We start from the raw sequence: 57,671 nt of genomic DNA on the forward strand, positions 1-57,671 counted from the left end.
TCCTGATTCAGACAATGTTGACAAGGCTCAAAAGATCATAGGTGTCGGCTTTGAGTACTGAATTGTTCTGGAAAAAGGGATAAAATGTCAGATTCCAATGCTTTGCAAATTCCACGTTCAGTAACAAAACCTGTCACAAGCCTTGCTGGAGTCACATCAAATGCATGGTTGGCAGCAGGACTTTGTTCCGGAGGAACCAGAACTGATGTAATCTTTCCATTTATATCAAGTCCCTGGATATATCTGATTTCATCCGGGTCACGCTCTTCAATGGGAATCTCTGCAAGACCGTCTTTAATGCTCCAGTCAAAGGTGCTGGAGGGAAGTGCCACATAAAAGGGGATGTTGTTGTCCTTTGCTGCAAGGGCTTTAAGATAGGTGCCGATTTTATTTGCCACATCACCTGTACGGGTAGTTCTGTCCGTTCCCACAATCACCAGATCCACCATACCGTGCTGCATGATATGGCCTCCGGCATTATCGGTTATTACAGTGTGTTTTATGCCGTGTTTGCCAAGCTCCCAGGCTGTAAGCCTTGCTCCCTGATTCAGTGGACGGGTCTCGTCAACCCAGACATGGATATCAATGCCTTTGTCAAATGCAACATACATCGGGGCGGTTGCCGTGCCATATTCAACTGTGGCAAGCCATCCGGCATTACAGTGGGTCAGGATGTTAACCGTTTTATCTGTGAGGTTCTGTTTTTTTCTACTGACCTCTTCTATCAGGGAAGCTCCATGCTCGCCTATATTTTTGCAGTTTTCAGCCTCTTCCTCCACAATGAAACATGCTTCTTCAAGGGCTGCATTCATTTTTGCATCGTATCCCTGTTCCTTTAGAACATGATTCATTACCCTGTCAACCCCCCATGCAAGATTTATGGCTGTAGGTCGGGCATTTTTCAGCCTTTTGCACTCGCTTTGAATGAGGTTGTTGCATTGGTCTGTGTTATTTTTAATATTGGTGTTATCTCTGTTTTCAAAAAGAATTGTATATACTCCAAAAGCTCCGGTTGCTCCTATGAGAGGCGCTCCTCTTACTAGCATCTCCTTTATGGCCATAATAACATGATCCACTGTTGGCAGATCAACAATCTCGATTTTGTGCGGAAGCTTTCTCTGGTCAATAACTTTGGCAGTGGATGTCTTGTTATCAAACCAGATTGGTCGCATGTCATTGCCGTCAACTTTCATAGTTTTTCTTTATCCTTATGTCTATTCTCAGGTGGGTGTTCCTTGTGTAATGGTTGTTTTCTTATATTGGCCAGCTTTATAATATGTTCCATACGTTTTGCATCCATAAGCTCAATACGATCTGTGAGTTCTATATTCAAAATCGACACCTTGTTGGACTTTTTGGCATTTCTTGAATTTGTCTGAATCAGGATAACCAGGATTTACAGGATGCTCAGGATTTTTATCCTGTAAATCCTGAGCATCCTGGGCATCCTGATTCAGACAGTGTTGACAAGGCTCAAAAGATCAACTATTTCAAACCTTGTGACATCTACAAGACCCTTGTCTGTTATTTTAAGCTTTGGAATAACCGGCAGTGCAAGAAATCCCAATGTCATAAATGGGTCTTTCAGGGCAGAACCAAGGGATTGAGCTGCCTCTGTTATTTTTTTCATGTCGATATTGACTTCATTCATGGCATTATGTGACATAAGACCCGCAACCGGAAGAGCAAGGGTGGCAATTACCTCTTTTTGACACACAACAGCAAAACCTCCCCCCATCTTTTGGATAGCTTTGACAGCCTCCATCATATCATCATCTGTTGCTCCTGCAACTATGATATTGTGGGAATCATGGGCAACCGTTGATGCAATGGCTCCCCTTGAAAGTCCAATGCCTGTTACAAAGCCGGTACTCATTCCGGTGTTGCCTGAATATCTCTCAATTACGGCAACTTTTATAAGATCCCTTGTAATATCAGATATAAGTTTGCCATCAAGGTGTGATGGTTCCATAATAACCGAATCCGTTATGACCTGGTCAGGCACCACCTTTATTACCTTGATCATGGGAGATAATGGTTTGGTCACAGGATTATTATTACAATCCGGCATTGAAATAGAAAAATCAATGGATTTAATGTCAAAATTCATGGTTTTCGGAATATCATCGGGAATATTTTCGTGGGGCAACTTATGTGATGAGCCAGAAACCAGAGACCCTTTTTCCGCAACCAGAGATCCCATTACAAAAACCTTTTCCACCACAGGGCAGGAGAGGTCTTTAAATATTATCATGTCTGCCCTGCGTCCTGGTGCAATTGCTCCGGCATCTGTTATGCCAAAGTGCCTTGCACAGTTGATGGTTCCCATCTGTATAGCCCTTACCGGATCAAGGCCGGCTTTTATGGCTTTTCTTATGATATGGTCAATATGTCCCTGATGCAGGATCTCTTCCGGATGACGGTCATCGGTGCACCACATCATCTGCTGCCAGGTGGTGTCAGTGATTGCCGGCATTAGGTCGTCAAGATTTTTTTGCACATGTCCCTTCCCTTACCATGATATGCATTCCAAGCCGGAGTTTTTCAAGTGCTTCCTGGGTGGTTGTACACTCATGATCGCTTGATATGCCTGCCGCAGCATATGCCCAAAGATCACGGCCGCTTACCCCTGGTGCATGGCCGTCAACAGGTTTTCTGATTTTGTGGGCAGCCTTGATTTTTGCCATGACTTGTGAATCAGCAGAAATCACCCCCGGATAGTTCATCATTTCGGCAAGTGCAACAATTCTGTTGTTTTGCATGAAGGGTGCAATGGCTTCTGCATTAAGTGTTGCTCCTGTGGTTTCCATATCTGTTGCAGGGACACATGAGGGCATGGAAAAAAGAATGTTCATGGTACTTTTTTCTGCGGACTGCACCATATACTCAATGCCTCTGGTTCCAAGGACATTGGCAATTTCATGGGGGTCTGCAATGACAGTGGTTGTTCCGAAAGGGAGGACACCCCTTGAGAACTGAACAGGTGTAACCATTGAGCTTTCTATGTGAACATGTGAATCCATTAGCCCCGGCGCCACATACATGCCTTCAAGGTCAACTCTTCTGACAGCATCGTAATTGCCAAATCCGCATATATATCCCTCCTTTACAGCCACGCTCTGTTCAAGGATTTCTCCTGTAAAAACATTTATGACTTTTGCGTTTGTAAATAGGATATCAACGGGTTCTTTACCTGTTGCCGCCGAAATTATGGTCTCTCTATTTTTCTCTTTTATCATGGTTTTTTAACATCGTTCTGTGAGATTTTAATGGCAGCCTGAATAACATCATCCATTACAGCCTCTGCATTCATGCTGATAAGTTTTCTGTTTTTCATAACGACTCTTCCGTCAATGATGGTTGTGGAGACATCACTTCCGGTGGCGGAATATACAATGTGAGAGTATGGATTGTACAGGGGGATCATATGCGGCCTGTCACTATCCACAATAATAATATCAGCCCTTTTACCAACTTCAATGGAGCCGGTTATAGTATCAAGGCCAAGTGCCTTTGCACCGTTGATGGTGGCCATCTTAAGAGCTGTTTCAGCACTTATAGCTTCCGGATTCATTGTAAATACCTTGTGCAGCTTTGCTGCTGTATCCATCTCCAGAAACATGTCAAGATCATTGTTGCTTGCACACCCGTCGGTCCCAAGACCTACGCATATGCCATTATCAATCATTTCCGGAATTTTTGCCACACCTGACGCAAGTTTCATGTTGCTTTCAGGGCAATGGGCAACTTTTACATCATATTTTTTGTAAAGCTCCATATCTTCCTTTGAAAGATGAATTGAGTGGCATGCAATCAGGTTTGAAGATAAAATCCCAAGATCGGCAAGAAAAGCTGCCGGAGATTTGCCATATTTTTCATTTATCTGTTCAGATTCACTCAGGGTTTCTGCAACATGAATAATAAGAGGGGCATTATGTTCACGGGCAAGGATGGATGCCCTTTGCAAAAGTTCCGGGGCACAGGTATAGGTTGCGTGTGGTTCCACTGCAACGGTTATAAGTGGATCATCCCGCCATTGTGCCATCATATTGTTGACATATTCAAATCCGTTTTCAAGAGCTCCGTAGTTCGGAGATGGGAAATCGTAGAGAACCTCTCCTACCACAGCTCTCATTCCGCAATTTGAGGCAGCCTTTGCCACTTCATTTTCAAAAAGATACATGTCACAGAAACAGGTTGTGCCGGACATTATCATCTCTGCACAGGCAAGCATGGCTCCTTTGTGGACAAGCTCTCCTGTAAGAAGAGCCTCTGCCGGAAAGATATGTTGAGTCAGCCACTCCATAAGGGGCAGATCGTCGGCAAGGCCGCGAAATAGGGTCATTGATGCATGTGTGTGGCTGTTTACAAGCCCTGGCATGATTATGCCGCCTTTTGCATCTATGATCTGGCAGGTTGCAGATTCATCTTCTATAAAACCTGCAAGCCTATCTTTGTTGTCAATTTTTACTATGTTGCCGTTTTCAACTGCGACAGCACCATCTTTAATGCACCTCATGGCCCTATCCATGGTTAATACAGTCCCGTTTGTAATCAATATTTTCATGGGTTCTTCCTTTCATATCTTTGCAGGCGTGCCAAGAGGCATTTTTTGATGATAAAGTCTCTGTAAGCGACTGTTTTTTACCGTGAAAATGACTATCATTTTTATATTTGGGGGTGATTGATACGTAATCAATCATGCCCGTTTACCGTGGAAATAGATACAAATTTCCATATTCGGGGGTGGCTGGATGCCGGCCATGACCGTTTACTATAAAGCCTCTATAACTAACTGTTTTTTAAATAATTTTCATCTTTTTGATTGTGGAGTGTGTCCGCCATGTACGTTATATCTTTCATGCCTTTTCAGGCAAGGGTTCAGGCGCTTTTGCCCTTGATTGTATCAAGCGTTTTTGAAGCATTGTTGATGCATTGGTGGAGTAAACCCCTGAAATAACAAGTACAGTTCCTGCCGCCTGTGCAATGCTTATTGTCTCGTCAAGCATTAACCAGGAGAGAATAATGGCGCTTACCGGAACAAAATTGATAAAGACACTGGCTTTCATGGCTCCTGCTGTTTTGATTCCCTCATAGTACCATAAAAATCCTAAAACTGTGCCGAAAAATGCAAGATAGAAAAGGCTGAACCAGTTCATGGGTGTATATGATACAATCTCAGTCAGATCACCGTAAAGAACTACCGGAAACATAAGTAAAAAAGTTCCTGCAACCGATGAGTAGCAAACAGAAACAATGGGCGACATATCTCCCATGATTTTTTTTCCGATCAAAGAGTATGTAACCCAGCTTGCAACGCAGCCCATAATCATGATTTCTCCCCTGCCAATGGCATCACCTGCAAGATTGATAAGGTTTCCATCTGATATAACAACAAGAGCACCTGTAACTGATAAAAGTATGCCTGTGCATTTTATCAGGTTTACGCTCTCCTTGAAAATCAGTGCCGAAAGCAGGCTTATCATAATGGGATTGGTGGCAATGATGAGTGATGCCTTACCCGCCGGAATATGGTGCAGGGCATTAAAAAAGAGGATATTGTAGGAAAAGACTCCTGTTGAACCGAGCAGCAACAGGGGAATAAAATCTTTTCTTCTGATGGCAGGCAACTTGCCCTGAGTCTTTTTTGTAATAAGAAGCAGAAAAAAAGAGGCCATGGCAAAACGTATGAATGCAGCATTTATAGGTGAGACATTGCCAGCAATGGATTTTCCGGCAATAAATGTTCCTCCCCAGAAGATTGCAGTAAGAAGAAGTTTGAAATAGACCATGAAAAAGTTCCTGAATATAAAAAATAAAAATTACGGCACGCCCAATTTACCTGTTTACGTTTTCTTGAGCCTGCTTACTCTTTTGGGGTAATTTAACTCAAAAAAGTGTAAACTACTTTACCGTGAAAATGACTATAGATTTCCAGAAAAATATTTTGGCATTCTCAATTCTGAAGGGCAACCACAAGGGATTGTCCCTACATTGCTTGCCAATTTAATTATCTGGAACAGTATATCATTTTCATACTTCGGGGTGATTGATGCGCAATCATGTCCGTTTGGGCAGATATGAAAGATGCCAAAAAAACTTAAAAATGGCAATCTTGAAATATCAATATAAAAAAACTCGAACATCAAGTGAAAGAAATCTTGTCACCGCAGCCAAGTGATTGAGTATTACAGAGCCGAAGCCAGTGAAGCAGACACAATTTTATATGAAAGTCTCGGTAACAGCCTGTTTTTAAAACGACTTTCATCTTTTCGATTGTGGCGGTCATCAGCCATGTACGTTTTATATGAAAGTCTCCTTAACAGACTGTTTTAAAAACGACTTTCATCCCTTCGATTGTGGCGGTAATCCACCATGTACGTTATATAAAAGTCCCCGCAAATGGCTGTTTTTATAAAGACTTTCAACACTTCGATTGTGACGGTGAACCGCCATGTTGGTTATAAAGATCCCTTTCAATTTTTTTCAGACGCCACATAACCATAGGACTTGACGCTTTGGGGCGTGTGTTGGTCGTCGTCTTCACATATCGAGAGAATACAATTCGTTTGATAGCGGCAAGAAGGGCTACCAAAAAGGAAAGAGGGCATTATGAAACCGGAATATGATTTTAGCAAAGCAAAACGCGGAGCCGTTGTACCTCAGAAGGGAAAGACCCGAATAACGATCTATCTTGACAACGATGTGATTGAATCGTTTCGAGAACGGGCAGACAAAGCCGGATGCGGCTACCAGACCGTTATCAATCAAGTACTTCGGGATTATTTAAACAAGCCTGAGACACTAATGGATGAAAATAAGTTGCGCCGGGTGCTCCGGGAAGAGTTAAAGGTCATTTAAGCAGCTTGATCAGTCAATCACCTTCTGCTGAATCAAAGATGCGGAATGCGTTTGAAAAGGCCAGGCTGAAAAAGAACAGATACTATTTGAATCGGAAATTTTACTCATTTTTTTTGACAATCCTCACCACGCATCTTCTATGATTCTTGGAATGCTCACCTTGGTGGGTTATTTTCACATAAGTCCTCTTTTTTTTATGGAATAAATTATGTCAGTCCTCTTTTTTTGATAAAAGGTCAGAGATAAAATGAAGTTGACAAAGCTACCTCACGAGGCTACCATCAAAAATAAAGGTAAACACCTTATTAAGGGGGGAGACAAATGGCTAAAACAGAGAAGAAATTACGGATTAACATCGTCGATGTAAAACGAGCCAACGAAAAGATTAAGGCGTACAAAGGGTCTCTGCCCACCCGCACACATCTTCGAATAGCAGAAAAAATTTCTGAAGCGCAGATACGGGCTGCATTTGAAAGAGCTTCAAAACGAATCGGGAATTTGCCGAAAATTGATTTGCGAGAATGCGCTTGAAAAGGGATTGCAATTACATCTATTCAGAGCTTGTTGAAGGCAAAAATGATGTCATCGGGGCATTGGCGTATTCCCTCTATAAACAACAGAAAATTGAATGTATTACCGATTTTGAAAAAAAGTATGAAAGACGGCCCACCGAAGAAGAGTTAGCCCCCTTCAAGGAAATATCAAACAGCAAATGAAAACTGGCCGGTTCTTGATGGCGATGATACTGTCACACCGGTTCGTGCCATGAACGAAGCCAGCCGTGTGGTGGCTGAAAGTAAAATCGAAGAGATCACCCAGGGAAATATCTCGGTGACCGATCTGGATTCTGAAACCGCCATGGCTCTGACACTCTATGAGATCTGGGGCCTGGGGGAGTTTTCCTTTGATGAGGCGTTGAATATCTCCAAGTCCCTGAACATCTCCCTGGAAAATTGAAAAACATGCCGATACCCAAAAAAGATTGATCCTGGATCTGCTGGCTGTTTGGGCAAGGGAGATGGATGACGAGAAGAGGCGTCAGAAGGCGGAGTTGATACTGTATGGATTGAATCAGGGATGATTGTGTATAATGAAAACATAAGTATCCAAATAACTTTCATGAGGCGATATAATGATTACTAAAGATTCAATAAAATCTGAAATTGATAAATTGCAGGATCAATATTTGGAAACACTGTTTCGCATCATTAAAGCGTTCGAATATATTCCTGACTCCAGTCAAAATATAATGAATTCTGAGCAAAAACAAACGCAAGAACAGAAACAAATGCAACAAGAGAAAAATGAATGGCTCGCATTTATTGAAAATACCTACGGATGTCTGTCGGATGATCCCATAGAGAGAGGTGATCAAGGCAATTATGAAATTAGAGAAGTTATCCATTGAAATACCTTCTTGATACCAATACCTGTATCAAATACTTGAATGGGACATCGGAATCCGTTCGTAATCAAATAGAGCAAATGCTTCCTGAAAACATCGTTGTTTGTTCTGTTGTGAAAGCAGAGCTGTTTTATGGGGCTATGAAAAGTAAATATCCTGAACGAAATATAAGTAAACAGAAAGAGTTTTTAGATCATTTTATTTCATATTCTTTTGATGATAATGCTGCGGAAAAATATGGCAATATCAGGGCTCAATTGGAAAAAAATGGAACACCTATAGGGCCCAATGATTTAATGATTTCCGCAATCGCCCTTTCACAAAATTTAATATTGATAACTCACAATGTAAGAGAGTTTGAAAGGGTCGAAGGGTTGGTGTTGGAAGATTGGGAATGATAGGGCATCGTGAATGACAAAAAACAAAAAACAACCCCGATTTCAGGAACATTCCTGGCAGATCAGCTATCTTTCATCAACAGCCAGGGTCGATGGGTCACCCACAGATATTCTTGAGGATTTCTACATTCCGGTTCTCTCCAGAGCCGTGACCTACGACAGGGTTGCCGGATATTTCAGATCCACCTCGCTGGCTGCGGCATCCCAGGGTTTTTCTGCATTTACCCAAAACAGCGGTAAGGCGCGGCTCATTGTCGGGGCGGACATGTATCCGGAAGATGTGCAGGCTGCCCTCCAAGGAATCTGATGGCATTGGGACAATCCTCTCATATCTAACGCCATGCTTCAGGAACTGCTGGATTATGAGACCTGGCCGGCATCTGTCCAAAGGGGCGTGCATCTTCTGGCATGGATGGTGGCCAAGGGCTTTCTGGATATCCGGGTGGCTTTCAGGGTCCATTCCAAAACCGGAGAGGTGCTCTTTGCAAAGACACGGGGCGGTTATAAAAAAGGTCATGAACTTCTCTAGCCCCACGAGGGATTCCAGGCCTCGGAACAGTAAACATAAGGTTGCTTCCCCGGAGATTGTAAAACGGTCAATGAAGCATGCCAAAACTAGCTCCAATTTTCTCGCCACTGCTTCAAACGGCAATCCCAAGTGCGGGCGTTTTTTATCGCTGTCTGTTCATTCAATTTCATCCTTGCAGGTTTTTTTTCCTGTTTCACAAGCACTGCTGTGGATCTTCTGCCGTCAATTTTCAGGATTGATGGCCTGTCAAGCTTCAGATATCGCAAATAACGGGTTTCCGTGTGTGCAGGAAGGCTGTCCAGCCAGTTCCAGTCAATAAAGTTTTTATCTTTGGCCGGTACTCCAAGGTAATTTATCCCAAGGGATGTTATGTTGTGGAAAAAATGGCTGCCTTGTGACGGGTCAGCATTGAGCTTTTCTGATACAGTTTCAATGATTGTACCCACACGGGTTATGTGGCTCCATTTTACAGGTATGCCAAGCCATCGGTCAGTTGTACCCCAGCGCCCGGGGCCTATCAAAAGATACTTCATGTCAGGAATATTTCGGAAGTTTCTCCTGCATGTTTCCCGTTTTTGCTCTTCCTGTTGAAGTTTTTGTTCCTTTTCAAACATGCTGTTGAGTTTGTCAATCTCTTCTGCAATCTCAATGGTTTTTGATGTGTCAAAAGCCTCTGGTTTTACGTAGATGATATGGGAAATAACTGAAATCTGACTGCTTCCCATGGCTTTGTCTGAGTAACAGTATGAGTTCTCAAGGTCATCGGGCTTTATGTCAACATTCATGCTGTGTTGAGCCACCATCATCGGCCTGATCTGAAGAAGTGAAAATTCCGGTTTTTCATCATCTAAAAGATTAACAGCAAACTCTATTTCCACCGGACATCCCATGCCTGTTTTTCCGATCTCAAGAAGCTCTGACAATATCTCTCCAAGGGGAAACTCCTTAAATTTTAAAACAGATGCAAATGTAAGAACAGGATACCCTTTTTTGCTGAAAAAATCCCTTACCCTGTTATCCTCTGCAAAGTAGGTGCTTAAAAGTTTTTTCACAGGCTTGTGATCAATGACATCATCCACATCCAGCTTCTCAAGCTCGAAATCTGTCTCTTCAATATATTCAAGATCACTTTTTTTCAGCTCCAGTGCATAGAAATAGCGCTGGGCATTTTTCAGAATATTGTCAACTGATGAGAATTGGGGAAGAAATTCAGGATATCTCGGCGAAAACCTAAGTGCAACTCCTCCGTCAACCACAATTTTACCAAGTCCAAGGGCAATGTGTGCAACACCTTCATCCGGCTTCATGTAGGATACCGGATAGAAATTGTAGGATTGTGCCACACCTGAAATTGCAGGATAAAAGTAATTTCCGTTGACTGTTCCGGAAAGCTGCTGGATTATGACAGCCATTTTGTCCTCTTCCGGTCTGTAAACGGAATTTTTCGCAAGAAGCCGCGGAGTCTCCTGGTAAATGGATGCATAGACAAGTTTGATGGCACTTAAAAGCTGTTTCAGACGTACCTCAATATCAGGATGGTTGTTGGCAAGCATATATGTACTGTATGCTCCTGCACTTGGGCGATAGTGAGCATCCTCAAGAATTGCTGATGAGCGCACAGCAAGGGGGTATTTTACATAATTGAGAAACACCTTAAGATCCCGGGAGAGCCATTCCGGAAAGCGTGACCCTTTGAAATGCTCCTTTATGGCCTCGTCACTTCTGATATTTTTCAGAAACTCGCGGGTATTGTTAAGACGCTCAAAATCATCAAATCCTTCTGTGGTAATAACCACAATTTTGGGAAGGGTTATATTGACATTGGAGAATTTCTCCTGAAAACCTGAATGCTCCCGAAAAAGATTGGAAATAAAAGCAAGCCCCCTTGCCTTTCCTCCAAGGGAGCCTCTGCCGATCTTCACAAAATCGTTTTCAGCATCAAACTCCTCCTTTACAAAATCAGAGATAAGTCCTTTTTGCCTGATTTTCAGCTTGTTTCTGATAAGCCGTATGAGATAATCCTTGGCCTCCCTTGTCTCTTTAAAATCATTGATCGTAAGAGAGCGAAGCTTTGCAGCAAGGCGCATTTCAAAACGGGCCATGAACCAACGGGAAAAATCATTTCTTGCAGCATGGTAGGTAATAGATTCATCAGGAACAGAGTGGAGTATGGTGCTCATGCTTCTGAGATTTGATGCCCGTGCAACAACACTACCGTCTTTGAGCCTGAACATGAAATCCCCGAATCCAAGGTATTGAACCAGAAAATAACGTATATCAGCGTGAAGGGCAGGGGAGTTTTTATCAAGAAAAAAGGCGGGGATATTTTCTGCCTGTTCCCTGTTTTCCGTTTCGGAAGAGAGCATAAGAAGGGGAAGGTCAGGAATCTGGGACTTGATTCTGCGCAATAGCTTCAAACCTGCGTGGGCATCTTCCCTGCCATCTTTGGGATAGCGGACATCAGAGATAACGCATAAAAGGTAGCGGGAGTATTTCTGGTAGAGTCGCCAGGCATCTTCATAGTTTTCCGCCAGAAGAATTTTGGGTCTTGCCCGCATTCTCAGGATTCTGTCTTTTTCGTTAAGGGAATCGTCCATAACAGCCTGGGTCTGCATGACGATCTCCTTATATATATATGGAAGCAGGGATGAGATATAAAGGGGGGAATCTTCCACAAAGATAACCACCCTTACATTGGCAAGCTCTGTATCATGATCAACATTCATGAAATCTTCTCTGTTTTTTACAAGAGCCATGAGAAGGTCAGTATTGCCGCTCCAGATGAATGTTCTATCAATAATGCTCCTGTCATAGCATTTGTCGTTTTCCATCAGTTTGCCGGCATCATAGGCAAAGTAATAGACAGGAAGCTCCTTGTAGAATGTTTTTATTTTTTCACAAAGCTCATATGATTCAATATCGCTTATGTGAGGCATTACAATTACAATATCGTAGATTCTGTTTTCAAGTTCTGCAAATGCCTCCTTTCCGCTTGAAACCCATGTAAGTCTTGGTGGGCGGCTTAGATTCAATCCCCTGTACTCATGGATAATTCGCTCGGAGAGACGGCCGTCCTCCTGCATTATAAAGGCATCATAGGGGCTTGATACCAGCAGGATCTCATCCACTCTCAGTGTCATCAATTCATGGAATGACTTAAAGTAGAGCAGCTCCTTGTCTGTTTGTTCCATCGTTTTATCTTCGCTATCTTTCAAAATTCACTCTCCCCTGGAAATTATGTTGTTTGAAAAGATTGTTTGGTATTTTGAAAAGATTCTTTGGTATTTACTCAAAATCGACATCTTATTGCTTTTTCAGAAGTTATTGCAGTTGTCTGAACCAAGATAACCAGGATGGATAGGATGCTCAGGATAGATAATCCTGCCTTATCCTGTTAATCCAGGGATGGCCGCCTTTGAGTTAGGCCATGAAATTTTAAAGTAGCACAGCTTTGTTCCATCTTCAAGAAATTAGGTAGAAGGCAGACTGTTGTCAGTTAATGTTAATTTAAATGAAATTTAATGAACCTGTAAAATGTCCGATTTCGAGATTTTTTCAGTCATAACTCTCTGAAATTATTAATAGTGATCTCTCTTAAATTATTAATGTTGATTTTGGAACTTCCGAATTTTAACGAGGCCATCAAGTTTTGGAGATGCAATCTTTATTTTACGGAAATACAATGATATAATGTACATGGCGGATGTCCGCCACAATCTAAGGGATGAAAATCATTTTAAAAACAGGCTGTTACGGAGGCTTTCATATAAAAATGTAAAGCAGTTTGATGGTATTTGGATGTGGTATATTTGTTGTTAAAAATTTCAAATTGGGAATGCTTCATGATGAATCAAAATTCAGAAATTGAACGATTGAAAGCTGAGCTTGCAGAAGCGCGATCAGAAAACAACTCTCTGAAAGAGAAATTTAGTACCCATGCAAGGGATGCTGAACGGGCAATACAGGCTAAAAGTGAATTTCTTGCCAACATGAGCCACGAGATCCGTACCCCCATGAATGGAATCATAGGGATGATGCATATTCTTATGGATACTCCACTTTCGGATGAGCAGAAAAAATATGCAGGTCTTGTCTTTTCAAGTGCCAATGCACTTCTTTCACTTATAAATGATATCCTAGATTTTTCAAAAATTGAGGCTGGAAAGCTGGAGTTTGATAACAGAATCTTTGATCTTCAGGTAACAATGGATGACATAAATGCAATACCTGCAATACAGGCAAAAGAAAAAGGTATTGATTTTTCAAGCACCATTGACACTGACGTTCCTCTGCTGCTGAAAGGAGATCCTGCAAGAATACGTCAGATTCTCAATAACCTTACAGGAAACGCCATCAAATTTACGGAGGCAGGGGGTGTCACAATAAACGTATCCCTTGAAAAGGAGACAGATAACCTTGTCACCCTGAAATTTACCATTGATGATACAGGAATAGGAATTCCCGAAGATAAAATTGACTCTCTGTTTGAAGCATTCAAACAGGCAGATGCATCAACAACCCGCCAGTTTGGCGGCACCGGTCTTGGCCTTTCCATCTCCAAAATGCTTGTGGAGATGATGAATGGTAAAATTGGTGTTGAAAGTGATGAACTTCTTGGCAGTACATTCTGGTTTACAATTGAACTTGAAAAGCAGAATCCCGACGATATACCTGACATGAATATGGTATTCAGCAAGAGCATAATAAACAAGCGCGTACTTCTCGTTGGAGATGACCTTGGAGCATGCAGCACACTGAAGGAAAACCTTGTATCTCTTCAGCTTGACACAGAAGAGACAAATTCAGTAGAAAATGCCATTAATTGCCTGAAGAGAGCTGCTGAAGAAAAAATACCTTTTCAGGCTGTTCTTGTTGACATCCAGAGCGGCAGCATCAACCCTGCCACCCTGAGCAAGAAAATTAATCTTGACCCTCTCCTTAAAAATACCAAACTTGTACTTATAACAGGCACAGGGAAAAAAGGAGATGCCAGACGATTTGAGGCCCTTGGATTTTCAGCTTACATGAGCAAGCCTGTTGACAGGGAGCTTCTTAATGACTGTCTCAGGGCAATTCTGCACATCTCTGTATCAGATGATATTTGCAAAGGTGGCATTATTACAAGGCACTCCATTGCTGAAAACAAAAAACATCTTAAAAAGATTCTTGTTGTGGAAGATAATGAGACCAACATGATTGTTGCAAAAACATTAATTTCCAAACTGGGATATCATGCTGATGGTGCCCGCAACGGTAAAGAAGCTGTGGACAAAATTGAATCAACCCATTATGATATAGTTTTTATGGATTGTCAGATGCCTGTCATGGATGGGTTTGAGGCAACACGGATAATCCGGAAATACGAATCTTCTGAATCTTTAAAAACAAAAGATAATAATACAGAACGGCAAGTCAGATCAGTAAAACATACCCCTGTCATTGCAATGACCGCAAATGCCATGAAAGGAGACAGGGAAAAGTGCCTTGCCGCAGGAATGGATGACTTTATTTCAAAACCCGTTGACCCTGAAAAACTTGCAAGAATGGTAAGGTTTTACCTCTCAACTGCCAACTTCAAAAATTCAGGTACCAGGATTGAAACGTCAGAGCAACATTTAGAAAAGACAGAAGATAAAAATGAAAATATAACCATCAGGAGCGATGGTGTTAATAGTGACAGGTCATTTGATAATAGTGACAGGCCATTTGACAGAGCCGCTATGGTGGAACGTTTTGGTGGTGATGAAGAGGTTGTTGACATAATTGTAGATTCATTTATTGAAGAAGCAGGCGGACTTATAAAGCAGCTTGAAACCGCTGTGGAAAACAGGGAGATGGAATCAATCAGAGCCGCATGTCATGCCTTGAAAGGTTCTGCATCAAATGTTCATGCCTTGCCACTGAGTACAAGCGCCCAGCTTCTTGAAGCTGTTGCCAAAAAGGGAAAAACGGATATTGACCTTGACTCCATGCTGGAGAGTATCAGGTCAGATTTTAACCGATTTTCAAGCGAGATTGCCAATGATTGATATTGAAACAATGTCTGTTCTGATTGTTGATGACATGAGAAGCATGCGCCTTTCCATCAGGAATATGTTTAAACAACTGCGCCTCGGCAGCACAATACGTCATGCTGAAAACGGCCGTGAAGCCCTTAAAATGCTTAATGAAGGTCTCTTTGATCTTGCCGTGATCGACTGGAACATGCCGGTGATGAATGGAGTTGAACTTCTTGGAAAGATTCGGAATTCAAAGACATTGAGAGATATGCCGGTAATCATGGTAACAGCAGAGGCAGACAGAGATACTGTTATCAATGTTGCAGAAACTGAAATTGACGCATATCTCTTAAAGCCTTTAACAATGAAGGCTCTTGAAGAAAAAGTAAAAAATGTTATTGAGTCTGCAAATAATCCTGACAAGGCAACAATTCACCTTCAGAAGGCAAGGGAGCTTGAAGAGGCAGGAGACATTGATGGTGCCATCAATGAGATGCGTATCTCTCTAAAGGAGAAGCCAAATGCATCAAGAATTCTTAGAAATATCGGGCTTCTTTATAAAAAAAACAATAATGAAAAGATGACTGAAAAGTGCCTTGTAAAAGCGGTCAGCGTTAACAGACAGGATGATGTTTCACGTTTCCTTCTTGTGGATTTCTATCTGGAAAAAAATGATCTTCCCAATGCCCTTAACTATTATGAAAAAGGCAGGCTTACAGGACAACAGGCTGTTGAAAAGGGTATGTTGCTTGCTGAAAAGCTCATTGAACAGGGCATGTCATCCAGTGCTGTCTCTATCTTTACCCAGATTCTTAGCAAGTCAAGGGAAAATTTATCCATGAGAGAAACCATAGTCAATGTATGCGTCCAGAACGGTGAATACAACTATGCAAAATCCCTGCTTAAGAAAATTGTTGAGGAACAGCCGGAAAGATATGACCTGGAACTTAAACTTGCAAAGCTCTATGCAGGAACCAATGAGACAGACCAAGCTTTGATATGTTTTGAGCAGCTTGATAACAGCTCAGGTCTTGATAAAATATTGACTCCTGAACAGATAATATCCATAAAAATATGGCTTGCAAAATTTTACATGCAAAATAAAAAACCCTTTATTGCCGATAATCACATAAATCAGATACTGAAGATTGACCCTTCAAATGAAACTGCCCTGAAACTAAGACAGATAAACTCATGATTCATACATTCTATTTTAGACTGCTACTGTAATTTTATCTATAGCTTTCCAGAAAAGTATTTTGTTTTTTGTCAAAAAAAATAGGTGGTGTCCCAAATATGTTGATGAGCTCTTCACAAACCTTGATTCAGCAGGGCTTTCACAAAAAGATATCAACACTTTTATGACACTACCAAAAAATAATCTTGATAACAGATAGTTAGACTTTTCCATTATCAATTTAATTATCTGGAATGCTATATATATCAAAAATCCTTTTGAAATCAATTGTTCCATTTCCTGCAATGGAAATGAATTTGCTCTCATTAAAATATTGTGGTATTAATTCAAAATTATGACAAAAATAGTAAGCATATCAAACCAGAAAGGCGGTGTAGGCAAAACAACCACAGCCGTCAATCTATCTGCCGCCCTTGCCGACGGTGGAAAAAAAACACTTCTTGTTGACTGTGATCCCCAGGCTAATGCAACAACAGCAACCGGGATTGACAAACCTTCCCTTAAATACTCACTCTATCATGGCCTGATAGGTGAAGCCCCTCTTGAAGAGATTATATGTGACACTGACACAAAAAACCTAAAAATCGTTCCATCCCATGTTGAACTGATCGGCTTTGAGGTTGAGATGATGTCCAGCAGAGGACGGGAAGAGATCCTGAAGCGCCTTCTTCAGACCTCCGGAGATGAGTTTGATTATATCATTATTGACTGTCCCCCGTCTTTGAGCCTTCTTACGCTTAATGCTTTGACAGCAGCGGATTCTGTTCTGATTCCTCTTCAAACAGAATTTTTTGCACTGGAGGGGCTGGGGCAGCTTCTTGAAACTATTAAGCGTATCAAACAGTCATTTAATCCGGGCCTTAAGATTGAAGGGATTTTAATGACAATGTTTGACAAAAGAACCAACCTTGCAAGACAGGTGGTACAGGATGCCGAAACCTACTTCAGGGATATGCTGTTTAAAGCAAAAATCCCAAGAAACATAAAACTTGGAGAAGCCCCGAGTTTTGGAATGCCTGTAATTGCATATGACAGATCATCTGCCGGATCCCAGAGCTACCTTTCCCTTGCACAGGAGATGATCAAAAAATGAGCATGAAAAGAAAAACCGGGCTTGGCAGAGGAATCTCATCCCTTATTCCCGACTTTGATTCCCTTGATGAAAAGTCGGGTGATTTTTTTATGTGCCGTATTGATGATATTGTTCCAAACCCTTTTCAGCCACGCAGATCATTTAACGAAGAAGAGCTTGAGCGTCTTACCCTCTCCATAAAGGAGCAGGGCGTATTACAGCCCCTTCTTGTAAGAAAGGATCCCAAGGGTGGATATGAACTCATTGCAGGCGAAAGACGCCTGAGAGCTGCAAAACAGGCACAACTGGATCTTGTGCCAGCCATTGTAAGGGCTATTTCCGATGAACAGATGCTTGAGGTATCAATCATTGAAAATGTACAAAGATCCAATCTCAACCCCATTGAAGAGGCAGACGCCTACCACAGACTCATAACCGAGTTCAATTATACACAGGAGATGGTTGCCAGAAAAATCGGCAAAAACAGATCCACAATTGCCAATTTTCTGAGGCTACGCGGGTTGCCGGAACAGGTTCTGGAAAGCCTTGCCGCTGATAAAATATCCATGGGGCATGCAAGGGCAATATTAAGTGCCGGAAGTGTTGAAAGCCAGATTAAAACCTGGGAAATTGTTATAGAAAAGGGGCTTTCTGTACGTGCAACAGAGCAGCTTGCCAAAAAAATCAAAGCAGAGCCTCCATTGCCTGACCAGCCGGAAGACGAATCAGATCCGGAACAGTTAAACAATTCAGTAGCTGATGCCGATTATATCAAAACCATATGTTCAGATCTTACAAGAAGAATCAATTATCCTGTTTCCATAAAGAAAAAGGGGGAAAAGGGAAAACTTGAAATCACTTTCAGGGATAACCGTGAATTCCAGAAAATAATTGATTTTTTAAACAACATCTAAATCCCATGAAAATCACAATTGCAAAAACAGCGGGTTTCTGCATGGGTGTCAGGCGAGCAGTGGATATGGTACTGGATGCCGCCAACAGCACAAATGACCCCATATGCACATACGGACCCCTTATCCACAATCCCCAGGTTTTAAAAATGCTGGAAGATAAAGGCATCCCTGCAATATCAAGGATACCTGAAACAGCAAAGGGCACTGTGCTGATCCGTGCACATGGTGTTCCCCCTGAATCCCAGCATGAGCTTGAACAGGCAGGATTCAAGGTTATCAATGCGACCTGCCCAAGGGTTATAAGAGTTCAGACAATAATCAGAAAACATGCAGAAAAAGGATATGCCACCATAATAATTGGTGACAGAGATCACCCTGAAGTAAAAGGGCTTATGGGTTATTCCGCCGGAAAGGGTCACACTGTATGCTCAATGGAGGAACTGGCCGATTTGCCATGTTTTGAAAAAGCTGTGATTGTTGCTCAGACCACCCAGGATACATCCCTTTATGATGATGTAAAGAAGTGGGCAACCATAAACCATCCTCACTATAAGCTGTTTGATACAATATGTGATTCAACGGAAAAGAGGCAGGCAGAAGTACGGCAGATCGCCCGTACCCATGATGCTGTTGTTGTAGTTGGCGGCAAGGAGAGCGGCAACACAAAACGGCTTGCCCAGATAGCATCAGAAACAGGAAAGTTTTATGTTCATATTGAAGATATCTCTGAACTTGAAAAGAGCCACCTCCAACAGCTTGGATCAGCAGAATCTATTGCAATAACAGCAGGGGCATCCACACCAAACTGGATCATCAATAAGACATTTCGGTCACTGGAAACAGAGCTTGACAAAAAAGATAGAGCAATATCTTCATCACTCATTGTAATGTCCCGTCAGATCAGAAATTTTCTTTTAAGAACCAACCTTCTGCTTGCAGCAGGGGCGGGCTCCATGACATATGCCTGCTCAAAGCTCCAGAATATGGAGCATATATTGATACACTCCTTTATTGCCATGCTTTATGTTCTCTCAATGCAGATCATGAACAATCTCTTTTCAATATCATCTGACAGATACAATAACCCTGAAAGGGCAGACTTTTATGAAAGACATAAAAAAAGCCTTTCTGCAACCGCCTTTTTAGCTGGTGCAACTGGCATTTATCTATCATTCTCAACCGCAATGCTTCCATTTATCATTCTTTCAGTGATGAGTATGCTGGGCCTTCTTTATAACCAGAAACTCTTTTCCGCCTCTTTCAGGGGACGCAAAATATCAAGGATTAAAGATATTCCTGGTTCAAAGACATTTCTGATTGCAGTGGCATGGGGGAGTGTAACTTCACTTCTGCCGGCACTTTCCCGTCCAGACCCTGATGTTGTCTCATTTGCATTTGTAGTGCCTTTTGTATTTACCACAGCTCTTCTTTTTGCAAGAACAGCCTTTTTTGCACTCCTTGAAATACAAGGAGACCGCATCACAGGCAAGGAGACCCTTCCCATAATCCTTGGTGAGAAAAGAACAAAAAAACTCATCCATAATTCGCTTTATATTGCAGCTCTGATTATCTTTATCTCAACATTGACAGGAATCATACCAAAAACAGGATTGCTCACGGCACTGATTCCCCTATCAATGATATATCTGGTAAAACTTCATGAAAAAGGGGCTTTGTATCCTGGGATGCATCTTGAGTTCATTATGGAGTCACATTTTCTTTTGTCAGGATTTTTGGTGTTGTTTACTTAAGTTTTTTCATACTCAAAATTGACATTTTATTGCTTTCAAGGGGCTGTTATCCCATGAACAGACTTGGTTTTGCCATAGGTGAACTTGCAGTCAAACATGCTTTAATCACACCTGAAGCATTTGATAAGGCCGTTAAAGCATGTGCAGATTTTCAAGACAATGATGATGCCATACCTGATTACCTGATAGCCCAGGGGCTGCTTACAAAGGAGAATATTCATAAGCTATCAGCAGTTATCAAGACAAAGCAGGCAAGGCAGCAGGACATAATATTTGGGAATATTGCCCTTAAAAAAGGGTATATAACAAAATCCATCATGCAGCTTGCCATGGATGAACAGGCTGCCCTTTTCAAAAGCAGTAAAAAATATACCCGTCTTTCTGATATTCTTGTTGATGCCGGAATGCTTTCTCCCCAGCAGAGAGACACAATTATTGTTGAGCAGAACACCCCTGAATCAGATGCTATAGCAGAGAAAACAAGATCATCTGCTGCAACTGATGGCGTGGATGGAGGTGGCTCATCCATTGATCAGCACATGGAAAGCGGAGTTGTATCTGCCTCTCATTCGGAAGATAGTGAAAACATTGCCAATGGAACTTCAGAGACAAAACAAAAAGCACTTGAGTCCATAAAACCGGAAAAAATTTTGCCTATTCCGAAGTCTTTCCATCAGGTATTAAACTGATTGTCCAGCAGGACGGAAATGCGGCTTTTCTTCTTAAAACCAATGAATTTGACCAAAATATATCAATTGGCCAGATAAAGGAGCTGCTTGCATCAAGAAATATATTGTATGGAATTGTTGATAACAAAAAAATAGATAGTTTTATAGAGTCAGATATTTTTTATAAAAAGGCCTTTAAAATAGCAGAAGGCAATGCACCGGAGCAGACCCAGAATGCCACAATAAAATATTTTTTTCCCCGCCACAGGTTAAAAGCCGGAACCATACGAGAAGATGGCACCATGGATTTCCGTGAAAGGGGAGATATCCCCCAGGTTGAAAAAGGAACAGTGCTTGCTGTTAAAAAAAGTGCGGTTGAAGGCAAAGTTGGAAAAAATATATATAATGATACCGTTCGTGTAAAACCTGCAAGGGATATCCGCCTTAAAGCCGGCAAAGGCACCGTACTTTCTGAAGACCGTCTTAAAATCACAGCAGCAGTTTCTGGACATCCAAAACTTGCACGGGATGGTACCATTTTTGTCTATGAATCGTTTGTGGTGCAGGGTGATGTGGATTATGAGACAGGAAATATTGACTATCAGGGAGATGTCATAATAAGGGGCTGCATACAAAATGGTTTCAAGGTCAAAGGAAATAACATAAAGGCTCAATCAATTGATGGTGCTACAGTTCTTGCTGAAGGCAATGTTACCATTGATCAAGGCATAAATGAAGCCAATATTTCTGCAAGGGGTATGCTAAATGCAAAATTTATTCAAAATTCAGACATAACATGCCTCGGGGATGTCACAACTGAACGTGAGCTTGTTGAATCAAAAATTAATTCAAACGGCATATGTACCATAAAGGGAGTTGTTATCAATTCCAAAATTGCTGCCAAGATGGGAGTATATGCAAGGCAGATAGGGATGGAAAAAGCTCCGGCATCAACAGTCAGGGTGGGAATTGATACCTTTGCTGAAAAAGATCTTGAAATAATTGGGGAAACCCTTGCAAAAAAAGAAAATGAACAGAATCAGTTAAGAGAAATAATCGCAGAGTCACATGGAAATATTTATACTGCTGAAGCCAAAATCATGCGTGTTTCAGAAACAAAAGAGCAGCACGATGATGAACGAATGGATCTTTTATCAAAAATTTCCGCCATTGACGGCAATGCCAATGAAGGTAAGAATAAGCAGGCACAGATGCAGGCTGCCCTGAAACGCCTTATAAAAACAGGCGAAGAGATAAACCAGACAATTACATTATGCCGTGATTCCATACGTGAAATGAAACAGAAAATCAGTGAATCTGAACAGATGATGGAGAAAAACTCAAGGGAGATCACAAGACTACTTGATGAACGACACAATCTGATAAAATGGCTTGAGAATAACCCTGGTTTTTCAATTGTAAAAGTAGAAGGTAAACTCATGGCAGGTACAAGAGTGTATGGCAGATATTGTGATAAGACCATAGAAAACAGCATAAGTGCTGCCGTAATAAAAGAGGAGCAGATCAACAGAACTGTCAGGGAAAATGAACCAGGAGTGTGGAAACTCTATATTACAAGGATATAACGGCAATGGCAGACCATCTGCCACAACAAAGCATGAAAGTCCTTAAGAACCTTAAAAGACAGGGACTTTATTATAACGTACATGGCGGATGCCCGCCACAATTTAAAAAATAAAATCTTTTAAAAACAGCCACTTACTGAGACTGTCTAATAAAAAAAGATGCCCGATTCTGGTGGAAAAAGGATTCTGGTGCTAGATCTGCTGATAATAAAAAAGGAGAGACAATGACTGATTATGCAAATATTTTTGAGGGAGAGTATAACCCTTTTAACGCACTTGCCACTCTGCTTGGCCAGGAGAAGGATAGAGTCGAAAAAGCCATTAAGAGTCGTGGCTCATTTAATCCTGTGGATCTGAGTCAAAAGCGGCCTTTAACAATCGGTTTTGCGCCAGGTGACGGTATTGGCCCCATTATAGCAAAAGCTGCCCGTACCATACTTGAAAAACTTCTTGAAAATGAAGTCAAGAAAGGGGAAATCAGCATTATTGAGATCCCTGATCTCACAATTGAAAAGCGCATTGAACTGGATGTTGTGGCTCCTCAAACCTCCATTGATGTAATTGATAAATGTGATGTCATTCTGAAAATGCCCCTTGAGACACCTGACAGCTCACGTTATCCCAATGTACCGAGCGCAAATGTGTGGATGCGTCAATACATGGATCTTTTTGCCTGCCAGAGAACAATAAAAAATGATGAGCAGGATATTGATTTTACCATTTTTAGATGCAATATGGGTACTCCATATCAGGATGCAATGTCAGCGGGTGTTTCATATATAAACGGCAATGAAGAGTATGCCTTGTGTTTCTGGCCCCAGGCACGCATTGATATTGAGCGCATTACCCATCTTGCATGTCTCCACGCACAAAAATGCGGCTCCCCTGCTGTTGTGTTGAACTTCAAGGACAATGTTATAAAACCGGATGCTGCCTCCCTCAACTGGGCAAAAGCCTATATTGACAAACACTTTCCTGATATTGACTATCTGAGTGTAAAACCTGATGATTTCTCATACACCGTAACCCAGCCACAGAAGCTTAAATCAATGAAGGGTGAAAAAACAGGTGTGGAATTCAGGCTGACAACCATGATATGTAATAACATAGTAGGTGATATGGCAGGTGATGAAGCAGGCATGTACGTTGGCGGTATTGGTGGAGTTGGCTCTGCAAATATCTCGTTTTCACAGGGGATGTTTGAAGCAGGAGGAGGCACAGGAACAAGAATGATGAATGAAAACAGAGGCCATTTTGCATCTCCTGTTGCTGTTGTAAAAGCAACCGGTGAGCTTCTTGAATTCATTGGATATCCCCAACTGAAAGTCACCGTTTTCAATGCTATTGATGCACTTGAAACAGCCGGCACTGTCCCTAACGGAGGAAAAAACAGCATAACATGTGATCAGGCAACTGAATTTATACTAAAAAATATATAATCCCAATGCCTTGGTGGGCATTATTAACAGACTGTTACATAGATTTGTCAATAACCCCACATGATTGCGAGGGCATCACAACGATGGATAAAAATCTTTATATATCAGTATATTACTGAGATTTTCTAATAAACCCCCATGTTTGCTGACGCATCACAACTAAACATGAAAGTCGTTGTATATCAGCATGTTATGGAGGCTTTCTAATAAAATAATAAGGAGATAGTCAATATGTCAGAACGTATTTATAATTTTAACCCGGGACCTGCCATTTTGCCTGTGGAAGTGCTTGAGCAGGCATCAAAGGATATCCTGGAGTATCAGAATACCGGAATGAGCCTGATCGAGCTGAGTCACCGTTCAAAGGAGTTTATGGCAGTCACGGATACAGCAGAAGCACTGCTTCGGGAAATTATGGAGATACCGGATAACTACAAGGTTCTGTTTCTTCAGGGTGGAGCTTCAACCCAGTTTTTCATGGTACCTATGAATCTTCTTGGCCCTGGGAAAAAAGCTACTTATCTTAACACCGGAACCTGGTCCAAAAAAGCAATTAAGGAAGCAAAGCTTTTTGGTGACATAGATGTTGCATATTCCAGCGAAGCAACTACTTTCAACAGGGTGCCTACCCAGGATGAATATACTGTTGCCGATGATTCTGAATATCTTTACCTTACATCCAACAATACAATCTATGGAACACAGTTCAGGGATTTCCCTGTAACAGAAAAGATGCTTATAAGCGACATGTCATCTGATATCCTCTCCCGCAAGGTCGATGTCAGCAAATTCGGCATTATTTTTGCCGGAGCACAGAAAAACCTTGGCCCGTCAGGTGTCACCGTGGTTATTATAAGGGAAGACCTGCTTGAAAGAACCCCTGAAAATGTACCCACAATGTTAAGCTACAAAACCCATGCAGACAAGGGCTCCATGTTTAATACCCCTCCATGTTTTTCCATCTATACTGTGGGTGAGGTTCTTAAATGGCTTAAAAAACAGGGTGGAGTTGAAGGAATAGAAAAGATAAACAGGGAAAAGGCGGAAATTCTTTACAGTGCCATGGATGAAGGTGATTATTACCGTGGCCATGCGGAAAAGGCATCCAGATCATGGATGAATGTCTCTTTCAACCTGCCAACTCCGGAACTTGAAGCAAAATTTATTGCCGAAGCTGCCAAAGTCGGTCTTGGAGGACTTAAAGGTCATAGATCAATTGGCGGATGCCGCGCCTCAATATACAATGCATTTCCTGTAAAAGGGGTGGAAAAACTTGTGGCTTTCATGAGAGAGTTTGAGCAGAAAAATCCTTCCTGATTGCATTTTATCTAAGGGTTCGCAAAAATATCTTCCCAAAATTTTGGCATCCTTCATACACCCATCAAAGTACTTTACACTTTCCAGAGCAATAGTTATGAAAAACGGGAACACTTCTAAGGAAAATGTAATGCGGGAAATGAAAGATGCCAACTTATTGAATGATTGTGCATTGATCTCCATAAATAGCTAACAGCTCTTCATGGGTAATGGTGGATTTTCGTCTCCTTGACTCTTTTCTGATAATTTTTAAAAGTGTATCAGCCTCTGATCCATCAATTTCAATTCCCTTTATTTTCAATAGATGGCGAATGGCACCGGAGCCTGAATGGCTCCCAATTGAAAACTCCATCTCATTTTGTCCAATAATAGCCGGTTCAAATAACTGGTAAGAGATGGGGTTTTTTATAAGTCCCGAACAGTGAATACCTGATTCGTGGCGAAAAACATTTTTCCCTACAATTGGCTTTGCATCGGGAATAGGCTGCCTCGATGCTCTGGCAACCAATTGGCAAATTTTTGTAATATGTTTCAAATTGATTTGGCTGGAATATGCACCCAATTCAAACAGGGCAACCGCCACCTCTTCCAGAGATGCATTTCCGGCACGCTCTCCAATACCATTGACAGTCACGCTTAATGCCTCTGCCCCTGCTTCAACGGCACTCACTGCATTGGCAGTAGCCATGCCAAGATCGTTGTGGGCGTGAAATTCAAGTTCAAGTTGTGATCTGTGGCTTTTGAGTTCTCTTATCAACCCCATCACCATTGAAGGCGTTTGGAAACCCACTGTATCTGCAAGTCGTAGGCGATCAACCCCAAGCTCTGAAGCAAGGAGTGAAAAGTTTTTTAAAAATGACGGAGTTGTCCGGGTGGCATCCTGGGCGCCAATGGAAACCCTATCGAAGTTATCTCTTGCCACTTTGATAAGGTTTTCAAGTGAATCCAGAACCCAGGTCTCATTTTTATCAATGGTTTTAAGTAAAATGGATGATGTGGGAAAAGAGATATGAACTCCGGCTGTATTGCAACCGGCCGCTTTTTGTATATCCTCTTTCCTGGCTCTGCACCAGCACGAGAGTACACAGGGCAGGTGCAATCGTGCCATTTGCCGGATATCCTTGCAGACATGCGAGCCCATGGCTGGAATACCAGCTTCTATCTCATCTATTCCGGCCTGGGCAAGTGCAGTTGCAATGTCGATTTTCTCACGGGTGCTGAATACAACACCAGGAGCCTGTTCTCCATCCCGTAGCGTGGTGTCCAGCATCCATATTTTTTTTTATGACCCGGCTGCATCATAGTTTTTCCTCAAATATTACAGTAGATACTCTTTTGCAGTTGCACCATCTTCAATGGCATCAAGGATTGCGTCAATGGCCTCTTCTGTTTCCACATGGCCGTACCAGGTGTTTTCAGGGTAAACCACCATTACAGGGCCTTCATCACAAAGCTTCAGGCAGCAGGTTGAAGAGACAATGACATTTTCAAGCCCTCTGTCAATAATTTCGTTTTCAATATAGGGAAGAAAATCCAGTGAATTTTTTCGGTGACATTTTCCCTTGGGTTCTCCGGTTGGTCTGAAACTGGCACAAACAAGAATGTGGTGGGTGGGCTTTTCCATGTTTTCTCCTGATTCATAAAATTATTAAACTGGTTTCGGGATATCCTTAATAACTCAAAATCGACATCTATAAAACCTCTTGAGCCTTATCAATACTGTCTGAATCAGGATTTCCAAGATTAACAAAGATAAGGCAAGATTATCTATCCTGCACATCTTGTTTATCCTGGTTATCCTGATTCAGACAAATTCAGTAAATGGAAAAAAGCAAAAGATGTCGATTTTGAGTAATAAATTCTAATTACATACATCCCATTCCACTGCCTGAGCATTCAGCCATGCAGAGGGATGGCTCTCTTTTTAACAGATGTGTTATATCATCTTCATGTTTCACAGCATGGATAACCTCCGGGATCAGTCCATTAACCGTAAGCACATTAAATCCCCGTTCTGTAAGGACTCGTCTTGGTGCATCTCCAATTCCGCTAACAAGAATGTGGTGGCAATCCTTGAGAATATCTGCAATGGTATGCCACCGCAAATCCATACCACCTGGCTGGGGAAGTTCCCGACGATCTACAAGTTGAGGCCGTTCATTACGGATATCATAAATGTTCAACTCCTTTGCCTCTCCAAGGTGCTGGTTGACAAGTACCCCCTCCCGGGTTGCCACAGCCACAAATGAGTGTTCTGAAAACAAGGAAGAGTTATTTTGATGCCGGTTTTGTTGGGAAACATTATTTTTTCCATGTTGGGTCTGGCCGGAAGCATGCTTTTTTTCATGTTGTTTTTGTTGAAAAACAAACTCATTTTCATATGGGTGCCGTTGGGAAGCGCACTCACGGAGGCTATCCATTAGTTCCATATTCGGCTGTTCATCCAGCATACCAACAGCATCTGCCCTGCATCGTTTGCAATGAAGCATCTGGGGGATATGTTTTTTTGCATCTGACTGAATTTTGGAAATACTTTGTGCAGAAGGCTCTTTCAAATGTGAGAAATTTGAACCTTCATTGGGATAATAGGGCATGCAGTTTAGCAGATCCACATGATGCTTTGCCATCTCTCTGGCAATGTCAATTACATGATGATCGTTGATACCGGGCAGGACTATGGTGTTCACCTTTACGATAATCCCCCTGCCTTTTAAACCATTCACAGACTCCATCTGTTTCTCCAGAATAAGCGCCGCTCCTTTTGACGGGGGCAGGGATTTTTTACCGAATCTTACCCAGGAATAAATCCCTTCTCCGATACGTGGGTCAACAGCATTTATGGTGATGCTCACATGGCTTACCTTAAGTTCTGCCAGATCATCCAGGTAATCAGGAAGGTTCAGGCCGTTGGTGGCCACACATAGGAGCATATCAGGATATTTTCTGCGAACCATCTTAAGGGTTGTCAGTGTCTCATCCGGGTTGGCAAATGGATCTCCAGGCCCGGCAATGCCCACCACGGAGATATTTTTTTTCGCCCCCATCACTTTATCAAGATATGCCATGGCCTGTAGTGGATTGAGGATGCTGCTGCTGACACCGGGTCGGCTCTCATTGACGCAGTCAAATTTCCGGTTGCAGAAATTACACTGAATATTGCAACGGGGTGCAACCGGCAGGTGAACCCGTCCATGACTCTTGCAGGCTTTTGGGTTGAAACAGGGGTGGGTGTCTATATTCATTTTTCTATCCTCATTTTGGCATCTTCATTTCCCAGTTTACACTTTCCTGAGAGAACGCTCTGAGTGGCGTGAATCTCTCACAAAAAAGTGTAAAGAACTTTTGGGGTCATATGATGGATGCCCTCATTTTTATCAGAGCAATTGCGGGTATGGCCTATTATTAATTGCTCAAAATCGACATCTTATTTTTTTTTGAGCGGTGATTGAATTTGTCTGAATCAGGATAACCAGGATGCTCAGGATAAATAATCCTGATTTATCCTGTTAATCTTGGGTATCCTGATTCAGACAGTGTTTACAAGGCTCAAAAGATCATAGCTGTCGGCTTTGAGTAAGTTACATATATGAATACCCAACCTCTGATGCGTCTTGTCTTTTTTGTAATAGTGTGTTGACAATGGTGTCAAATAATTGCTGGGCACCTTTGTATCCGATGTGAAGTGTACGGAAGCCTCCCACACGGTCATGTATGGGAAAGCCAACCCTGACCAGAGGTATATCAAGATGACGGGTCATGGTATATCCCTTGCTGTTTCCAATGGCCAGATCCGGCATTAGAGTGCGTGCGTGTTCTTCCATATCGGTGAAATCCATACCTTGGTGGATGGAAACTTGTTTAAAAATATTTTCCGGCAAAATAGAGCGTAGGGATTCAATGAAAAGGCCGCTTTTTCCACCAGATGCACATAGAACCGGAATGATACCGATTTCAGCAAGAAAACCGGCCATGGCTGCAACAAAATCCTCTTCGCCATAGACAATGGCACGTTTTTTTGACACATATTTGTTGCCGTCCACATAGGCATCAATGAGACGTCCCCTTTGTTCCTTGTATTTTTTAGGGATCATCTTTAAGGTCATTTTTTCAAGAAGTGAGAAAAAACGATCTGTTGCTTTTACCCCAATGGGAATCCCCATGGAAGCCAGCGGGATATTAAAACGGCTTTCAAGAAGTGACCCTGCGCTTCCATTCCCACGCTCAACTGAAGCTGCCAGAATCGTTCCAAATTCAATGCTGCCGGTTGCCCGATGCATTTTTTGGATCTCTTTGATAGGGGTGCCCCCATGTTGGATGCTCTGGTATTCCATCCATGATGGCCCTTCCAGTCTTTCAGAGTAGTCTGGCAGCAGTGCAAGTTCAGTATTGATATCCTTGAAAATGGCTTTAAGGTGCCTTAAATCTTCATTGGAGAGCATACCAGGGAAGAGATTTATTTTTTTTCTTGCCCGGGAGTTCTTTCTGTTTTTTACTCCTGATGGATTATATTGATCCACCACCGCCCTGACTGCATGATGAAATCCATCCACATGGGTTCCGCTGTAGCTTGGGGTGGAAACATGAACAAGGGCCGTCTCTTTCATGATATCCCCCATGCTTTCTATGATCATATCAACATCATCGCCGATGGTTTCGCTCAGACATGTGGTGGCAATGCCGATCATCTCAGGATTGTATTGACGGGCGATGTTCTGAATGGCTGTTTTTAGGTTCGCTCCTCCACCAAAGATTGCAGTCTCTTCGGAAAAATTGGATGATGCAATATCAACAGGCTCTTTGAAATGGCTGATCAGGTATCGTCGCATGTACGTTGAGCAGCCCTGGGAGCCGTGAAGAAGCGGTATGGTGCCCTCAATACCATGGAACGCCAGTGCCGCTCCAAGGGGCGTACACATTTTGCAGGCATTCCGGGTTGCTGTATAGGGTCTGTTTTCTCTCATGGCTTCTCTCCTTTCACTGGAATCTGGATTGACGATGATCTTCCTGCTTTTCTTGGCACAAGATCCCAGACCGGGCTGGTTACTGTGTCGTGAACTTCTCTTGCAAAGTTGAGCATTCCCTCAAATCCGGCCAGGGGGATTTTCCGTTCATGGTTGTGATCGCAAAAGCCAATGCCCAGTTTATATGCAATGGGGCGTTCTTTTACTCCCCCGATGAAAATATGGGCATCCTTTTCAATCACATATTTGGCAAGTTCCAGGGGGTTGGCATCATCAAGAATAACTGTTCCGGGTCTGCACATCTCTTTGAGCAGCTCATAATCCTCTCTGTTTCCGGTCTGAGAGCCCACAAGCACCACTTCCATGCCAAGGTGCCTAAGCGCCTTGATCAGTGAAAATGCCTTGAAAGCTCCTCCCACATATATGGCTGCCCGTTTGCCGGTAAGATCCTGCTTCATCTCTTCAAGTCCGGGAAGAAGTTCTTCCACCTCCTCCTGTACCAGATGTTTGGTTCGTTCCATGATCTCCTGAGCCTCTGTGAAAAAAGAAGCGACATCGTACAGAGCATCTGCGGTATCTTCAATTCCGAAATAGGAGACTCTTATATATGGAATCCCATATGCAGCTTCCATGGTTTTTGCAAGATAGGTCAAGGCACCGGAGCACTGCACCACATTAAGGCATGCCCGATGGGCGGACTGGACATATTCAACCCTTCCGTCACCGGTCATCACAGATACCACTTCTACTCCCATCCTTTTGTAGTATTCCCTGATGATCCAGGTTTCGCCGCCGATGTTGAACTCTCCCAAAATATTGATACTCAGGGGAATTTTCTGCTTTCCGTCTCTAAGGATATCCGGGTAGTGAAATGATGAACGCCTGTATCCAAGGTCAATGAGTTTAAAAAGAGCGTCACAGGCTGCCTTGTAGCCATCTTTTTTGGTACCTTTAAATCCTTCCGAGTGAACCGGAAGCACCGGAATTCCGCTCTTGAGGGCAACATTTCTACACACAGCTTCCACATCATCGCCAATTATCCCTACAATACAGGTACAATAGACAAAGGCGGCCTTTGGAGAATAGGTCTCAATCAATTCAACAAGGGCTTTTTCCAGCTTTTTTTCACCGCCGTAGATTACATCTGTTTCGGAAAGATCGGTGGAAAAGCTCATCCTGTGAAGCTCAGGCCCTGAAGAGAGTGCCCCGCGGATATCCCAGGTATAGGAGGCGCATCCAATGGGGCCATGGATCAGATGCAGGGCATCGGCAATGGGGTAGAGGACAACTCTGGAACCGCAGAAAACACAGGCACGCTGACTTACGGAACCTGCCACACTCTTTTTTTCGCAGGATATCTCAAAGGTATCGTTTCCTTTCAGGTAAACCTGCTGCTTTCTCTCTTCCAGTATGCTAATGGAGCCTGTTGATGATGAGGGTAATAACAGCTTTTTTGCGGATATCTGTTTCATGTTCCTCTATCCTTAAAATTTGGCATCTCACAAGACATCCTTCATATCAACTCAAAATTAGTTTACACTTTTCGAAAAACTCTGAACCATGATTAAAGGGTTTAAGGATTAACACGATTAAAAATCAAGGTAATCCCTTAATCATGAAAATCATGGTTCAAAAAAAGTGTAAACCGACAAATGAACGATGCCTCTCTCGAAAGCCATAGTTTTACTTTTTGTTCAAAGTTTGATTGATGGATTGCTTTTACCGTGAAAATTCCCCTCATATTTTCATAATCGGGGGTGGCACTGCAGAGACAAGGCATGCCTTGTCTCTACTGCCATGATGGTTTAATTATCTTTAAACTTTTACCCATCATCAAAACCTTGAAACAAGACTACATAACCAGCTCAAAGCTCTCTTCAGGAGCGTCTCTGTCCATGCGATCCATCATGACATCCAGAATTTTTTCAAGGATTCTGATGCCACCCATATAGCCGACGGTGGGAAAGTATGAATGTCCCACCCGATCCAGAATGGGAAATCCAAAGCGAGCAAAAGGAATGTCGTCATCCCGTGCCATATATTTTCCGTAAGTGTTGGCAATCAACAGATCCACAGGGTCATTTTTAATCCACTGATGAAGTAGAAACATGTCTCCACCCACCTTTACATTGACAGGGCATGGCAGATGATCTGTAAGCTCTTTTATCCTTTTTTCAAAAGCCTTTCCCGGGGTTCCGGTGACAATGTGAACAGGCAGCATATCAATACTTACAAGAAACTCCACCAGGGGAATTAAATGGTCGGGATCACCAGCCAGAGCAACTTTTTTATGATAAAAGTATTGATGCATATCCGTGATCACATCCAGAAGTTGCCCCCTCTCTCGGGTAATTTCGTCAGGAACGCTTACACCTGCGACAATTCTCAAGGCATCAATAAAGCGATCTGTGGCGGAAAGGCCAATGGGAAGATCCTGTACCTGACAGGGAACACGCCATTTTGTGTCCAAAGCCCTTGCAGCATCGGCAGATGCAAGGGGCCCAAGCGCTATGGTGCCTTCGCTGTCTCCGGTGCTGACAAGCTCAGCTTCTGTAATTCCACCCTGGGGGAACATTTTGTATCGTCCTGTCTGTGGGCCGTTCAGGACGTTGGATGTGTCCGGAAAAAGGATTGGTTTGATTCCCATGGCTTTTACCATTCGTTTGATCTCCGACATATCCGATGGTTCCACAAAACCCGGAATAATATTGAATTTCCCATTGGGTTTTCCTGTGCATTCCGAAAAATAGGTAACCATAGCTTTTGTCATGTTGGAAAAACCGGTGACGTGGGAGCCCACATAGCTTGGCGTGCTTGCATGGATCACATGCTTACCTTTGGGAATTTTTCCGTCCTTTTTGGCTTTGTTGGCAATCTGGTTCACATCATCCCCGATGGTTTCCGAAAGACATGTGGTATGAACGGCAATGATATCCGGGGCATAGGTTGTAAAAATATTGTCAATGGCCTGGATCAGATTGGCCTGCCCTCCGAAAACGGAAGAACCTTCGGTAAAAGAACTTGTGGCAGCCATAACCGGTTCGCGAAAGTGGCGGGTCAGGGTGCTTCTGTGGTATGCGCAGCACCCCTGGGAGCCGTGACTGTGGGGCAGACAGTTGTGGATTCCAAGGGCAGCATACATGGCACCAATGGGCTGGCAGGTTTTGGCCGGATTGACGGTGAGCGCCTTTCTGGGTTTAATTTCAGTATTTGTATGTCTGAGCAGCATTTATGCACTTCTCCCATAGTGTTCTTTCAAGGTTTAACTGTCGGGTGGTCTATAACTCCCCTCTCTAATCATGGAGAGGGTTTTGGGTAGCGATGTGACATTATTAGCCGACATTTATAACTTGAAGAAACAATAGTTCATTTTCAAGATTAAAATTTAGGGTTTCATACTTCGTTGTGGCAGAGGGTGCTGCCATGGCCGTTATAATCTTTATTCCCATACATATTTTGCGGATAATTCCGGATGACTCTGCCAGGGAGCTTCAAGGAAGCGCCATACATTGGAGTTAACCATGCGGTCAATTTCCTTGTAAAAATTGATGGCACCTTTAAATCCTGCGTATGGTCCGCCGGAATCATATGAGTGGAGTTGTTTCATGGGGATGCCACTTTTCTGGATGGCGTATTTTTCCTTAATCCCGGCACAATATATATCTGGTTTGTAGATTTTTAGAAGGAGCTCAGTTTCATATTGACTCACATCATCAATTATCAGGCTACCCTCTGCCATCTCCGGCATCATTCCATCATACTTTTTAAAGGGAACTCCTTTATTTGCAAGAGAGGCCATCTCTTCAGGAGTTTTTCTGGGTCGATATTTTTCAGGATCCTTTTCAATGTCCAGCTCTTCGATATTCCGTGAGTCAGCATCAATCTTAATGTCGGGTATTACGGCTCTGCCCTCATAATCATCCCTGTGAGCAAATTCATATCCTGCAGAGACGGTTTTCATACCGATCTCCCTGAAAAGCTCCTGATAGTGGTGTGCCCTGGAGCCTCCAACAAACAGCATGGCCACTTTGCCTTCACATCGTTTTTTAACATCTTCACTCACAGCTTCCACTTCCGGCATTTCACGTTCTATAACCATTTCCACCTTTTTAATAAGTGCAGGTTCATCAAAATAGGCGGCTATTTTTCTTAATGATTTTGCCGTGGATTTGGCGCCGATGAAATTGATTTTGATCCAGGGTATGCCATATTTAAGCTCCATCATATCTGCCACATAGTTAATGGATCTGTGGCACATGACAGTATTGAGATCCGCTGTATGGGAGTTGGCAAACTGGTCATAGGTGGAGTTTCCGCTGAAGGTTGAGACAACAGAAATGCCGCATGCATCCAGAATCCGGTCAATCTCAAAACCATCTCCTCCAATATTGTACTCTCCCAGAAGATTGATCTTGTAGTCGGCATCCTTTATGGTGTCGTCCTTGCCCACCACATGGGTAAAAATACCGTTGTTGGCAATGTGGTGCCCGGCAGACTGGCTTACCCCTCTATATCCCTCACAGGAAAAACCAAAAATATTTATTCCAAGTTTCTCCTTCATCTCCCTTGCCACAGCATGAACATCATCGCCGATAAGCCCAACAGGACAGGTGGAAAAGATGCTGATAGCCTTGGGTTTGAAGGCATCATAGGCTTCCTGAATGGCGGATTTGAGCTTTTTTTCACCACCAAAAACAATATCTTCATCCTGCATATCCGTGGAAAAGCAATATGTCATGAAATTATCATCCTGATCCGAGGCGGGACGGGTCTGGTTCCGTCGGGTAAGCCAGCTATAGAACCCGCATCCAATTGGCCCATGGGTGATATTGACAATGTCCCTTGTGGGGCCAAGGATCACCCCTTTGCAACCTGCATAGGAGCAGCCCCTTTGGGTTATGATACCGGGCACTGTCCGGACATTGGCACCAATGGAAGGGATTTTACCATCTTCATCTTTTTTGTTTACAAGTATCTGTTTTGAACGTTTTCTGGCAACCTTTGGCGGATACTTGGCAAGCAGCTCCTGTTTGATTTTTTCCGGATCCAGCGGTTTTACCGGCCTTGTTTTTTTTATCTCTTTTATTGCAGTGCTCATGGTTATATTTCCATCCTTAAAACCGATTTAAAAAGTTGACATCTTTCATTTCCCGCTGGAAAATCATTTTTGACCACCGAACGAATCCAGATCAGGGATACCCTTTTAGAAAAATCAAAAGGGATTGCCGTGGCAGATGCAAGGCATATGAATGATGCCAGCGGGTTAAAAATCATCCAGAACTCTATCTCCATTTTCGCCGGTTCTGACGCTTATGGCATCAAAGACCGGCATGACCCATATGACACCGTCTCCAGATTTTCCGGTATGATTAGCATCAATAATGGTTTCAACGGTTTTGGATGTGAGCTTGTCCGGGACAACAATGGAAATGCATCTTTTGGGAATCAGCCTTCCGGACTGCCCCAACTGGGCTATTGCCTCTTCATATCCCTGTTCAGCACCTTTAAGAAGCGTCAGATCTACAAGGCCCTTTCCTCTGCCAAGAGCCTCCATTGCTGTCATTGAGGATACACCGGCCTCAATAAGAGCTTTTTTTGTACGATTAATCTGGTTCATACGAACAATGGCCATTACCTCTTTCATGCGGGCACCTCTGCTATCTCTTCCTCTCCTGTTTCAACCACACCAGAGCTTATGGTATAGATTTCCTCCACCGGACTTACAAAAATCTTTCCGTCTCCAAATGCTCCGGCCTCTCCGCTTTTTGCAGTTTTCAAGATGGTTTTAAGAACAAAATCCTTATCTTTTTCATCCACAACCGTAATGAGCATCTCCTTGGGAATTTCATCATATGTGACTTCCCCGATTTTGATGCCGCGCTGTTTTCCTCTTCCTGCAACAGTCATGCGGGTGACAGCAGGAAATCCCGCCTCCATGAGAGCTGCCATGATATTATGGGTTTTTTCCGGTCTTACAATGGATCTGATCATTAGTTTCATGGAATTTCATTCCTTATTTTATTACTCAGCAGTCATAAGTTCTCTAAGTGGCCACACCATACATCATAAGTTCTCTAAGTGGTCACACCACACATCATAAGTTCTCTAAGTGGCCACACCACACATCATAAGTTCTCTCAATGGCCACACCACACATAGTATTTTCAATAGGATCAATAATATAATGTGTAGTGATAGATTGAAGTTACGACTTTTGAGTGATTGATAATGTTGTTTGTTTCATTCTGACATGGCTTTATGCGGCAATGCCGTAGTTGATCAAAAGGCTCTCCAGCTCTTCAATCTCTATGGGGGTTGGAATTACGAACATCTTGTTTTCATGGATCTTTTTTGCAAGGGTTCGGTACTCGTCAGCCTGGGGATGTTCCGGTGCAAAGTCTATAACGGTTTTTCTATTTATTTCAGCTTTTTGTACCATGTTGTCCCTTGGTACAAAGTGGATCATCTGGGTTCCCAGTTTGTCTGCAAGCACTTCGATCATGGCCCTTTCATTATCAACATTACGAGAGTTGCAGATAAGTCCTCCCAAACGGACACCGCCGGACTGGGCAAACTTTACGATTCCTTTACAGATATTGTTGGCTGCATACATAGCCATCATCTCACCAGATACTACAATATATATCTCCTGGGCTTTTCCCTCCCTGATGGGCATGGCAAAACCACCACAGACCACGTCACCAAGTACATCGTAAAAAACATAGTCCAACTGCTCATCTTCAGAGTAAGCACCCAATTGCTCCAGGAGATTTACAGATGTGATGATTCCTCTTCCGGCACATCCCACACCAGGTTCTGGTCCACCTGATTCTGTACATAGGGTTCCGCCGTACCCTACTTTCCTGACATCATCCAAAAGCACATCTTCCCCCTCTTCACGCAACGTATCCAACACGGTTCGTTGGGCAAGACCGTTAAGTAAGAGGCGAGTGGAGTCTGCCTTGGGGTCACAACCAACCACCATGATTTTTTTTCCTGCTTCCACAAGCCCTGCAACTGTATTCTGGGTTGTGGTGGATTTTCCGATTCCGCCTTTTCCGTAGATGGCAATTTTTCTCATTTTGGATTTCCTTTGCTTTTAATAATGTAATACTATTGATCAAATTTATCAGGTGCATCATACATCGATTTTCGTTTTTAAAATTTGAAATATTCTTAATGCAATTAATAATCCATTAATTTTATTTTTTTAAATTATTTTATAATATATTGATATTTAAATATATTTTATTAAATACTCGTTGTAAAATAATAGGTGTTTATTTGAATAGCATAATATTTTATTTCAAAAAAGTAATTTTAGCATTGAAAATAAATTGAGGATCTGCATAAAAACCTGCCCATTAACAGCTATGGACAAACAAGCAGTTTTTGATGAGGTTTGTTTTGGTAACAACCTAAAATGTAAAGGAATTAATTGTTTAATTGTAGGCAGCTATGCGTTGGTACAGGTTATGAAAAAGGGTTTGGGAGAGAGTGTATGTGAGTTAATGCTAAATATGAGTCTAAAAAATTCAATTTTGTTGTTGATGCACTAAGTTATTTCAAAAATGTATTTGGACTATATATTAAATACAGTTTTGTTGTTAGGATAATAGCTTGTTTTAAAATGGATACATATTTCTATATTCGGGGGTGGCTGACCTCCAGCCATGAGCCTTTAGACAAAAACAGATCATGTTTCTACTACCTTTAAAGGTGGAAAAGCGTGAAAAATGGGGTGTTTTACTTTTTTATTAATATTATCTATTTGTGGTGAAAATATCTTGTAAACTCAAAATCGACATTTTATTGCTTTTTCATAAGTTATTGCAGTTGTCTGAACCAGGATAACCAGGATGGATAGGATGCTCAGGATAGATAATCCTGCCTTATCCTTTTAATCTTGGGAATCCTTATTCAGACAGTATTGACAATGCAGTAGTCTGTTCCGGAAAGTGTAAAGTACTTTCTGCATGATATGAAGGAAGCCAACGATTGATGTTATTTTGCGTCACGTACAAGAAGAGCATAATTGTAAATGACAATGTAATCTGCTGCGTTTTCAGAATTACTCAAATCAAATTCGGTTATCGTATTGCTCTCATCAAAGGGGTATGGATATTCTGTTTCATATATCTTCGCCCATTGCGCACGTGAAAGTTCGGGAACCTGCGTCACAGTTCCTTCGGTATCCTTATAATCTGCTCGCATACATCCCGGCCTGTGAACATCCACAAAGTCGTCAACTGTTGCAGTTGTTGACACATCTGTTCCTGAATCGGTGGTTTCGGTGGTTTCCATTTCAGGGGGCGGACCAACAGGACGTTCTGAATCAGATAGATCGCCGTCTGTACGGGGTGTCATATCTGAAGGAGGTTCCATCTCTCCATCACTACTTGTATCCGATGAGCTGCTTGCAAGGTCAATACCGTATCCTTTGCCAAAGGCGATGTAATCTGCCATTTCTGGAAAGTCACCGCATGTTGTACTTGACCAGACATAGCAATCCGGACGGCTCAACTTGAAATAATCGGGATCTGTTGCGGGAAGTTCTGTTTTTTCGTATTGCACAATGCTCTGAAGTTCTTTGATGTCGGGAAGACGCCAGTCGTTGTGTCCCAGATAATTCACTGCGTTCATCTTTTCAACCCAGGCAAGGGTATCCGTCCATGTTCGTCCGTATCCGAAATTCTCATCGGTTACTGCCCGAATAGTTCCATCATCATTAACTGCCCCGCTGTCCTGTTGTGTCCACATCAGACCGGTTGCCTTATCTGTGATGGTACCGTCATTGTTATCTTCAAAATCGTTTACACCATAGACGTTTTCTTCACCGCGGACGGCCCGTACTCCTGCAGGAATGGAAGAGCCTGATGACGTTCCATCGATATTGTAGCCGTCACCGTAGGATTTCAAATGACCGTCAGCCCAGTTGAAACCGTAGTTCTTTTCCATCAATTCATAATCATTGGTTGCCGGCATTTTGCAAACAGTGCTTGTCCAGTATGAACCGGTATAGGGTTTTGCTTCATTGTAGAAAAAGTCAAAATAATCAGTATCAATATAGGGAAGAGCCAAGCTGGTGTCTTCCGCATTCAGTTTGCCTTCGAGCATGGCAATTGAAAAGGATTCCTTTATTGTGGGAAGACGCCAGTCCGTATAGCCGCCGAGTTCTAAATTCTCCACATATTCTACAGCGTCATCGTAACTCATTTTATCTTCCGGAGGGGTCTGCTGCCACATCAGACCGGTGTTGTTGTCTGTGACCGTACCGTCTCCATTATCTGTATATGAAGGTAAAATTCCCTGATGCTGTGCGTCCTGTCCGTAATATAGTTCCCCCGGTTCGGGTGGATCGATCACATTGCCTTCGTTATCATAGCATGATGTCTGCATTGCATCGGTTACCACAAATTTGATTTCAGAAACTGTTTCTGAAACGGCTAAGGGAATTTCAAAATATTCGATGTTGGAATAGCCACTGATGTCAGCTCCTATCTGTGCCTGAACCGCCAGGTAGAATGCCGCACCCGGCCAAACGGAAAATGTTAATTCGGTAGTGCTCTGCATATTGATCTGGTTTATATAATCCACAGTAGGGTAAGGGGCGTAGGATAGAAGATAATCAGGATTGCCCCCCACTTCATTCCAACGGATGGTCATGTAACCGTCCGTCAGTTCAAGGGATAGTGAAGGGGCCGCAGGCTTGGCACTTACCGGGCATGCTGTTATTAAACAAAGTGCAATGATCAATGAGGTGATCACAGATTTAAACGGTGATGAAACTTTCATGTTTTGTTTTCCTTTTTTCTTTTTGGTGGTTAAAAATCAATTCCCTTTCTCTTCATTTCGATCATTATCCGGCTTTAGAACTAAGCGTTCCCCATCCCTACACGTTTCACATGTCCCCGTAACGGTGTCGCCGCGGGGGCTTACAAATTCCGCAGTATCTCCGACGCTTTTTCCTTCACACGCCGTAAATGCTTCAGGAGGCGGGCCTTGATGTCTGCCAGGTCTCCGGTTTGTATTGCTATCTTCACCAAATGCCTGGGGAACGCAAAGTGCTGCCAGGATAAAAATGATTGCCAATTTTTTGATCAGGTGTTTCATGTTCTCTCTCCTTATTTATTTCTGCACATTATTATAGATTTCCAGAAAAATATTTTGGCATTCTCAATTCTGAAGGGCAACCACAAGGGCTTGCCCCTACTGCTTGCCAATTTAATTATCTGGAACAGTATAGATTGACGGTCTTCAAAATTAAAAAATCAGGAAAAATATCTTGATTTGCTCCGAAACTTAAAGACGATGATATCATTTAATTGTGTGGAAAAAATGAGCAAATTGTGGGGAAACATAGAGGACTGAGTAATTTGGGTACAATCCTCTATTTGTCCACATAATTTCCCCCATTTTTCCACACAGTGTTTTGTTATTGTTATTTCAAATATTGGGTAGAAAGGGTGATCGCATTTTATGAAGTTTACCCCATTATAAACCTGTTACTCAATTCCTGTTTTTTCAGAAATTGGGTTTTAAAGGAGTAAACGGGCATGATTGTGTATCAATAACCCCCAATAATAAAAATGAGAGTCATTTTCACGGTAAAGGAAACCAATGACCATACAAAATATCAGCGGATGTATCGGCTGCGGGACATGCGTTAAAACCTGCCCCACAGATGTCATTCGCCAGGATGAAAAAACAGAAAAAGCGTTTATCAAATATCCGGCAGATTGCCAAATTTGCCATCTGTGTCGGATGTACTGCCCTGTGGATGCGATCACCATTTCACCGGAAAAAAGTATCCCGGTCGTCGTCTCCTGGGGGTAGGAGCAAACAGAATGAAAGAGAAAATCAAAAAATCAATATGGCTAAGAAATGAGTCCGAAATAACTTAACCAAACTCCCCCTCGCCATTCATGGAGAGGGGGCAGGGGTGAGGTAAAAGGGCACGTTATTTAAAACCCATTCCTAAGCAACAGAAGGAGCGTGTGATGGCACCAAATCTAAATGCAAAAGGGGTCTCCCGTCGAAATTTTATGGCTATTGCAGGAAGTGCTGCCGGGCTTGCCGCCATGGCCGCCATGGGGGTATCTGCTGAGTCTCAAGAGATCGAAAACAATATTCCCGATATTGATGTCAATAAAATGACCTATGCGGAAAACGAAGCAGATGTGCTGGTTGTAGGAAGTGGTATTGCAGGGCTGTTTGCTGCGGTCAAGGCCCACGATGCCGGTGCCAGGGTACTGATGGTCTCCAAAGGCAGGCTTGGTGCATCCGGAATGACTCCGTTTGCCAGGGGAATTTTTGCCTATGATCCGGATATGGCAGGGGTGACGCTGGATCAGTTTGTCAAGAGCGTCTCCCGTTCTGCCATGGGAACCAATAATTCTGTTTTTACAAGACAGATGGCCGAGCATTCACTGGCACGGGTCAATGAATTGAAAAAATGGGGATTTTTTGACTCTCCCCTCTATTTCGATTCCTTCAGCAAACCCATCACGGAACGAAAAATTCCTGTGATGGAACGTATCATGTTGACGCATCTCATCAAAGAGAACGGTCACATCGCCGGTGCCGCAGGCTTTAGTCTGGATGAGGCGAAAATCCATTTTTTTACAGCCAAAAGTGTCATCCTCTGTACAGGGGCAGGGGGCTTTAAACCCAATGGCTTTCCCATCTGTGATTTGACCCACGACGGGACGATGATGGCCTATGATATCGGTGCCAAAGTCACCGGAAAAGAGTGGAACGACGGGCATTCTGCCAACCTGAAAGAGCCGGCCAATGTCTTTGGGCAATGGGGGGGAATGCTTCAGAGGCCACCCTCGACAACAGGTGTTGAGGTGCATCATGATCTGGGGGTTGAGCAAAATTACAACGTTTATGTGCAAGGCCCCGACCATAAGGAGTCTTTCTGCCCTAAATTCTTTGGGCAACCCCTTGCCGGTGGTCCTTATAGACCCACCGGTTTTGACCCGCAAGGTCCTCCCCCGGGAGCTCCTCCAATGGGGAGAGAGAAGGGCTTTGGATTGGAATCTGAATCTGGATTGGGAACGGGAGAAGGTTGGATAGATGGGATAAGCGCTCATGGTGGAACGCCACCCCGGGGAAAAGGCCATGGAAAACCTCCCGGTATGGGCGGTGTTGCATCAGGGGGGGCCTCTGCCGGGATGTCGATCCATAAATCTGAAGGGCTTGTACCAATTAATGCTGACGGGGCTTCCACTATTCCCGGGCTTTACGCTGCCGGTGATGCCTTGGGCTCCCATATGTCCGGAGGGATTTATACCCAGATCGGGTCATCCCTGGCCGGATCTGCTGTCTAGGGTGCCATTGCTGCTGAAGCGGCGGCCTCCTATGCAAAAGAGAGCCCATTACCGACGATTCCCAACAGCAAGAGATCAAAAATTAAATGGGAGATCGTGGCTCCGCTTAAAAGAGAGCGGGGATACAGCCCGGCTTGGGTGACCCAGACCCTCCAGGGGATCATGATTCCCAATTTTATTCTTTATATTAAAAAAGAGCGGCTGATGAATGCGGCCCTGGCCTACATTGAAGAGCTCAGAGATCATCAGCAACCCATGCTGAAGGCGGCTGATATGCATGAGCTCAGACTTGCCCATGAGACATCCAACATGATTATGAATGCCGAGATGAAATTGCGGGCCTCTATCATGCGAAAAGAGAGCCGGTGCAGCCATTTCAGATTGGATTATCCTGAGCCGGATACTAAGAACTGGAACGTATGGATTAACATCTACAAAGGAGAGGGCGGGGCAATGAAACTTGAAACGCAGCCCTTTGATAGCTGGCCCTCCTGAATTTGATTTTGATCGTTTCAAGAGTCCATCCGGTGAATACCACATTGAGCGGGTTCCAAACTCGCTCAATTTTGGTGCAAATGTGGAACCTGCCCCTACAAATTAGAGCAAACGATGCTCAAGGCCGTCAAGCACTCCCCGAAATCCTCTATTTTTCCACACAATTCCCTCCATTTTTCCACACACTAAGGTGCTATTGTTGTTTCCAGTTCTCCTGTTTCAGTTTTCATAAAAAGGGGCGTTGATATTACAAACAAACCAGGAATGGGATAGTACTGGAAGGAACTATCGACAATATTGTCGAGTTAGGGCTTGAAATGTCGAAATTTAATTGATGCTATAGTGAAAAATTCTTTTTATAATAGATAGTTATGTTTTGGCATGGTTTTTGATATGAATAAGTACAAATATAAATGGATATTAGCATAACGAAATATATCAAATAGTATTATTAATAGTGCTAACACCGATGTGTTGATTTAGACATTTAAATACGAATAACTTTTCAACAGACGAGGTTCAAAATGAGACAAAAACAACTTAATCAAATCAAAAAAGATGCATTAAAATCAAAATTAAAGTGTGTGGTTTCGAAAGACAGAACTGAGATTAGACAAAGTCATATGTCACATTGCCTTCATATTCATAAAGTACGATAAAATCTGAAAATCTCACTAAACAGGAGTTCATCAATGCAATACAAAAGAGAAAAATACCTCAAAACTGTATGGATACTCATGGCCTTTCTATTTTACTCCCCATTGATTGCAATGGCGGATATCTGTACCAGCTATGATACTAAAACTGCCACCCTGCATATTCCATCCGTAGAGGTGGGCGGGGCATATCTCTGGTTGGATGTTATGCTAATTGGAACAGACCCGATACTGTTCCGATTGACGGATTACGGGGAGAGCAAAACCAAAGTAGCACAGGCTGTATTTAGCACAGAGTCTCTAAAATTAAATATTCCCTGTCTGGATTTGGAAACCAGTTTGACCTATTGGGCTGATTTGATTCTAAAGGCAGAAGATTCCAACAATTCCATAGATTTGGCGTTAAATGATATCCAGGCCAATACGGGTTCCCTTGTCATCAACGAAATAGTGGCCAAGGATGCCAGCGGCGGCAACGACTGGATCGAATTGTTTGTGACAGGGCAAAGCCCATTGAATCTGTCCGATTATTCCCTTGTTGATGATGATATGGATCATGAAAAAGTAACATTGCCGTCCATTATTTTGAATCCCGGTGAGTATGTGGTCATCCAGGCAACGGATGATGCACCGGAAGATGGGTCTGCCTATGTTCCTTTTAAACTTGGAGGTGATGACAGTGTGATTTTATATCAAAATGACTCAATTATAGACGTGTTTGATTGGGAGGATGGCGATGCCCCCGAAGGATACAGCTATGGACGATTTCCTGACGGCACGGGCACTCCCCGGCTTCTTATCCCCACACCGAATGGCACAAACATAAGTTCAACAGATTCATCTGTGGAAACGGAGTCAGAAGAGATCACACGACCGGACGGGTGGGAAGAAGCGTCCCATGGCAAATCTGCTGATCCCAATTATGAAATGGTCTTTTCCAACAGTGAGGTCAAGCGCATTGACATAACCTTTACACCGGAAGACTGGCAGGCCATGTTGGATGATATGACAGAACTGTATGGAGAATTCGGCACCCAGAATAGTAATAACTCTCCGGGAAATCTACCACCTGGACCAATGGCAGCACGACCCGATATGAACAATGGCCGTGATATAAATTTTGCCGATGAAAATCCCGTATGGAAACCCTGTACCATCCAGTTTGAGGGAAAAGAGTGGACGTTTGTGGGTGCCCGCTTTAAAGGAAATTCATCGCTGAGAGATTCCTGGAGCAGCGGCATTATGAAACTCCCCTTCCGTTTAGAGTTTGATAAATTTGAAGATGAATACCCTGAGATTGATGATCAACGATTTTACGGGTTTGAAAAGTTAAGCCTTGCCAGCAATTATAATGATGAGAGTCTCATTCGGGAAAAGGTTGTAGCTGATATCTTCAGAGATGCAGGTGTTCCCGCGCCTAAAACCGCGTTTTATCAGGTCTATGTGGATCATGGATATGGTGAGATTTATTATGGCCTTTATACCATGGTGGAAATTCCTTCGGAGCCGATGCTTGAAGCCCAATTCAGTCAATCCGGTGGAAATCTTTACAAGCCAGATGGTACATCTGCCTCATTTGCCTCATACGATGAATCATCCTTTGATAAGGAGACCAATGAAGAGGAAGCAGATTTCAGTGATATTAACTCCCTCTATACAGCCCTTCATGGGGATCGACAGAATGCAAGCCTCTGGCGGGAGAATATGGAAAAAGTTTTTGATGTATATGGGTTCCTCCGCTGGCTGGCGGTCAATACAACCATTCAAAACTGGGACACCTACGGTCAGATGACCCATAACTACTACCTCTATAGTGATCCTGGAGATGGCCTTATCCATTGGATTCCATGGGATAACAATGTGGCTTTAAAAAGCACGGGACTCGCCAGAATGAGTCCGTTATCACTTGATCTCACCTCACAGGAAGTCAACGATGAGTGGCCGTTAATCCGCTACCTCATAGATGACTCTGTGTATCATGCAAAATATGTCGAACTGGTGGAAGATACTGTGGAAACGGTTTTCTATCCCGAAAGAATGACTGGCATCTATACAGAAGCCCAGGAATTGATAAGGCCCTATGTGGTCGGTGCCTCCGGAGAAAATGCCGGATATACCTTCCTCAGCAGCGAAGCCGCTTTTGATACGGGACTCGATTATCTCATCATCCATGTTGAAAGTCGTTTTGATGACGCACAGGAATTCATCACGCTTAATCCATAGCAAATATTCCCATGGCGCTTCCTGTGGGAATTTCCATGGAAAAAAGGCATGTTTCATTTACCGCTTTACACTTTCAGGGACACCATTCCCATCTGTCGGGATTCTTCCTAAAAAAAGTGTAAACTACTTTGGGGATGATATGAAAGATGCCGGAAAAAACGATTTGCAACTATCCCCATTCCCATGGTGCTCCATGGGGATGGGCTTTGATTATTATTTTTTCAGGAGATGAAGTCATGCTCGATACATTAGCCCTTCAAAACAGTTCAGCCAATTCGTCATTTATCACGGTGCTTTACACACTGTTGATCTCTTTTCTACTCTCCACCCTGATTGCCATGGTGTACGAAAAGACATTCCGGGGCCTCTCCTACTCAAGGAATTTTGTGCAGTCCCTGATTCTCAGCTCCATCGTGGCCGCCACGGTGATGCAGGCCATTGGAGACAGCCTTGCCAGTGGACTTGGCATGATGGGAGCCCTTGCCATCATCCGCTTTCGTACCAGTTTCAAGGATCCAAGGGATATCATTTTCATGTTTGCCGCCCTGGCATCGGGGATTGCCAGCGGGGTGGGCGGATTCGATATCGCTGTTGTGGGAACCGTTGGATTCTGTGTGGCCGCCTTTATCCTTTACCACTCTCCCTTTGGTCAGACCGGATACTATGATGGCATGTTGCGGTTTAATATGGAAAACGATCCGGAAAGCAAGGGGATGCTAAGTGACATTCTGAAAAATAACTGCAAGGTCTTTGCCCTGATCACCCTGCGGGATATTGCCCAGGGCAAACGATTGGACTACGCCTACCATATTAAAATGAAATATAGAAAGGGCAAAGAAGATCTGCTGGAGGAACTCAATAGCATCAACCACATCAAAGGCGTCAGCCTGTTGTTGCAGGAAACTACGGTGGAATTATAAAAAGGAGACGTTCAGATGTGTAAAAAATTACTCTACCTCGCATGGATATTCGCTTTTCTTGTGGTTGTAAGAATTACGTCATTCACCGGAACAGAGGAGACAACGGCATTTCAAGGCATTGCGGAAACACGGGAAGTGATCATCAATTCAGAAAATTCCGTCGAAATTCGGACGATTCATGTTGTTCCCGGCCAGGAAATTCAAAAAGGAAGAGTTTTGGTGGAGCTTGAACGGCCGGAGTTGACACTGAAAATCAATGGGATTTCCCATCAGCTGGAAGAGCTGAAAAGCCAGGATGGTATTAACAGGGATGAGATCATGTCTGAAATTCGTCAGCTCAAGGCACAGAAAACGGTTCGTGTCAGCGAGATCGACCATGAAATCCAGCAGATTGAATCGAGGTACGACTTTAATAAAGAGATGGTGTCCAGCCTGAAAAGTATTAATATTGTTTCCAAAGGCTTGCAAGATACGGAAATAGATAGGAAACCCGGTGCCATGGCCCTTGAAATCGAAAATTTAAAACAGGAACGACACCTGACCGAAAAACGATTTCAAGGGGAAATTGATGACTTGACGACCAGACTGGCATCTTCTGAAACCCCTGAAACCATACGCCAGGAGAGCCTTAAAAAGGAACTTGAGCTCCTTAACAGGGAAAAAGAATCTCTTCTGATTCTTGCAGGCATTGACGGCATTATTGGTTCCATTCATTGCAAAGCCGGTGAAAAAGTCTCTCCGTTTCAACCGATTTTGACACTCCATACCCGTGCGCCTTCCTATGTCAGGGGCTATATCCATGAAAATATCCATAATTTGGCATCAAGCGGAGATACCGTTTATGTGAATGCCCTGACCGGAGAAGCTAAACGTATCCAGGGTGAAATTGTGGGGGTGGGTTCACGGATCATCGAATATCCGTTGAGATTGAAAAAGCGGCCCGAAATTCAGTTGTGGGGTCGGGAAGTTGAAATTCGTCTTCCGGATGGAAATCCATTTCTCCTGGGAGAGAAAGTGATGATTGAGACGGCGACTCATAATGAGAATCGTTATCTGGCATGGCTCAAAAAATGGTTCTCCTTAGAGAGTTATGCTGCCGATGCAAGCGTGACGACCAAAGGCGCCGACATCCCCATCACAGGTGCTGACATGGAAGCCTCCGGTCTCATCTACCTTAAGGATCTGGACAGATACCTGGTGATCAGTGATGACGTCGAGAAGAAAAAAAATATCCTCTATCTGATGGATAACAGGGCAAAAATCACAAATGAACTGCCAATAGAAGGATTGGATAAAATTGATGACATGGAAGCCATCTGCCAGGATGATTATGGAACTATTTATATCTGCTGCTCCCAGGATCGAAAAAAGAACGGAAAACTTCCCGACGAAAGAAAGCTCTTTGTTCAGGTACGCCGCAGCGGAAGCCGACTCATCCAGGATGGGCATGTGTTACTATACGATCTTCTAAAGGAAGCTGCAGTGAGAAATCCGGATGAGAAGTGGGCAGCGTTCATCGGCACAGAAAAGCGAAACATTGAAATAGAAGGGATGTTTGTTGAGCAGGATGATCTGTTTCTGGGGTTTAAAAAACCATTGAAAGAGAACCAGGCGGTAATCCTCAAAATCAGCAATTTCCGTATGATGCTGGAAAAAAATCATCTTGATAAGGGGCAGGTACAGATATGGCGAACGCTTGATCTCCAGGATCATGATAGCCAATCAGGTAATGGGTTAGATAGTTGGGTAGGCAATGAATCAGCCAGCAAAGGAAAAGTTAAAGGTAAAGGGGCCAGCAAAGGAGCTGCGGGTATTTCGGATCTTTTCCATTACCAAAATCAGTTGTTGGTTCTTTCCAGTCACAAAGAGAAAGGAGATAAACCAGGAGCCGGAATAATCGGGGCGCTTCGGGTGTTTGATTTCACAGAAGGGAATTTGATCAAAACCTATTATTTTAATCAGTTGAACCCCGAAGGAATAACATTTGATTCCCTTCGGAACTGCTTTGTCGTCACCTTTGACCAGGGATCGGATGTTCCTTCCAGGCTAATGCATCTGAAAAATATATAATGGGGAATAGGTAAAAAAATGAAAATGCTATCCTGTACATGTATTGGAGATATCATAAAACAAAGGTGCCAAATGGCCTTTGTCTTTAAAGCCAAGGGGTTTGCACTGCTTTTGGTTCTTCTTTTTATCTTTGTTTCCTGGTTACCCTGTGATGCTAATGTCACTACCACTACCAATATCACTACCACTGGCACTGCCGTTCCTTTGGCCGACAAGAGTTCAGAGATTTCAATCGCAAAATTTCTCTGCACCGCTTTTGTAGATCCGACTCTCTCTGCCCAGAGTGAGCGAATTCATTTCTTGAAACAGACACCTGGAGGGATCTCATTTATTGAAGATCCTGAATTCAGAATCAGCATTGATCAATTTGAAAGCAATCAGCAAAAATACACATTGCGATTTAAACCCAGGGGATGGGATGAAATCAAAAGTGAAGAAGATGTGCACAATGCAATGCTTCAATCCGGCACGGCAGAGCTGGATTCTCTGTTTCATATGGCCTTGAAAAACCGGTATCTGACTGTTGTCGATTTCCTTTACTTCTCTGAAATGACGACGCTTCATGAAGAACTGAATCTCCTTTATGAAGATTGGGAAAGCGTCCTGAAACGACATGTGGATACACCTGATTTTGATCCCGGAGAACTTGCAGATATGGAAAATTTGCGGATTGCACTCCAGGTGGATCTCATGGAACTGAAAAATCAGAAACGTGCTGTGACCGCTGATATTAAAGAAAAAAGGGAATATTCCAGGCAAGAATCTCTTAACTCTGGGCTATCTCTTGGTGCTCCAACATCTCTCAGGAACGGGATCCCATTGAGTGACTCGAACTCCCCCTCTCCATTCATGGAGAGGGGGCTGGGGGGTGAGGTAAACGGGGCAGAAATTTCCCTGGATGGTAGTCGGATGATCACCATGGAACAGATTTCAGATCGAATTTCAGGCATGCTTGTGAATAGAGAACATGAAAATAATTATCTCAAAAATGCCGAAAGAGATGTGGCAACGGCAGAAGCAGAATACCGACTGGAAGTCGCTGAAAAAAACCGCATCATCACGTTTGTCGAAACCGCATACAATGCCGCCGATGAGGAAGATTTTGACGACGCTTTTTCCATTGAATTCGGATTTTCCATTCCCATTGGCTCAGGGAGTGAGACCAAGCTTCGGCAGCAGAAACTGGAGAGCATGAAATCCAGAAGTGACCGGAATGCATTGGAACGGGAAATCAACCACACAATCCCCGTCATCCAGCAAAAACTCCATAACCGGATAGCACAGTACACCGCAGTAAAAAAGAAAAAAGAAGAGGGGTTTGCTCCTGCTACCTTTGACCGGTTACTTCAGATGGAAGGCACAGACCCATTGACCCTGCTGAGACTCAGGAAAGGCATGTTCAAAAATGACATTCTTCTTGCGAAACTTTCCCGCATGATACGCACAACCTATATCAATCTGCTTGATATCACCGGCATATTAAGTGAAAAGCCTTTGATCAATCATCTGGCAGACCACAAGGAGGGTATTGTCCAATGAAAAACAGTCCAATGAAAAACAGTTCCCAACAGGAGATGCCCTCCCTTCTTGAACGGCATGAATTAAAATACCTGATTCCCGCATCGCTGGTTGATCCCATTTCCGATTTTGTCTCCATCTACTGCTCAAAGGATAACTATTCCGACAAAACAGAGGATGGGCTCTACGATGTGTACAGCCTCTATTTTGATTCCCCCGATTATCTGTTTTTGAGAAACCGGATGGAAGGGAGTGAAAATCGTTTTAACATGCGCATCCGGACATATGATATACAGTCCGGCCTGCCCTGCTTTTTGAAGTAAAGCAGAAACGCAACCGCATTGTGAGAAAATATCGGTCGGTGGTACATGATCCCCTGTGGTCACAGGCTCTGGAAGGCTCAATGCATCAATTGGAGGGGTTCCAGAATGAAAAAAATGCATTAAACGCAGATCTTTTTATCCGCCTTGTATGTTCCTACCAGGCGGCTCCCAGGATTTTGACCCACTATCGGCGCAAAGCGTTTATCTCCGATGTAGATGATTATGCAAGAGTCACCTTTGACATGAATCTAAGTAGCCAGCCCGAAGAGCGATTCAACCTCATTCCGGATGAAAAAGAGATGAGTGGCTACGACAACGAAACGGTTTTTGATCCCGACTGTTCCGTCATCCTGGAGTTGAAGTGCTATTCAACCCAGGTACCTTTGTGGATGCTGGATCTGATTCGATGTTTTGATCTGAAGCAGGGGAGTTTTTCCAAATATGCCACAAGCATCACCCAGGTGTTTGGCAGCTTTCAATATAACACTGGAGATCGTGTCGCTGTTTGTTCCTGATTTCTTGAATTCCCATGCTTACTGAAAGAATTTGGATTTTCCATACAAACAGAAGATTCACGGTAAAAAAAAAGCCCCTGAATGATTGCTCATCCAGGGGCCTAAAGTTTTAAATATTTAAAAAATGGTTAACTTAGATCACAGTCACATTTGTTGCTGCAAGGCCTTTCTGACCTTGTTCCACTTCAAATGATACGCGATCTCCCTCATTCAGGGATTTAAACCCTGTTGAATTAATACCTGTGTGATGTACAAAAACATCCTGTCCATTTTCCTGTTCAATAAATCCAAAACCTTTTGAGTCGTTAAACCATTTTACGATACCATTAGCCATAGTCGGCAATCTCCTGTAACACTATATAAAAAATAAAATCGGCTTTTCTTAAAATATCCCTTTTGTCTAAAAGGATAGCTGCATTAAGATAAAACCTTTGCGTTTCAAACAAACGCATAACATCATGAGTATATAGTGATTGTGAAAATAGTCAACAGTTAAATGTTTTAAATGAAAAAAAATTAAAATCGGTTGATTATTAAGGAGTTGAGCACAGAATAACTTTCCCATTTTGATTGAACTGAAATTTTGGCCACCCCCGATTATGAAAATGATGAGGGGTGCTTTCACGGTAAAAAATTGTTTTTTTAAATTTTATGCTTTTATTTTTCTATGATTGCATGTAATATGACATGAAATTAATTATGGTGAGACAAGTTGTCTGATAGATTAGCGCACAACCATACCAGCCACGCCAAACATGTCGGGAGGTTCATGATGACAGAACAAGTGTTTACAAACTGCACCAATGCAGGCCCTGTCAGCGTCTATGTCAAAGACGGGAAGGTCCAGCGGATTCGTCCCCTTGTTGCGGATGAAAAGGATTTTAAACCCTGGACAATAGAAGCAGGTGGGAAAAAATATTCCCCGAAAAAGAAATTCAACATAGCCCCCTATGTCCATGGGGAACGTAGGCGGCTCTTTTCTGATGAAAGGATCAAGTATCCCATGAAACGGGTGGATTTTGATCCAAATGGAGAGAGAAATCCCCAGAACAGGGGGAAATCAGCCTATGAGCGGATCTCATGGGATGAGGCCATCTCAATCATTGCTTCGGAAATCACACGTATAAAGGATAAGCATGGCGGCTCCGCCATCAGCGGCATGACCTCTTCCCATCACAACTGGGGCATAGTGGGTTACAAGATGGGTCCGTTTGCGCGGTTCATGAACATGCTGGAGTTCACGCCGGTTCTCGATAACCCTGATAGCTGGGAAGGATGGCACTGGGGCGCCACCCATACCTATGGATTCTACTGGCGTCTTGGAATGCCAGAACCCTATGACATGCTGGGAGATGCCCTTCAAAATGCTGAAATGATTGTCTTCTGGTCCAATGACCCTGACAGCACAAGGGGTACCTACACAGGCCAGGATTCAGCAATGTGGCGCACATGGCTTAAAGAAAAGGGTGTGGAGATGATCTTCATTGATCCTTTTCACAACTTTACAGCTGGTGCCATGGAGGGAAAATGGCTTGCCCCCAGAATGGGAACCGACACCGCCCTTGCCATGGCCATTGCATATGTCTGGATTACAGAAGATCTCTATGACAAGGAGTATGTAAAGGATCGGACAATTGGATTTGACGAGTTCAAACCCTATGTCCTTGGAGAGACAGACGGTGTTCCAAAAACTCCTGAATGGGCAGAAGCCGAATCCGGCATCAAGGCTAGGGTGATCAGGACTCTTGCCCGAAAATGGGCAGCTAAACGAACCATTCTTTCCGGCGGTGCCCGTGGCGGTGAAGGTGGTGCATGCCGTACAGCATTTGGTACAGAGTGGGCAAGAATGATGGTACTGCTCCAGGCCATGCAGGGTCTTGGAAAACCCGGGCGCTCCATCTGGGGAACCACCATGGGAGCGCCGTCAGATGTGGATATCTGGTTTCCGGCCTATGCCGACCTTGAAGGACGTGTCTCCACAACAAGTATTGCAAAACATAAGCCCATGAACCCCACCAAACAGCGCTTGTGGCGCCTCACCCTGCCCGATGCGGTTCTCAATCCGCCGGTAAGCTGGTATGGAGAGGGCTTTTGCGGCCAGTCACTGGAGCAGCAGTTCACCCATTTTGAATATCCAATGAAAGGCTATTCCGAGATCAAGATGTTCTACAGATACGGCGGTTCATTTATGGGCACATTGAGCGACACCTCCAAATGGGTTCGCATGTATCAAAGTCCAAAACTTGAATTCGTCATTAATCAGGATGTCTGGTACAACAGCGAGACCCGCATGGCAGACATCATTCTGCCGGCCTGCTCCAACTTTGAGAGGGATGATGTGGGAGAGTGGGGTGCATGTGGCGGTTACACATGCCATGCCAGCAGCGGTTGTAATTTCCGCATTATTGTCCGTCAGCAGAAGTGTCTTGAGCCCATGTGGGAGTCCAAGTCCGATTACGAAATTTTTACCCTGATTGCCGATAAACTTGGAAGAAAAGAGGAGTTCACCGACGGCAAGACAGAGCTTGAGTGGTGCAAGGCATTTTTTGATGCCTCGGATCTGCCAAAGGTTGTGGATTGGGAGACCTTTAATAAAAAAGGGTATCAGATCATTAATATAAAGGATGACTACAAACCCACGCCTTCCATGAGGTGGTTTGCCGAAGGAAGGGATTGTGACACACCTGACCCCATGAACCCCAAGCGCAAAACAGAAAAGGCAAAGGAGCTTGGAACCTTTTCCGGTAAGATCGAGTTTTCTTCCGAGAGCCTGAAAAAATATTTTCCGGATGATGATGAACGCCCTGTATCTCCGCGTTATATCCCAAGTTTTGAGGGGCACCATTCAGATATCTATAAAAAATACTCTTTGCAACTGCTGTCACCCCATCCAAGGTTTTCATTCCACTGTCACTATGACAAACACACTGACTGGCTTGATGACATTCCGGTTCACAGGATCAAGAAAGATGGCTATGCCTGGTGGCCGGCTCGGATTCATCCCATAGATGCAACACCTCGCAACATTATGAACGGTGATATTGTAAGGCTCTACAACGACCGCGGCTCAGTACTCTGCTGTGCCGTGATCACTGAACGGGTACGCCCGGGGGTGATTCACAGTTATGCATCATCGGCCAAATATGATCCCCTATCTCCTGGCAATGCCGACTCAATCGACAAGGGGGGATGCGTGAATATTCTGACACCGTCACGCATGGTATCCAAAAACGCTCCGGGAATGACGCCGAATTCCTGTCTCATCGAAATTGAAAAGTGGGAGGGCTGATCAACATGGCACGTAAAACGATTCTGATTGATGTCAATAGATGCACCGGCTGCTACAACTGTTTTCTGGCCTGCCGGGATGAACATTTTGGTAATGACTATCTGCCATATTCGGCAGCACAGCCGTTGAATGGACAGTTCTGGATGAGGATTAACGAGATTGAGCGAGGCAAATTTCCCCGCCCCAAACTCTCCCATATCCCCAATGCCTGCATGCACTGCGAGGCAGCCCCCTGCATTTCCGCAGCAAAAAATGGGGCAGTATATAAAAGAGATGACGGCATAGTGGTGATAGATCCTGAAAAGGCAAAGGGGCAAAAGGATATTGTCAATGCATGTCCCTACAGGGCTATTTACTGGAACGAGGAACTAGAAATCCCACAGAAATGCACCATGTGTGTCCATCGCCTTGAAGAGGGAGAAAAGATGCCCCGATGCGTTGAGTCATGCCCCACAGGTGCCATGTACTTTGGAGACATTGATGACCCTGAAAGTGAGATCTCAAAGGTAACTAAAGTGTCGAAAACAGAAAGTTTTCACCCTGAATATGGAACAGCTCCTTCTGTGAAATATATCGGCATTCCCAAAAGGTTTGTGGCCGGTGAAGTTGTGCTTTCAGATCAACAGGAAGAGTGTGCTGAAGGGGTAAAAATTATTCTTGAAGGAAATGGTGAAAAGCGGGAAATCCTCTCAGATGCCTATGGCGATTTTGAGTTTGAAGGTCTTGAGAAAAACAGCGCCTATTCCATTACCGTGGAAAAAGATGGTTATGACTCCTGTAAGGCCGAATTTTTCACCCGCACCGATGTGAACCTTGGGGAAATTGTAATCTCCCCTGCTTAACGAGATAGAAGATTATAGTTAAGTACTCAAAATCGACATCTTATTGGTTTTTTCATTTACTGAATTTGTCTGAATCAGGATAACCAGGATAAACAAGAGTTCAGGATAGATAATCCTGCCGAACGTTCAACAAAGGCTCAATTGGGTGGTGTCCCAAATATGTTGATGAGCTCTTCACAAACCTTGATTCAGCAGGGCTTTCACAAAAAGATATCAACACTTTTATGACACTACCCTCAATTGGATGTAGAGACAAGCCATCTTTTGTTTCTACATTCAACTATTTTAAGGAGAATCCGTATGATCAGCGTAAAAGACGCAAAAGGCACCCCCTATGATGCTGCCAAACATTTCGGGGTTTATGGTCTTCAGAAAATAACCGAGGCAGACTCCAAAAGAATTACTGTCTGTTACTCCTATTTTCAGCCAGATGGCGGGGCAGAAATGTCTCCATCTCCCAAGGAACGGGTCTATTATGTTACCAAAGGGTCCATTACTGTTAATGGAAAGGATGGAGAGTCACATCTTCTGAATGAAGGGGATATGATCTACATAGCCCCTGGGGAAGAGCGTGATATGACCATTAACAATGGAAAGCCGGCTGAAGTGCTTGTTTTTATTGTAACCCCATAGGGCTTTTTAATTAGGGCTTTTTAATAAGGATTTCATTTTTTCAGACAAATGGCAAACCTTACTCAAAATCGACATCTTATTGCTTTTTCAGAAGTTATTGCAGTTGTCTGAACCAGGATAACCAGGATGGATAGGATGCTCAGGATAAGATAATCCTGCCTTATCCTGTTAATCTTGGGAATCCTGATTCAGACAGTGTTGACAAGGCTTACAAGATCATAGGTGTCGACTTTGAGTAATTAGAGCTTTTTAATAAGGATTTCATTTTTTCAGACAAATGGCAAACCTTAGAATGAACCAATATTTTTATAGTGCCAATTTTGATGCTCCTGTAAAAAGTCGAAATCTGCAAAATCGCTATTAATAATTTCAGCATGTTATAACTGCAAAAATGCTGAAATCTGACTTTTTACGAGGCCATTAATTTTTAATAATAACGAGGAATAAGAATGAAAGATATATTTAAGTTAAGTGGAAAAATCGCTGTTGTCACAGGTGGTGCAGGCGGCATCGGAGAAGCACTGGCCCTTGGATTGGGAGTTCATGGAGCCACAGTGATCGTCTCCAGTCGTAACAAGGATGCCATTGAGGCCGTAGCTGCTAAAATCACAAAAGAGTCCGGCAACGAAGCCATTGCTATTCCCTGTGATGTCACAAGTGAAGCAAGTATGGCTGATCTTGTGGATGTCGTGGTTAAAAAATATGGAAGAATTGATATCCTGGTTAATGCCATGGGAATGAATATAAAGCATGATGCCTTTGAGTATCCTGTGGAGGATTGGGAAAAGCTTTTTAATGTCAATGTAAAGGGCACCATGATTGCCTGTAAGGCTGTGGGACGGGTTATGAAAGAGCAGAAGTGCGGTTCCATAATAAATCTTTCTTCAGTAAGAGGAATCAGGGGCTACAGCGGCGGAAATTCCGGCTATTGTGCCACCAAAGGGGCTGTGGAGCTTGTCACAAAAGCCCTTGCCATTGAGTGGGCACCCCTTAATATCCGCGTCAATGCCATAGGTCCTGCCCTGATCATCACCCCAGGGACAAAACACATTGCCGATAATCCCGAGCTTGCCAAAAAATATGCCGCAGCCGTTCCCATGGGACGCATTGGCCTGCCCGAAGATCTTGCCGGAGCATGTGTATTTCTGGCTTCAGATGCAGCCGGATTTATTTCAGGGCAGACCATTTTTGTGGATGGCGGGCTGACAGCACAGTAATTTTACTCCATTAAAATTGAGGAGAATCCATGACTGGATTGGATATCATTGAAAAGGCCAGACAGGAAAAACGCACCATCCTGACAGAAATTGAGGCCAAACAGATTTTAGGTGAAATTGGAATCAACTGCACGGACACGCGCCTTGCCACAACAAAGCAAGAGGCGGTGGCGTTGAGTGAAGAGATGGGATATCCGGTGGTGTTGAAGATATCCTCGGTTGACATTACACACAAAAGCGATGCCGGCGGTGTCAAGGTCAATCTCAAAGATAGGGCAGAAGTTGAAAAGGCTTTTGACGAGATTATGACATCATGCAGGGCTGCCTGTCCCGATGCCGATATAGAAGGTGTTGCTGTACAGGGCATGGCAAAAACCGGCACAGAGATAATTATGGGAATGATAAAGGATCCAAGTTTTGGACCGGTTGTGATGTTCGGGCTTGGTGGTGTATTGGTTGAAGTGTTAAAAGATGTCTCCTTCCGCATTGTCCCAATAGAGAAAAAAGATGCCATTGAGATGACAGGTGAAATCCAGG

At 43.3% G+C, this 57,671-nt stretch carries 52 protein-coding genes (1 of these 52 running past the window's edge); 32 read left to right on the plus strand and 20 right to left on the minus strand.

Features of this window, described 5'->3' with window-relative positions; all coding sequences use genetic code 11:
* Nucleotides 1-35: 35 nt before the first annotated feature.
* The 6 genes from mtnA to MTBBW1_RS06025 form a co-directional block, all read right to left on the minus strand.
* A complete protein-coding gene (gene mtnA / locus MTBBW1_RS06010; protein WP_080800589.1) occupies nt 36-1,193 on the minus strand; it encodes an S-methyl-5-thioribose-1-phosphate isomerase in 1,158 nt (385 codons plus the stop codon).
* Nucleotides 1,190-1,333 (minus strand): hypothetical protein, encoded by a 144-nt coding sequence (locus MTBBW1_RS28170; RefSeq protein ID WP_186441108.1) that lies wholly within the window; start codon nt 1,331-1,333, stop codon nt 1,190-1,192. The genes mtnA and MTBBW1_RS28170 overlap by 4 nt, the downstream gene beginning before the upstream one ends.
* A 120-nt stretch (nt 1,334-1,453) precedes the next feature.
* Nucleotides 1,454-2,500 carry an adenine deaminase C-terminal domain-containing protein gene (locus tag MTBBW1_RS29935; RefSeq protein ID WP_281255617.1) on the minus strand — a complete coding sequence of 349 codons (1,047 nt, stop codon included), beginning with the start codon at nt 2,498-2,500 and terminating at the stop codon, nt 1,454-1,456.
* A complete protein-coding gene (locus MTBBW1_RS29410) occupies nt 2,484-3,239 on the minus strand; it encodes an amidohydrolase family protein (protein WP_281255618.1) in 756 nt (251 codons plus the stop codon). Before MTBBW1_RS29410 ends, MTBBW1_RS29935 begins: the two co-directional genes overlap by 17 nt.
* Nucleotides 3,236-4,567: an amidohydrolase gene (locus MTBBW1_RS06020; protein ID WP_080800591.1), complete on the minus strand. Its 1,332-nt coding sequence runs from the start codon at nt 4,565-4,567 to the stop codon at nt 3,236-3,238. Before MTBBW1_RS06020 ends, MTBBW1_RS29410 begins: the two co-directional genes overlap by 4 nt.
* A 292-nt stretch (nt 4,568-4,859) precedes the next feature.
* Nucleotides 4,860-5,792 carry a DMT family transporter gene (locus tag MTBBW1_RS06025; protein ID WP_080800594.1) on the minus strand — a complete coding sequence of 311 codons (933 nt, stop codon included), beginning with the start codon at nt 5,790-5,792 and terminating at the stop codon, nt 4,860-4,862.
* A 705-nt stretch (nt 5,793-6,497) separates the two neighbouring features.
* Here MTBBW1_RS06025 and MTBBW1_RS06030 point away from each other — a divergent pair.
* The 9 genes from MTBBW1_RS06030 (at nt 6,498) to MTBBW1_RS06070 (ending at nt 9,193) form a co-directional block, all read left to right on the plus strand.
* Entirely contained in the window at nt 6,498-6,629 is a 132-nt protein-coding gene (locus MTBBW1_RS06030; protein ID WP_342743883.1) for a BrnT family toxin, read from the plus strand.
* Complete coding sequence (locus MTBBW1_RS06035; RefSeq protein WP_080800599.1) at nt 6,613-6,861, plus strand: BrnA antitoxin family protein; 249 nt, start codon at nt 6,613-6,615, stop codon at nt 6,859-6,861. The genes MTBBW1_RS06030 and MTBBW1_RS06035 overlap by 17 nt, the downstream gene beginning before the upstream one ends.
* 321 nt (nt 6,862-7,182) lie before the next feature.
* Entirely contained in the window at nt 7,183-7,392 is a 210-nt protein-coding gene (locus tag MTBBW1_RS06040) for a hypothetical protein (RefSeq protein ID WP_080800602.1), read from the plus strand.
* Nucleotides 7,389-7,577 (plus strand): hypothetical protein, encoded by a 189-nt coding sequence (locus MTBBW1_RS06045; RefSeq protein WP_080800603.1) that lies wholly within the window; start codon nt 7,389-7,391, stop codon nt 7,575-7,577. Before MTBBW1_RS06040 ends, MTBBW1_RS06045 begins: the two co-directional genes overlap by 4 nt.
* A gap of 49 nt (nt 7,578-7,626) precedes the next feature.
* Nucleotides 7,627-7,818, plus strand: a complete 192-nt coding sequence (locus MTBBW1_RS06050; protein WP_080800607.1) for a hypothetical protein — start codon at nt 7,627-7,629, stop codon at nt 7,816-7,818.
* Nucleotides 7,819-7,993: 175 nt separating this feature from the next.
* Nucleotides 7,994-8,269 carry a hypothetical protein gene (locus MTBBW1_RS06055; RefSeq protein WP_080800610.1) on the plus strand — a complete coding sequence of 92 codons (276 nt, stop codon included), beginning with the start codon at nt 7,994-7,996 and terminating at the stop codon, nt 8,267-8,269.
* Nucleotides 8,266-8,664 carry a type II toxin-antitoxin system tRNA(fMet)-specific endonuclease VapC gene (gene vapC, locus MTBBW1_RS06060; protein ID WP_080800614.1) on the plus strand — a complete coding sequence of 133 codons (399 nt, stop codon included), beginning with the start codon at nt 8,266-8,268 and terminating at the stop codon, nt 8,662-8,664. Before MTBBW1_RS06055 ends, vapC begins: the two co-directional genes overlap by 4 nt.
* A 13-nt stretch (nt 8,665-8,677) precedes the next feature.
* Nucleotides 8,678-8,971, plus strand: coding sequence for a phospholipase D-like domain-containing protein (locus MTBBW1_RS06065; protein ID WP_080800617.1), 294 nt, complete (start codon nt 8,678-8,680; stop codon nt 8,969-8,971).
* A gap of 33 nt (nt 8,972-9,004) precedes the next feature.
* The gene (locus MTBBW1_RS06070; RefSeq protein ID WP_080800620.1) at nt 9,005-9,193 is read left to right on the plus strand and encodes a phospholipase D-like domain-containing protein; all 189 of its coding nucleotides are present in this window, start codon (nt 9,005-9,007) and stop codon (nt 9,191-9,193) included.
* Between the two features lie 86 nt (nt 9,194-9,279).
* Here MTBBW1_RS06070 and MTBBW1_RS06075 read toward each other — a convergent pair whose 3' ends face one another.
* On the minus strand, nt 9,280-12,408 hold the full coding sequence (locus MTBBW1_RS06075; protein ID WP_245809278.1) for a PEP/pyruvate-binding domain-containing protein: 3,129 nt from the start codon (nt 12,406-12,408) through the stop codon (nt 9,280-9,282).
* A gap of 627 nt (nt 12,409-13,035) precedes the next feature.
* Here MTBBW1_RS06075 and MTBBW1_RS06080 point away from each other — a divergent pair.
* The 9 genes from MTBBW1_RS06080 (at nt 13,036) to serC (ending at nt 25,137) form a co-directional block, all read left to right on the plus strand.
* Nucleotides 13,036-15,222 carry a hybrid sensor histidine kinase/response regulator gene (locus tag MTBBW1_RS06080; RefSeq protein WP_080800625.1) on the plus strand — a complete coding sequence of 729 codons (2,187 nt, stop codon included), beginning with the start codon at nt 13,036-13,038 and terminating at the stop codon, nt 15,220-15,222.
* Complete coding sequence (locus tag MTBBW1_RS06085) at nt 15,215-16,390, plus strand: response regulator (RefSeq protein WP_080800628.1); 1,176 nt, start codon at nt 15,215-15,217, stop codon at nt 16,388-16,390. Before MTBBW1_RS06080 ends, MTBBW1_RS06085 begins: the two co-directional genes overlap by 8 nt.
* Before the next feature lie 334 nt (nt 16,391-16,724).
* Nucleotides 16,725-17,483, plus strand: a complete 759-nt coding sequence (locus tag MTBBW1_RS06090) for a ParA family protein (protein ID WP_080800631.1) — start codon at nt 16,725-16,727, stop codon at nt 17,481-17,483.
* A complete protein-coding gene (locus tag MTBBW1_RS06095) occupies nt 17,480-18,376 on the plus strand; it encodes a ParB/RepB/Spo0J family partition protein (protein WP_080800635.1) in 897 nt (298 codons plus the stop codon). The genes MTBBW1_RS06090 and MTBBW1_RS06095 overlap by 4 nt, the downstream gene beginning before the upstream one ends.
* 5 nt (nt 18,377-18,381) lie before the next feature.
* Nucleotides 18,382-20,127, plus strand: coding sequence for a 4-hydroxy-3-methylbut-2-enyl diphosphate reductase (ispH, locus tag MTBBW1_RS06100; RefSeq protein ID WP_080800637.1), 1,746 nt, complete (start codon nt 18,382-18,384; stop codon nt 20,125-20,127).
* A 53-nt stretch (nt 20,128-20,180) separates the two neighbouring features.
* Nucleotides 20,181-20,816, plus strand: coding sequence for a hypothetical protein (locus tag MTBBW1_RS06105; protein WP_080800640.1), 636 nt, complete (start codon nt 20,181-20,183; stop codon nt 20,814-20,816).
* Nucleotides 20,816-22,381, plus strand: coding sequence for a flagellar assembly protein A (locus MTBBW1_RS06110; RefSeq protein WP_245809289.1), 1,566 nt, complete (start codon nt 20,816-20,818; stop codon nt 22,379-22,381). Before MTBBW1_RS06105 ends, MTBBW1_RS06110 begins: the two co-directional genes overlap by 1 nt.
* 224 nt (nt 22,382-22,605) lie before the next feature.
* Entirely contained in the window at nt 22,606-23,820 is a 1,215-nt protein-coding gene (locus tag MTBBW1_RS06115; protein ID WP_080800644.1) for an isocitrate/isopropylmalate family dehydrogenase, read from the plus strand.
* Between the two features lie 231 nt (nt 23,821-24,051).
* Nucleotides 24,052-25,137: a 3-phosphoserine/phosphohydroxythreonine transaminase gene (serC, locus tag MTBBW1_RS06120; protein WP_080800646.1), complete on the plus strand. Its 1,086-nt coding sequence runs from the start codon at nt 24,052-24,054 to the stop codon at nt 25,135-25,137.
* Between the two features lie 154 nt (nt 25,138-25,291).
* Here the strand turns inward: serC and MTBBW1_RS06125 are convergent, their stop codons facing one another.
* The 12 genes from MTBBW1_RS06125 to MTBBW1_RS06185 form a co-directional block, all read right to left on the minus strand.
* On the minus strand, nt 25,292-26,407 hold the full coding sequence (locus MTBBW1_RS06125) for a homocitrate synthase/isopropylmalate synthase family protein (RefSeq protein WP_080800649.1): 1,116 nt from the start codon (nt 26,405-26,407) through the stop codon (nt 25,292-25,294).
* A gap of 48 nt (nt 26,408-26,455) precedes the next feature.
* Nucleotides 26,456-26,761 carry a (2Fe-2S) ferredoxin domain-containing protein gene (locus tag MTBBW1_RS06130; protein ID WP_080800651.1) on the minus strand — a complete coding sequence of 102 codons (306 nt, stop codon included), beginning with the start codon at nt 26,759-26,761 and terminating at the stop codon, nt 26,456-26,458.
* Between the two features lie 241 nt (nt 26,762-27,002).
* The gene (nifB, locus tag MTBBW1_RS06135; RefSeq protein ID WP_080800654.1) at nt 27,003-28,379 is read right to left on the minus strand and encodes a nitrogenase cofactor biosynthesis protein NifB; all 1,377 of its coding nucleotides are present in this window, start codon (nt 28,377-28,379) and stop codon (nt 27,003-27,005) included.
* Nucleotides 28,380-28,715: 336 nt separating this feature from the next.
* Nucleotides 28,716-30,098 carry a nitrogenase component 1 gene (locus MTBBW1_RS06140; protein WP_080800657.1) on the minus strand — a complete coding sequence of 461 codons (1,383 nt, stop codon included), beginning with the start codon at nt 30,096-30,098 and terminating at the stop codon, nt 28,716-28,718.
* On the minus strand, nt 30,095-31,570 hold the full coding sequence (gene nifE / locus MTBBW1_RS06145) for a nitrogenase iron-molybdenum cofactor biosynthesis protein NifE (RefSeq protein ID WP_080800659.1): 1,476 nt from the start codon (nt 31,568-31,570) through the stop codon (nt 30,095-30,097). The genes MTBBW1_RS06140 and nifE overlap by 4 nt, the downstream gene beginning before the upstream one ends.
* A 380-nt stretch (nt 31,571-31,950) precedes the next feature.
* Nucleotides 31,951-33,327 carry a nitrogenase molybdenum-iron protein subunit beta gene (nifK, locus tag MTBBW1_RS06150; RefSeq protein ID WP_080800660.1) on the minus strand — a complete coding sequence of 459 codons (1,377 nt, stop codon included), beginning with the start codon at nt 33,325-33,327 and terminating at the stop codon, nt 31,951-31,953.
* Between the two features lie 210 nt (nt 33,328-33,537).
* Nucleotides 33,538-35,196: a nitrogenase molybdenum-iron protein alpha chain gene (nifD, locus tag MTBBW1_RS06155; protein ID WP_087881721.1), complete on the minus strand. Its 1,659-nt coding sequence runs from the start codon at nt 35,194-35,196 to the stop codon at nt 33,538-33,540.
* A 165-nt stretch (nt 35,197-35,361) separates the two neighbouring features.
* Complete coding sequence (locus MTBBW1_RS06160; protein ID WP_080800663.1) at nt 35,362-35,742, minus strand: P-II family nitrogen regulator; 381 nt, start codon at nt 35,740-35,742, stop codon at nt 35,362-35,364.
* Nucleotides 35,739-36,098, minus strand: a complete 360-nt coding sequence (locus MTBBW1_RS06165; protein ID WP_080800668.1) for a P-II family nitrogen regulator — start codon at nt 36,096-36,098, stop codon at nt 35,739-35,741. Before MTBBW1_RS06165 ends, MTBBW1_RS06160 begins: the two co-directional genes overlap by 4 nt.
* 256 nt (nt 36,099-36,354) lie before the next feature.
* Nucleotides 36,355-37,179: a nitrogenase iron protein gene (nifH, locus tag MTBBW1_RS06170; RefSeq protein WP_080800671.1), complete on the minus strand. Its 825-nt coding sequence runs from the start codon at nt 37,177-37,179 to the stop codon at nt 36,355-36,357.
* A gap of 923 nt (nt 37,180-38,102) precedes the next feature.
* Nucleotides 38,103-39,893 (minus strand): Lcl C-terminal domain-containing protein, encoded by a 1,791-nt coding sequence (locus MTBBW1_RS06180; protein WP_080800677.1) that lies wholly within the window; start codon nt 39,891-39,893, stop codon nt 38,103-38,105.
* Nucleotides 39,894-39,929: 36 nt separating this feature from the next.
* Nucleotides 39,930-40,211: a hypothetical protein gene (locus MTBBW1_RS06185; RefSeq protein ID WP_222423998.1), complete on the minus strand. Its 282-nt coding sequence runs from the start codon at nt 40,209-40,211 to the stop codon at nt 39,930-39,932.
* Nucleotides 40,212-40,718: 507 nt separating this feature from the next.
* Here MTBBW1_RS06185 and MTBBW1_RS06190 point away from each other — a divergent pair.
* From MTBBW1_RS06190 to MTBBW1_RS30170, 9 genes are all read left to right on the plus strand, one after another.
* Nucleotides 40,719-40,934, plus strand: a complete 216-nt coding sequence (locus tag MTBBW1_RS06190) for a 4Fe-4S dicluster domain-containing protein (protein ID WP_080800679.1) — start codon at nt 40,719-40,721, stop codon at nt 40,932-40,934.
* A 164-nt stretch (nt 40,935-41,098) separates the two neighbouring features.
* Nucleotides 41,099-42,433 carry an FAD-dependent oxidoreductase gene (locus tag MTBBW1_RS06195; protein WP_245809279.1) on the plus strand — a complete coding sequence of 445 codons (1,335 nt, stop codon included), beginning with the start codon at nt 41,099-41,101 and terminating at the stop codon, nt 42,431-42,433.
* 96 nt (nt 42,434-42,529) lie between these two features.
* Complete coding sequence (locus tag MTBBW1_RS29415) at nt 42,530-42,928, plus strand: FAD-dependent oxidoreductase (RefSeq protein ID WP_245809280.1); 399 nt, start codon at nt 42,530-42,532, stop codon at nt 42,926-42,928.
* A 692-nt stretch (nt 42,929-43,620) separates the two neighbouring features.
* Entirely contained in the window at nt 43,621-45,807 is a 2,187-nt protein-coding gene (locus tag MTBBW1_RS06200) for a CotH kinase family protein (protein WP_080800682.1), read from the plus strand.
* A 146-nt stretch (nt 45,808-45,953) separates the two neighbouring features.
* Nucleotides 45,954-46,727: a DUF4956 domain-containing protein gene (locus MTBBW1_RS06205; RefSeq protein ID WP_245809281.1), complete on the plus strand. Its 774-nt coding sequence runs from the start codon at nt 45,954-45,956 to the stop codon at nt 46,725-46,727.
* 15 nt (nt 46,728-46,742) lie between these two features.
* On the plus strand, nt 46,743-48,797 hold the full coding sequence (locus tag MTBBW1_RS06210; RefSeq protein WP_080800685.1) for an HlyD family secretion protein: 2,055 nt from the start codon (nt 46,743-46,745) through the stop codon (nt 48,795-48,797).
* Nucleotides 48,798-48,815: 18 nt separating this feature from the next.
* Nucleotides 48,816-50,336, plus strand: a complete 1,521-nt coding sequence (locus MTBBW1_RS06215) for a TolC family protein (protein WP_080800689.1) — start codon at nt 48,816-48,818, stop codon at nt 50,334-50,336.
* Nucleotides 50,333-50,638, plus strand: a complete 306-nt coding sequence (locus MTBBW1_RS30165; protein WP_080800692.1) for a VTC domain-containing protein — start codon at nt 50,333-50,335, stop codon at nt 50,636-50,638. Before MTBBW1_RS06215 ends, MTBBW1_RS30165 begins: the two co-directional genes overlap by 4 nt.
* A 38-nt stretch (nt 50,639-50,676) precedes the next feature.
* Nucleotides 50,677-51,153, plus strand: a complete 477-nt coding sequence (locus MTBBW1_RS30170; RefSeq protein ID WP_342743884.1) for a VTC domain-containing protein — start codon at nt 50,677-50,679, stop codon at nt 51,151-51,153.
* Nucleotides 51,154-51,286: 133 nt separating this feature from the next.
* Here the strand turns inward: MTBBW1_RS30170 and MTBBW1_RS06230 are convergent, their stop codons facing one another.
* Nucleotides 51,287-51,487, minus strand: a complete 201-nt coding sequence (locus MTBBW1_RS06230; RefSeq protein WP_080800697.1) for a cold-shock protein — start codon at nt 51,485-51,487, stop codon at nt 51,287-51,289.
* 435 nt (nt 51,488-51,922) lie between these two features.
* Between MTBBW1_RS06230 and MTBBW1_RS06235 the strand changes: the two genes are divergently transcribed.
* The 5 genes from MTBBW1_RS06235 to MTBBW1_RS06255 form a co-directional block, all read left to right on the plus strand.
* Nucleotides 51,923-54,442, plus strand: coding sequence for a molybdopterin-dependent oxidoreductase (locus MTBBW1_RS06235; protein WP_080800700.1), 2,520 nt, complete (start codon nt 51,923-51,925; stop codon nt 54,440-54,442).
* Nucleotides 54,443-54,447: 5 nt separating this feature from the next.
* Entirely contained in the window at nt 54,448-55,284 is an 837-nt protein-coding gene (locus MTBBW1_RS06240; protein ID WP_080800703.1) for a 4Fe-4S dicluster domain-containing protein, read from the plus strand.
* 300 nt (nt 55,285-55,584) lie between these two features.
* Entirely contained in the window at nt 55,585-55,917 is a 333-nt protein-coding gene (locus tag MTBBW1_RS06245; protein WP_080800706.1) for a cupin domain-containing protein, read from the plus strand.
* 449 nt (nt 55,918-56,366) lie between these two features.
* Nucleotides 56,367-57,134: an SDR family NAD(P)-dependent oxidoreductase gene (locus MTBBW1_RS06250; protein ID WP_080800709.1), complete on the plus strand. Its 768-nt coding sequence runs from the start codon at nt 56,367-56,369 to the stop codon at nt 57,132-57,134.
* Nucleotides 57,135-57,163: 29 nt separating this feature from the next.
* Nucleotides 57,164-57,671, plus strand: partial view of an acetate--CoA ligase family protein gene (locus MTBBW1_RS06255; protein ID WP_080800711.1) — the 5' portion only. Its footprint extends 191 nt past the window's final position; 508 of the gene's 699 nt are visible here — the first part of the coding sequence; it begins with the start codon at nt 57,164-57,166; its stop codon lies off the right edge, out of view.

This window comes from Desulfamplus magnetovallimortis (assembly GCF_900170035.1).
Lineage (GTDB): Bacteria > Desulfobacterota > Desulfobacteria > Desulfobacterales > Desulfobacteraceae > Desulfamplus > Desulfamplus magnetovallimortis.

Bases quoted from the DNA above. Each gene is read 5' to 3' on its own strand.
- mtnA (WP_080800589.1), bottom strand. From the start codon at position 1,193: ATGAAAGTTGACGGCAATGACATGCGACCAATCTGGTTTGATAACAAG.
- MTBBW1_RS06180 (WP_080800677.1), bottom strand. From the start codon at position 39,893: ATGAAAGTTTCATCACCGTTTAAATCTGTGATCACCTCATTGATCATT.
- MTBBW1_RS06165 (WP_080800668.1), bottom strand. From the start codon at position 36,098: ATGAAACTAATGATCAGATCCATTGTAAGACCGGAAAAAACCCATAAT.
- nifB (WP_080800654.1), bottom strand. From the start codon at position 28,379: ATGAATATAGACACCCACCCCTGTTTCAACCCAAAAGCCTGCAAGAGT.
- MTBBW1_RS30165 (WP_080800692.1), top strand. From the start codon at position 50,333: ATGAAAAACAGTCCAATGAAAAACAGTTCCCAACAGGAGATGCCCTCC.
- MTBBW1_RS06200 (WP_080800682.1), top strand. From the start codon at position 43,621: ATGCAATACAAAAGAGAAAAATACCTCAAAACTGTATGGATACTCATG.
- MTBBW1_RS06190 (WP_080800679.1), top strand. From the start codon at position 40,719: ATGACCATACAAAATATCAGCGGATGTATCGGCTGCGGGACATGCGTT.
- MTBBW1_RS06160 (WP_080800663.1), bottom strand. From the start codon at position 35,742: ATGAAAGAGGTAATGGCCATTGTTCGTATGAACCAGATTAATCGTACA.
- MTBBW1_RS06065 (WP_080800617.1), top strand. From the start codon at position 8,678: ATGACAAAAAACAAAAAACAACCCCGATTTCAGGAACATTCCTGGCAG.
- serC (WP_080800646.1), top strand. From the start codon at position 24,052: ATGTCAGAACGTATTTATAATTTTAACCCGGGACCTGCCATTTTGCCT.
- MTBBW1_RS06205 (WP_245809281.1), top strand. From the start codon at position 45,954: ATGCCGGAAAAAACGATTTGCAACTATCCCCATTCCCATGGTGCTCCA.
- MTBBW1_RS06090 (WP_080800631.1), top strand. From the start codon at position 16,725: ATGACAAAAATAGTAAGCATATCAAACCAGAAAGGCGGTGTAGGCAAA.
- MTBBW1_RS06020 (WP_080800591.1), bottom strand. From the start codon at position 4,567: ATGAAAATATTGATTACAAACGGGACTGTATTAACCATGGATAGGGCC.
- MTBBW1_RS06250 (WP_080800709.1), top strand. From the start codon at position 56,367: ATGAAAGATATATTTAAGTTAAGTGGAAAAATCGCTGTTGTCACAGGT.
- ispH (WP_080800637.1), top strand. From the start codon at position 18,382: ATGAAAATCACAATTGCAAAAACAGCGGGTTTCTGCATGGGTGTCAGG.
- nifE (WP_080800659.1), bottom strand. From the start codon at position 31,570: ATGAAACAGATATCCGCAAAAAAGCTGTTATTACCCTCATCATCAACA.
- nifK (WP_080800660.1), bottom strand. From the start codon at position 33,327: ATGCTGCTCAGACATACAAATACTGAAATTAAACCCAGAAAGGCGCTC.
- MTBBW1_RS06240 (WP_080800703.1), top strand. From the start codon at position 54,448: ATGGCACGTAAAACGATTCTGATTGATGTCAATAGATGCACCGGCTGC.
- MTBBW1_RS06070 (WP_080800620.1), top strand. From the start codon at position 9,005: ATGCTTCAGGAACTGCTGGATTATGAGACCTGGCCGGCATCTGTCCAA.
- MTBBW1_RS06235 (WP_080800700.1), top strand. From the start codon at position 51,923: ATGATGACAGAACAAGTGTTTACAAACTGCACCAATGCAGGCCCTGTC.
- MTBBW1_RS06230 (WP_080800697.1), bottom strand. From the start codon at position 51,487: ATGGCTAATGGTATCGTAAAATGGTTTAACGACTCAAAAGGTTTTGGA.
- MTBBW1_RS06140 (WP_080800657.1), bottom strand. From the start codon at position 30,098: ATGAGAGAAAACAGACCCTATACAGCAACCCGGAATGCCTGCAAAATG.
- MTBBW1_RS06055 (WP_080800610.1), top strand. From the start codon at position 7,994: ATGATTACTAAAGATTCAATAAAATCTGAAATTGATAAATTGCAGGAT.
- MTBBW1_RS29410 (WP_281255618.1), bottom strand. From the start codon at position 3,239: ATGATAAAAGAGAAAAATAGAGAGACCATAATTTCGGCGGCAACAGGT.
- nifD (WP_087881721.1), bottom strand. From the start codon at position 35,196: ATGAGCACTGCAATAAAAGAGATAAAAAAAACAAGGCCGGTAAAACCG.
- MTBBW1_RS06130 (WP_080800651.1), bottom strand. From the start codon at position 26,761: ATGGAAAAGCCCACCCACCACATTCTTGTTTGTGCCAGTTTCAGACCA.
- MTBBW1_RS06080 (WP_080800625.1), top strand. From the start codon at position 13,036: ATGATGAATCAAAATTCAGAAATTGAACGATTGAAAGCTGAGCTTGCA.
- MTBBW1_RS06040 (WP_080800602.1), top strand. From the start codon at position 7,183: ATGGCTAAAACAGAGAAGAAATTACGGATTAACATCGTCGATGTAAAA.
- MTBBW1_RS06025 (WP_080800594.1), bottom strand. From the start codon at position 5,792: ATGGTCTATTTCAAACTTCTTCTTACTGCAATCTTCTGGGGAGGAACA.
- MTBBW1_RS06185 (WP_222423998.1), bottom strand. From the start codon at position 40,211: ATGAAACACCTGATCAAAAAATTGGCAATCATTTTTATCCTGGCAGCA.
- MTBBW1_RS06035 (WP_080800599.1), top strand. From the start codon at position 6,613: ATGAAACCGGAATATGATTTTAGCAAAGCAAAACGCGGAGCCGTTGTA.
- MTBBW1_RS06050 (WP_080800607.1), top strand. From the start codon at position 7,627: ATGAACGAAGCCAGCCGTGTGGTGGCTGAAAGTAAAATCGAAGAGATC.
- MTBBW1_RS06245 (WP_080800706.1), top strand. From the start codon at position 55,585: ATGATCAGCGTAAAAGACGCAAAAGGCACCCCCTATGATGCTGCCAAA.
- MTBBW1_RS06095 (WP_080800635.1), top strand. From the start codon at position 17,480: ATGAGCATGAAAAGAAAAACCGGGCTTGGCAGAGGAATCTCATCCCTT.
- MTBBW1_RS06195 (WP_245809279.1), top strand. From the start codon at position 41,099: ATGGCACCAAATCTAAATGCAAAAGGGGTCTCCCGTCGAAATTTTATG.
- MTBBW1_RS06115 (WP_080800644.1), top strand. From the start codon at position 22,606: ATGACTGATTATGCAAATATTTTTGAGGGAGAGTATAACCCTTTTAAC.
- MTBBW1_RS06210 (WP_080800685.1), top strand. From the start codon at position 46,743: ATGTGTAAAAAATTACTCTACCTCGCATGGATATTCGCTTTTCTTGTG.
- MTBBW1_RS06215 (WP_080800689.1), top strand. From the start codon at position 48,816: ATGAAAATGCTATCCTGTACATGTATTGGAGATATCATAAAACAAAGG.
- MTBBW1_RS06085 (WP_080800628.1), top strand. From the start codon at position 15,215: ATGATTGATATTGAAACAATGTCTGTTCTGATTGTTGATGACATGAGA.
- nifH (WP_080800671.1), bottom strand. From the start codon at position 37,179: ATGAGAAAAATTGCCATCTACGGAAAAGGCGGAATCGGAAAATCCACC.
- MTBBW1_RS06125 (WP_080800649.1), bottom strand. From the start codon at position 26,407: ATGCTGGACACCACGCTACGGGATGGAGAACAGGCTCCTGGTGTTGTA.
- MTBBW1_RS06105 (WP_080800640.1), top strand. From the start codon at position 20,181: ATGAACAGACTTGGTTTTGCCATAGGTGAACTTGCAGTCAAACATGCT.